The organism is Bacteroides sp. 1001302B_160321_D4, from assembly GCF_015667765.1.
GTDB lineage: Bacteria > Bacteroidota > Bacteroidia > Bacteroidales > Bacteroidaceae > Bacteroides > Bacteroides xylanisolvens.
On the sequence record NZ_JADPLO010000002.1, the window covers coordinates 173,015 to 230,685 of the forward strand.

Annotated in this window: 38 protein-coding genes and 1 pseudogene; 25 read left to right on the forward strand and 14 right to left on the reverse strand. The window is 41.3% G+C overall.

The window, feature by feature from the left end:
- Positions 1–6: 6 nt before the first annotated feature.
- Positions 7–591: an FKBP-type peptidyl-prolyl cis-trans isomerase gene (locus KFO40_RS01525; RefSeq protein WP_004296602.1), complete on the reverse strand. Its 585-nt coding sequence runs from the start codon at positions 589–591 to the stop codon at positions 7–9.
- Between the two features lie 473 nt (positions 592–1,064).
- On the opposite strand from KFO40_RS01525, the gene KFO40_RS01530 reads away from it, so the two are divergent.
- Positions 1,065–1,763, forward strand: a complete 699-nt coding sequence (locus KFO40_RS01530; protein ID WP_049702219.1) for an SIR2 family NAD-dependent protein deacylase — start codon at positions 1,065–1,067, stop codon at positions 1,761–1,763.
- A gap of 18 nt (positions 1,764–1,781) precedes the next feature.
- Here KFO40_RS01530 and KFO40_RS01535 read toward each other — a convergent pair whose 3' ends face one another.
- From KFO40_RS01535 to KFO40_RS01545, 3 genes are all read right to left on the reverse strand, one after another.
- Positions 1,782–2,006 (reverse strand): hypothetical protein, encoded by a 225-nt coding sequence (locus KFO40_RS01535; RefSeq protein ID WP_049701377.1) that lies wholly within the window; start codon positions 2,004–2,006, stop codon positions 1,782–1,784.
- 13 nt (positions 2,007–2,019) lie between these two features.
- The gene (locus KFO40_RS01540) at positions 2,020–2,370 is read right to left on the reverse strand and encodes a helix-turn-helix domain-containing protein (protein ID WP_004296599.1); all 351 of its coding nucleotides are present in this window, start codon (positions 2,368–2,370) and stop codon (positions 2,020–2,022) included.
- A gap of 74 nt (positions 2,371–2,444) precedes the next feature.
- Complete coding sequence (locus tag KFO40_RS01545) at positions 2,445–3,218, reverse strand: class I SAM-dependent methyltransferase (protein WP_004296598.1); 774 nt, start codon at positions 3,216–3,218, stop codon at positions 2,445–2,447.
- Positions 3,219–3,660: 442 nt separating this feature from the next.
- Here KFO40_RS01545 and KFO40_RS01550 point away from each other — a divergent pair, with 442 nt between their 5' ends.
- Positions 3,661–4,518: an SGNH/GDSL hydrolase family protein gene (locus KFO40_RS01550; RefSeq protein ID WP_049701375.1), complete on the forward strand. Its 858-nt coding sequence runs from the start codon at positions 3,661–3,663 to the stop codon at positions 4,516–4,518.
- Positions 4,519–4,530: 12 nt separating this feature from the next.
- Here the strand turns inward: KFO40_RS01550 and KFO40_RS01555 are convergent, their stop codons facing one another.
- The 10 genes from KFO40_RS01555 to KFO40_RS01600 all read right to left on the reverse strand — a co-directional run bounded on the left by KFO40_RS01555 (position 4,531) and on the right by KFO40_RS01600 (position 15,177).
- A complete protein-coding gene (locus tag KFO40_RS01555) occupies positions 4,531–5,280 on the reverse strand; it encodes a glycosyltransferase family 2 protein (RefSeq protein WP_211146004.1) in 750 nt (249 codons plus the stop codon).
- Positions 5,273–6,538 (reverse strand): glycosyltransferase family 4 protein, encoded by a 1,266-nt coding sequence (locus KFO40_RS01560; RefSeq protein WP_032811925.1) that lies wholly within the window; start codon positions 6,536–6,538, stop codon positions 5,273–5,275. The genes KFO40_RS01555 and KFO40_RS01560 overlap by 8 nt, the downstream gene beginning before the upstream one ends.
- A gap of 10 nt (positions 6,539–6,548) precedes the next feature.
- Positions 6,549–7,667 carry a glycosyltransferase family 4 protein gene (locus tag KFO40_RS01565; protein WP_211146005.1) on the reverse strand — a complete coding sequence of 373 codons (1,119 nt, stop codon included), beginning with the start codon at positions 7,665–7,667 and terminating at the stop codon, positions 6,549–6,551.
- Positions 7,640–8,662 carry a hemolysin activation protein gene (locus tag KFO40_RS01570; protein WP_211146006.1) on the reverse strand — a complete coding sequence of 341 codons (1,023 nt, stop codon included), beginning with the start codon at positions 8,660–8,662 and terminating at the stop codon, positions 7,640–7,642. The genes KFO40_RS01565 and KFO40_RS01570 overlap by 28 nt, the downstream gene beginning before the upstream one ends.
- Positions 8,659–9,522, reverse strand: a complete 864-nt coding sequence (locus KFO40_RS01575; RefSeq protein ID WP_211146007.1) for a phosphorylcholine transferase LicD — start codon at positions 9,520–9,522, stop codon at positions 8,659–8,661. The genes KFO40_RS01570 and KFO40_RS01575 overlap by 4 nt, the downstream gene beginning before the upstream one ends.
- A 55-nt stretch (positions 9,523–9,577) precedes the next feature.
- On the reverse strand, positions 9,578–10,630 hold the full coding sequence (locus tag KFO40_RS01580) for a hypothetical protein (protein WP_211146008.1): 1,053 nt from the start codon (positions 10,628–10,630) through the stop codon (positions 9,578–9,580).
- A complete protein-coding gene (locus KFO40_RS01585; protein WP_211146009.1) occupies positions 10,617–12,074 on the reverse strand; it encodes a lipopolysaccharide biosynthesis protein in 1,458 nt (485 codons plus the stop codon). The genes KFO40_RS01580 and KFO40_RS01585 overlap by 14 nt, the downstream gene beginning before the upstream one ends.
- Before the next feature lie 72 nt (positions 12,075–12,146).
- Positions 12,147–14,186: a methionine--tRNA ligase gene (metG, locus tag KFO40_RS01590; protein WP_211146010.1), complete on the reverse strand. Its 2,040-nt coding sequence runs from the start codon at positions 14,184–14,186 to the stop codon at positions 12,147–12,149.
- A gap of 231 nt (positions 14,187–14,417) precedes the next feature.
- A complete protein-coding gene (locus tag KFO40_RS01595) occupies positions 14,418–14,975 on the reverse strand; it encodes a hypothetical protein (protein ID WP_148326790.1) in 558 nt (185 codons plus the stop codon).
- A gap of 34 nt (positions 14,976–15,009) precedes the next feature.
- On the reverse strand, positions 15,010–15,177 hold the full coding sequence (locus tag KFO40_RS01600; RefSeq protein WP_157442129.1) for a hypothetical protein: 168 nt from the start codon (positions 15,175–15,177) through the stop codon (positions 15,010–15,012).
- Positions 15,178–15,225: 48 nt separating this feature from the next.
- On the opposite strand from KFO40_RS01600, the gene KFO40_RS01605 reads away from it, so the two are divergent.
- The 23 genes and pseudogenes from KFO40_RS01605 to KFO40_RS01710 all read left to right on the forward strand — a co-directional run bounded on the left by KFO40_RS01605 (position 15,226) and on the right by KFO40_RS01710 (position 57,443).
- Positions 15,226–17,286 carry an acetate--CoA ligase family protein gene (locus KFO40_RS01605; RefSeq protein ID WP_211146011.1) on the forward strand — a complete coding sequence of 687 codons (2,061 nt, stop codon included), beginning with the start codon at positions 15,226–15,228 and terminating at the stop codon, positions 17,284–17,286.
- 95 nt (positions 17,287–17,381) lie between these two features.
- Positions 17,382–21,398 carry a two-component regulator propeller domain-containing protein gene (locus KFO40_RS01610; RefSeq protein ID WP_211146012.1) on the forward strand — a complete coding sequence of 1,339 codons (4,017 nt, stop codon included), beginning with the start codon at positions 17,382–17,384 and terminating at the stop codon, positions 21,396–21,398.
- Between the two features lie 56 nt (positions 21,399–21,454).
- Positions 21,455–22,462 carry a family 43 glycosylhydrolase gene (locus KFO40_RS01615; protein WP_074635477.1) on the forward strand — a complete coding sequence of 336 codons (1,008 nt, stop codon included), beginning with the start codon at positions 21,455–21,457 and terminating at the stop codon, positions 22,460–22,462.
- Positions 22,463–22,501: 39 nt separating this feature from the next.
- Positions 22,502–23,797 carry a Gfo/Idh/MocA family oxidoreductase gene (locus KFO40_RS01620; RefSeq protein ID WP_117512183.1) on the forward strand — a complete coding sequence of 432 codons (1,296 nt, stop codon included), beginning with the start codon at positions 22,502–22,504 and terminating at the stop codon, positions 23,795–23,797.
- Positions 23,794–24,039, forward strand: a complete 246-nt coding sequence (locus tag KFO40_RS25595) for a hypothetical protein (RefSeq protein WP_008016134.1) — start codon at positions 23,794–23,796, stop codon at positions 24,037–24,039. The genes KFO40_RS01620 and KFO40_RS25595 overlap by 4 nt, the downstream gene beginning before the upstream one ends.
- A 60-nt stretch (positions 24,040–24,099) precedes the next feature.
- Positions 24,100–25,518, forward strand: coding sequence for a Gfo/Idh/MocA family oxidoreductase (locus tag KFO40_RS01625; protein WP_074556527.1), 1,419 nt, complete (start codon positions 24,100–24,102; stop codon positions 25,516–25,518).
- Between the two features lie 65 nt (positions 25,519–25,583).
- Positions 25,584–26,933: a DUF1080 domain-containing protein gene (locus KFO40_RS01630; protein ID WP_195470757.1), complete on the forward strand. Its 1,350-nt coding sequence runs from the start codon at positions 25,584–25,586 to the stop codon at positions 26,931–26,933.
- Between the two features lie 233 nt (positions 26,934–27,166).
- A complete protein-coding gene (locus KFO40_RS01635; RefSeq protein ID WP_049701367.1) occupies positions 27,167–27,982 on the forward strand; it encodes an FAD:protein FMN transferase in 816 nt (271 codons plus the stop codon).
- Between the two features lie 77 nt (positions 27,983–28,059).
- Positions 28,060–28,299 (forward strand): annotated as a pseudogene (locus KFO40_RS01640) (acetate--CoA ligase family protein); the annotation flags it as partial.
- Between the two features lie 99 nt (positions 28,300–28,398).
- The gene (locus KFO40_RS01645; RefSeq protein ID WP_049701365.1) at positions 28,399–32,415 is read left to right on the forward strand and encodes a hybrid sensor histidine kinase/response regulator transcription factor; all 4,017 of its coding nucleotides are present in this window, start codon (positions 28,399–28,401) and stop codon (positions 32,413–32,415) included.
- Positions 32,416–32,427: 12 nt separating this feature from the next.
- On the forward strand, positions 32,428–33,306 hold the full coding sequence (locus KFO40_RS01650) for an AraC family transcriptional regulator (RefSeq protein WP_049701364.1): 879 nt from the start codon (positions 32,428–32,430) through the stop codon (positions 33,304–33,306).
- Between the two features lie 82 nt (positions 33,307–33,388).
- Positions 33,389–34,810 carry an L-fucose/L-arabinose isomerase family protein gene (locus tag KFO40_RS01655; RefSeq protein WP_049701363.1) on the forward strand — a complete coding sequence of 474 codons (1,422 nt, stop codon included), beginning with the start codon at positions 33,389–33,391 and terminating at the stop codon, positions 34,808–34,810.
- 40 nt (positions 34,811–34,850) lie between these two features.
- Positions 34,851–36,203, forward strand: a complete 1,353-nt coding sequence (locus KFO40_RS01660; RefSeq protein ID WP_049701362.1) for a glycoside hydrolase family 99-like domain-containing protein — start codon at positions 34,851–34,853, stop codon at positions 36,201–36,203.
- 175 nt (positions 36,204–36,378) lie between these two features.
- Complete coding sequence (locus KFO40_RS01665; protein ID WP_074635471.1) at positions 36,379–39,291, forward strand: glycosyl hydrolase 115 family protein; 2,913 nt, start codon at positions 36,379–36,381, stop codon at positions 39,289–39,291.
- A gap of 7 nt (positions 39,292–39,298) precedes the next feature.
- A complete protein-coding gene (locus tag KFO40_RS01670) occupies positions 39,299–42,253 on the forward strand; it encodes a glycosyl hydrolase 115 family protein (RefSeq protein WP_049701360.1) in 2,955 nt (984 codons plus the stop codon).
- Positions 42,254–42,459: 206 nt separating this feature from the next.
- Positions 42,460–42,960, forward strand: coding sequence for a DUF1735 domain-containing protein (locus tag KFO40_RS01675; protein ID WP_087322257.1), 501 nt, complete (start codon positions 42,460–42,462; stop codon positions 42,958–42,960).
- A gap of 13 nt (positions 42,961–42,973) precedes the next feature.
- Entirely contained in the window at positions 42,974–46,102 is a 3,129-nt protein-coding gene (locus tag KFO40_RS01680; RefSeq protein ID WP_049701358.1) for a SusC/RagA family TonB-linked outer membrane protein, read from the forward strand.
- Between the two features lie 11 nt (positions 46,103–46,113).
- Positions 46,114–47,829 carry a RagB/SusD family nutrient uptake outer membrane protein gene (locus tag KFO40_RS01685; RefSeq protein WP_049702215.1) on the forward strand — a complete coding sequence of 572 codons (1,716 nt, stop codon included), beginning with the start codon at positions 46,114–46,116 and terminating at the stop codon, positions 47,827–47,829.
- A 34-nt stretch (positions 47,830–47,863) separates the two neighbouring features.
- Positions 47,864–50,875 carry a SusC/RagA family TonB-linked outer membrane protein gene (locus KFO40_RS01690; protein WP_049702214.1) on the forward strand — a complete coding sequence of 1,004 codons (3,012 nt, stop codon included), beginning with the start codon at positions 47,864–47,866 and terminating at the stop codon, positions 50,873–50,875.
- A gap of 12 nt (positions 50,876–50,887) precedes the next feature.
- Positions 50,888–52,705, forward strand: coding sequence for a RagB/SusD family nutrient uptake outer membrane protein (locus tag KFO40_RS01695; RefSeq protein ID WP_074635468.1), 1,818 nt, complete (start codon positions 50,888–50,890; stop codon positions 52,703–52,705).
- Positions 52,706–52,727: 22 nt separating this feature from the next.
- Entirely contained in the window at positions 52,728–54,566 is a 1,839-nt protein-coding gene (locus KFO40_RS01700; protein WP_083444137.1) for a formylglycine-generating enzyme family protein, read from the forward strand.
- A gap of 81 nt (positions 54,567–54,647) precedes the next feature.
- Positions 54,648–56,033, forward strand: a complete 1,386-nt coding sequence (locus tag KFO40_RS01705) for a family 43 glycosylhydrolase (protein WP_049701355.1) — start codon at positions 54,648–54,650, stop codon at positions 56,031–56,033.
- 12 nt (positions 56,034–56,045) lie between these two features.
- Entirely contained in the window at positions 56,046–57,443 is a 1,398-nt protein-coding gene (locus tag KFO40_RS01710; protein WP_049701354.1) for a sulfatase, read from the forward strand.
- Positions 57,444–57,671 lie beyond the last annotated feature (228 nt).

A 57,671-nucleotide genomic window follows, 5' to 3' on the forward strand; every position in this document is an offset into this window, starting at 1 on the left:
TTTTATTTATAATACTTCGAGTAATTCTACTTCAAAAATGAGTGTGCTGTGAGGAGGAATCATTTCTCCGGCACCTCTTGCGCCATAAGCGAGTTCTGACGGAATATACAGTTTCCATTTGGAACCTTCCGGCATCAGCTGCAAAGCTTCCACCCATCCCGGGATTACTTGGTTGACGCCGAATACAGCCGGTTCTCCGCGTTGGATAGAGCTGTCGAACAGTGTACCGTCGATCAATGTACCTTCATAGTGGCATCTTACCTGATCGGTAGCTTTCGGCTTTTTACCTGTACCTTCTTTGATGATTTCATATTGTAGTCCGCTGGGAAGGACAACTACGCCCGGTCCTTTTTTGTTTTCTTCGAGGAATGCCTGTCCCTGCTCAATAGCAACGGCACCCATCTTAGATTCCAATTCTTCGAAATATTTGTTCACTATTTCGCGGGCTTCATTGTGGCTGATAGCCGTCTGATTACCTTCTAATACATCTTTGATTGCTTGTGCGAAATCATCTACCGCAAGGTTTCCGATTCCCATGCTTGATAAGTTTTGACCAATTCCGAGGCCAATAGAGTAACTGAATTTATCCATATAATGTTTTTTGTTGGCGATTGAAATGTATCACCTTCATGGTTTTAGCTTTCAATCAATTGCAAATTTATGAAACGCAAAAGTACGTGTTTTATTTGAATGATTTAGCATTTGCTATTTAAAAATTCTTATATCTGTGAAAGTTAATCGCTTTTCTTTAAAGAATTAGTTCTTTTGTTGGCGGGATTTAATCTGCTTATTCTTATTGTGTAAGTTAGTTTATGCAGATAATTAATCGTCTAACTATAGTTTTCTTTTCGTCTGACTATAGTCAGATGAAAGAATAACTATAGTCAGATGAAAGTTTAACTATAGTCAGACGAATAAATATTAGTATGTTTGATGTTAACTACCTATATCTTTCATCTTAAAGTTCTGCATAAATCGGATTAGATTAAGCGTAAGAAAGTCTTCTTTTATTCGATGATTCTGATTACATTTGTGTGGCTATTAAAAAAGAAGGAGGAATAGTAATGAAAAATCTGGTAGTTTTGACGGGTGCCGGTATGAGTGCCGAGAGTGGGATCAGTACATTTCGGGATGCGGGCGGTTTGTGGGATAAATATCCTGTGGAGCAGGTGGCTACTCCTGAAGGTTATCAGCGGGACCCGGCTCTGGTGATTAATTTCTATAATGAACGCCGGAAACAGTTGTTGGAGGTGAAACCGAACCGTGGGCATGAATTGTTGGCGGAACTGGAGAAAAGTTTCCATGTAACGGTGGTGACGCAGAATGTAGATAATCTGCATGAACGCGCCGGAAGCAGCCACATTATTCATCTGCATGGCGAACTGACAAAAGTATGTTCTAGTAGAGATCCATATAATCCTCAATTTATAAAAGAGCTGAAACCGGAAGAATATGAAGTGAAGATGGGAGACAAGGCCGGTGATGGCACTCAATTACGACCTTTCATTGTATGGTTTGGAGAAGCTGTGCCGGAAATTGAAACAGCTATCCGCTATGTGGAGAAAGCGGATATTTTCGTCATTATCGGTACATCGCTTAATGTATATCCTGCGGCGGGGCTGCTTCATTATGTACCGAGAGGAGCAGAGGTGTATCTGATTGATCCGAAACCGGTAGATACGCATACTTCCCGTTCGATACATGTAATTCAGAAGGGGGCTTCTGAAGGAATGGGTGAATTGAAACAATTGTTGGGAATTTGAGACTTCTTTCCCTCCGTTTTATTCCAGTTCGCTGACAAAAATATGATTATTCCGGAGTACTTCCGATATTTCGAGTGCAGTGATACCACTGCACTCGATTCTTAATATTTTCTCCCAGTCCTCAAAGTCCACATTCCATTTGTCTATTTGAGGGAACTCTGCCAAAAGTTTTCCTATGCGTTTGATGTCACATCTTTTGGTGATAGAAGTTCGAAAAATCAGAATCTTATTTTCTTTTTCCATATTCTTTAGCGTTTTATTTTAGTGAGCGGAACTCCCGGATCGTCATACTGAAATGCAGCCTGAAATTGCGACTTAACAGCGAAAGGCTGCTAAAGCCGCAAAGGGCGGCAATTTCGGTGGCGGAAAGTTCCTTGTTTTGTTTTAATAATAGGGCTGCTTTTTCAATCCGGGTGCGTTTGATATAATCCGTAGGCGTTTCGCCGGTCAGGATTGTAAATACGCGGTGGAAGTGGAAAGGAGAAAAGCATGCGATACCCGCCATTTTCTGTAATGATAACGGCTGGTCAATGTTTTGATGGATATAGTCGGTCACTTTGTTGATCCGTAACTGATATTCTTCCTTATTTATATCTTTCGTTTCCATATCTTCTGCAAAATAAAGGATAATAAATGCCGGAGAGTTATCCTATCTTGCTAACTTCTCCGGCAGATAGTCAATTATCTTTTTTTTCCTATATAGAATACATAGCCGTAGTATTCTTTATACTTATTATATAGGTTCTCTTCGTGTCGTTGACCGGCGATGAGGTCTGCGGCAGCTTCATTTCCTGCATATTCCTTCAGAAAGGCTTCCTGAACCGGGAATTGGGGAGCATAGAAATGCTCGGTCCAGCAATTTTCCGGTAAGATGAAATGGGCTGTCGGGATATATCCGGCTTTCTCCATTTGTGCTATTTTTCTCGGAATCGTATCGATTTCCGGGTAATTAGCCATCCAGAAGTCGTCTATTTCGGAGGGGCGTTCCGGGGTGAACCAGGATGCTTCCGTTACAGCGATGAATCCGTTCTTTTTCAGAAACTTATTCCATTCATTCATGCCGCGTTCGAATCCTATATTATAGATAGCTCCTTCGGACCAGATCAGATCGAGTTCTTCCTCTTGAAACGGCAAAGCGTCCATAGAACCGACAATGCCTTTTACTCTGTCTTCGCAATGGGCTTCTATTGCATTTCTGTTGAATATTTCGATGAAGTCGGGGAAAAGATCGATGCCTGTAATTTGCCCTTTCGTATAGTTGGCTAATGCCATTGTCTGCCCGCCTGTGCCACAGCCAATATCGGCTATTCTGGCATTGTCAGACAGTTCGTTGGTGAAACTTAAGGCTTTTTGTGTGACTTCAGGGCTTCCCGGACCTTGACGTTTTAGTCCTTTGAAGTAATTACATATCAGTGTAAAATCGAATTCGTGGATTGTTTTTAATTCGTTACTCATTGTTTTTTAATGTTTTAGCAGTACGGTAAATGAAGGCATGTGACGATGCTTGTGACCATTTGACCATACAAATAGTTTAAAATTTAGATATAGAAAATAACTCTGACAAGAATATGTCAGAAAACATAAGGGATAATCTGTAATGAGAGGAAGGCTTACAGATTATTTACAGAACGGAATCCTTATGGAATGAAAATGAGTTAAACATCCAATTTTTCTTTTAGTTTGTGACAAAGATAGGATTTTAGGTGTAAAACTCAATGATAACTTTGATGAAAAAATACTGTAAACCTGCATTTTAGCAAGAATAGTCAAATAGGGACCCGTTTGTCTGTCCGGTTGTATGGATGAGATTGACTGCCCAAATTGATTGAAACTACCTATTTTTGAATTACATTTGCAGGATATTAGATACAAATCTCTCATTTAATGTATAATACCGATGAAAAGCAAATTATTACTCGCATGTACCATTCTGTTTTTCTGTTCCTCTTTTCTGTGCGGACAGAATCAAACATCTAAAGTTGCAAACTCTGCTGAAACGAATAATGGAGCTGTCCGGCATCCATGGCAAGGAAAAAGAGTGGGGTATTTGGGAGACTCTATTACAGATCCCAACTGCTATGGTGACAAAATAAAGAAATACTGGGATTTCCTGCAGGAATGGCTGGGGATTACTCCTTATGTATATGGTATCAGCGGCAGACAATGGAATGATGTGCCCCGTCAGGCCGAGAAACTAAAGCAGGAACACGGTGGAGAAGTGGATGCTATCTTGATTCTGATGGGTACGAATGATTTTAATGACGGTGTGCCTATCGGAGAGTGGTTTACGGAAACAGAAGAACAGGTGATGGCAGCCCGCGGACAGACCAAAAAGCTGGAAACCCGCAAGAAACGTACGCCTATGATGGATGGAAACACGTATAAAGGACGTATCAACATCGGAATCAACAGGCTGAAACAACTGTTTCCGGATAAGCAGATTGTACTATTAACCCCGTTGCACCGCTCACTGGCGGATTTTGGAGAGAAGAACGTGCAACCGGATGAAAACTATCAGAATAGTTGTGGTGAATATGTGGATGCCTACGTACAGGCTGTCAAAGAAGCCGGCAATGTATGGGGAGTGCCCGTAATTGATTTTAATGCGGTAACCGGACTGAACCCGATGGTGGAAGAACAACTGATTTACTTCTACGATGCAGGATATGACCGTTTACATCCTAGTACAAAGGGGCAGATACGTATGGCACGTACGCTGATGTACCAGTTGCTTGCGCTGCCTGCAACATTTTAAAGAGAACCAGCTTTACCGGTGAATCACCGCACGGATCACAAACCATATATGATGTGCTACGGTGCCAATCAACCCGTAGTGCTTTGCCATGATGCGAAATCTCTCTTTCAGGGAGGCTTTCTGATTGCGGGTAGTCATTCCTTCATCCAGATAATCGATAATCGTCAGATGGGTATTGTGTAAGGTGCGCGCTTTCTTCATAAGACGGATGCACCAGTCGAAATCAGCTGAAAAACGATATTTCAGGTTGTAGGGCTTTACCAGCGTATGACGGGGAAAGAATGCCTGATGGCAGACTAACATACCCTGTTTGAAACTTTTCCAGGTAAGCGTTTCGGGAGCGGACAATCTGCGCATCCGCAGGAAATGCCTGTCCTGGTCTACGATAGCGGTTTCTCCGTAAAGCACATCGGGCAGTTCGCTGCCGTTGATGGTATGCACCATTTGTTGTAGTGTGTCGTCCTCGTGAAAACAGTCGCCCGCGTTCAGGAAACAGAGATAATCGCCGCTGGCAAGGGCGATGCCTTTATTCATGGCGTCATACAGCCCTTTGTCCGGTTCGCTGACAACGGTGTGTATGTGCGGGCGGTAGCGGTTGATAATAGAAATGGTTCCATCCTTGGAAGCTCCATCTACGATGATGTATTCTATATGATGATAGGTTTGTGAAATGACACTCTGAATCGTGTCTTCCAATACCTTTTCAGCATTGTACGTCACCGTAATGATAGAGAACTTGGGAGTAGGATGGACACTATGCATATTTCCCCGTTATTTTATTGTAGACATCTGTATATTTCTTTGCGATGATGCTCTCCGAATAATTACCCAAGACCTTGCGGCAGGCTTGTGCGGAGAGTTCATCGTATTCCGGTTCCGTCAATATCCAATGTATGCCGTTGGCAAAATCTTCCGAAGATTTGTATTGTGCCACGTAACCGTTGTGCAGATGGTCGATCATTTCGGGGATACCTCCTACGTTAAAGCCGACACAGGGTACTCCGCAGGCCATTGCTTCCATAATCATGTTGGGAAGATTCTCTTCCAGAGACGGGATGGCGAAGAGGTCTACGGCATTGTAGATATTTACTATCTCATGCTCATTCTTGATGTAAGGGAGCGGGTAGACATGGAAAGGAAGCTGCTCCTGCAATTGCTGTGATTGGTTACCGAATACGACTACCCCCAGTGACTCTTTCCATTCCGGATGCTTTTCTGCCAGCAGTTTGCAGGCTTCAATGAGATAGTCGACTCCTTTTCGTTTGTCGGTGATCTTTAACGAGCCGAACAGAACCAGTTTCTTACCTTCCGGCAACATGAACTTGGCACGTGCTTCTTTTTTGTTCATGGGTTTGAACAGGTTGGTATTAATAGCGTTCGGAATATTGGTGACGCTTTTCCCTTCAAACAATGCGCTGGTCTGTGCTTGTTCCTTCAGCCAGTGACTGCACGTGACGAAATGGATGGGAGCGTAGCTGTATAACTTTTGTTTTTTGCGGAAAGTGCGGTAAGATAAATCTTTCCGGCCACCGCCTTTGTAGATGTAAGGGCAGTCGTGACACTCTTGCTGATAGTTTTTACATTCCCGTGCGTAGTGGCAGATACCGGTACATGGCCACATATCGTGCATGGTCCATACCACAGGTTTGCCGGAAGTGAGTATTTTCCGTATATCTTTCAGCGAGAGCATTCCTTGGTTGACCCAATGCAGATGGATCACGTCGGCTTGGCGAAATTCCGGGAGTGAGGTGATGTCTGTACCTGTGTTGGCAATGTCAACGTCGAACAGATGGTATCGGCGGAAACGATTGGCACTCCAGATAACGATCCGTTCCCACATGAACTTCCACACTTGCAACCAGTTACTTTTTAAGCGGACCACACTGATTTGGTCGGTCTGCTTGTCACGCACCAGCATTTTGGCTTTGATACCGTTGTTTTTCAGTGACTCCATCAACCGGCTTGCTGCAATGGCCGCTCCTCCTATTCGTTCAGATGTATTTATTATCAGGACTCTCATGGGCAAAAGTTTATGCAAATGTACGGTTTTTAGAGGAAATGTTTGATATTTCCAACAAGCTTTCTGCTATTTCGCGCGAAAAGATTTCGAGGTTGAAGCGTTCTTCTGCCAGTTTGCGTGCATTTTCTCCCATGCGTCGTGCCTCTTCGGGATGGTCGGCGATGTAGCGGATAGCGTCTATCCAGCCTTGTACATCGTTATATTCTACGGTAATGCCGATTTCTTCCTTGTCGATGTCGATTTCGAAGTTGGGGTTGCGCGAGCAGATGACGGGGATGCCGAGGGCAAATGCTTCTACGAGAGTGGTCAGTCCTACGGTGTAGGGGAAGTCCAGACAGCAGATGACGATGCAGCTTTTGCGGGCTACCAGTTTTCCCAGTTCATAGGGAATCACTCCGTCGGTATAGTGAATATGGATGGAGTCGGGCACTGAATAGCGGTCGAGTATCTTTTTATAGTTGATGTTGCCGCATGAAACGGCAATGTACAGATCCAATTCCTCATTGGTTGCGGAGAAAGACTGGAGCAGGGTGTCCACGTCCCGGTTCTCTTTGCCGGTGGAGATAAATCCTTCGGGCTTCCGGTCGGGCATTTCTGCCAACAGATGGTCGTAGAAAGGAAGGTCCGGGCCCCAATGTATCAGTTTCAGTTTGTGGGACGGAGCTTTCCGGGTTTTCTGCGAGTCCTGAATCAGCTTCCGGCTGAACAGGAACATTTGGTCGATGCCTTTGTAGAAAAGGCGGGAGATTTGTTCGCGCCACGGTTTGGGGTTGGTGACGACGGCCGTGTGATGCCAGATGACGATGGGCTTGCGGTACAGTCCCAGTGCACGGAGGAAGATGACGGGTTCTATCCCCCGGAAAGAGGTGGCATAGAGCACGTCGTATTTTTCCTTGCAGAAGAGAATCTCTTTGGTGGCGTAAAGCATGAGTTTCAGGCGGCCGGAGAAGTATTTGCATTTGTGCATTACGGAATGTATTCCGTAATTTTCCAGCAGAGGAAGTCCGTATAAAATGTGTCCGGGGAATTTATATTCTTTCCATTCCTCGTAACTTTCCCGTGTGAGACGGGTATGGTAAAAATAAATAGTAAGCAACGTATTTAGTGGTGCTTGTTTCTTTTCAGCCATTTGTTTATTCGGTTTTTGAGAGCTTTCGTAATGATGGAGAAATTACCGTATTTCAGGTTGAGGAACAGTTCTTCGAACGAACGCCCTATCTTGATCCATGGATGATCCCAGCCCATGATGCGGTAAACCCTCTCTTTGTAGGCTACGTTTTCAATGACGTAGCGGGGATGCCGCAGCGGAAAGTCCACCTCGTAACGCTTCATGGTGAAGATGCGGCGATAGCCCTTGGGCAGGGTGTGGACCGAGCCGGCAAAATGGGTGGAATCTGCCGTTGCTCCGAGGTTGTTTATCATGTTGCGGGTAGGCACGATGCTTACTCCGGAGTTGAACAGGATAGAGGCGTGGAAGATAGTTTCATAAAAGGCTTTCTGCTGTTCCCGGTGACGCTGGCACATATAGATAAAGTCGCTCCGGAATTTGCGTTCCTTGATGAGTTGCTCCAGTTGTTGCATATTGAAGGAGTCGTCCAGGAAACTGTAAAACTCGTCCCATTGGTCGACTACCCGTTTCCAGCTCGCCCATCCCCAAATGGAAAAGGTGGTGGTGAAGAAGTAGTCGGATGGCATATCTTTGGTGATTTCTTCGGGGTTGAATCCGGCAATCATGCTGATGCGGGTGTCATGTTCGTATGTATCCAGCATCTCCTTGCAGAATTGGAAAAAGGTGACGGAGGGCACATCGTCGTCTTCCAGTACGATGCACTTGTCGACTTTGGAGAAGGCCCATTTCTGCGAAAGATATTCTGAAGGGTCACAGCCGAAATTCTTTTCCTGATAAAGGCGTTCTACTTCACATTCCCAGTCTATCTGTGATACGATTTCACGGCAGGCTTCTATTCCGGGCAAATCGCGCTCGTTTCGTGCTCCGTCCTGATAGAGGAAGAGCCGGGACGGACGTGCTTTCTTCACTTGCTCGAACACTTGCGACAACTGTTGCGGGCGGTTGAAGAACAGGATAAGTACCGGGACGTCTACTAAAGCGGATTTCATATTCATAGTTCTTGTTTTGGGGTTGTACTGAATGACAGGGCGGCAGGATAGTGGTTGTTCACTTTCTCCTGTTCTTCCTTGGTAAATCGATGCAAGGTCGGGTAGTTGTATCGCAGAAACCCTTCCAGATCATCGGGAGCGGTCACGGTGAGGGGACCGAACTTTACCGGTTGCAGGTGGCGGAGGCTTTCTACGGTCACGTGGTCGGCGGTTGCCATGACGTTGTTGTAGTAGCGGGTGTTTCGTGAGTTGAAACAGCTTTGCACGGATACCAGCATCCGGTAAATTGCTTTTTTAGAGAAAAGAGAGTCGACTATTCTGTTCAGGAGACAGGAGAAGGCTCCCCGGTTTGTAGGGTTCTCTATTTCGCATTTGCCGAAGTGTTTCCACATCCATATCTCTTTTCCCATCAGGCAGCATTTGAGGAAGCCGAGTATGCCGGATTGCATTTGCCGCAACAGTTTGTTGTCGGGAATTCTGTCGAACGGGAAGATATCTACAAAGATGCCCGGATGCATCGGGATGTTCTTGAACATTTCTTCTACGAAAAGGGTGTTGTTTTTCTTAACCTTCGCGTAGTAATAGGGGGTGTGAGGGTCTGTCTCTATCCATGAAAGAAAGTAGGAAGGGCCCAGTTCTCCGGGTGCTACTTTTAAGAATTTGTTGTAATTCTCCCGCGTCATGCCGATGTCTATATCATCATCCCAGGGGAGAATGCCCTGATCGTAGAGTGCGCCGATGGCTGTGCCGCCTATCACAAAATAGGGAATGTGGTGCTTCTGACATACCCGGATGGTTTCTCCCAATATGTCGTAAAGTTCGGCATGTAATAAATCAAGCTCTTCGGCTGTATATTTCTTGTTCATCGGAAATGGTTAATGCACGTTGTATTGCAAATGTAGTAATTATATTGCTAAGTTACTATAACTTTAAGTTTCCTTGCATAAATTCGGTGGCCACTCGCCCGCGTCCCGGAATGGGGAGAACGGATGCCTGTGGGAAATCCTTGAGCAGACAGTCTGCCGGATTGATCTCCGGATAGAACTTCTTCAACAGGAACAGGCTGGGGCCGGTGGTGATACTTCCTATAAAGACGGAAGCATCCATCAATAGCTGTATCGAGCAGAGGAAACGTGCCATTTGTTTCTGTTTCAGCTCTTTGGTGGTCTGTGTGAAGGCGCTGTTGACGTATCCTTGTTCGTTGGGGCTGCAAAGGGTGTACCAGTGTATGTCCGGGGCAAGGGTTTGCACTTGCTCGAAGAGGCGGTAGTCGTCGGTCAATACAAAGACGTCGCGGATGGCTGTCTTTTCTTTGATGAGGCGTATGTAGTGTTCCGGTGGCAGCAGGTTGGTTTCGGTTATCTTGTCCCCTCCTCGTATCTGGCATCCGGCGTATTGAGGCGGAAGTTGCAGGGTGGTGGCAAATTGGCGACATTCCTGTGCGGTGGTGTCGTTGAGTTTCCAGGTGATTTCCGTCAGCTTTTGGAAGGTGTGGAGGTAGTCACCGTCTATTCCCAGTTCGGGGATATGGAAGTGCCGGTTGGGGTTGAACGTCACTTGGAAGTTGAGCAACACCGGTTTACCATACGTGAAGAAAGCAAGGGCTTTTCCGATGATGTTCTTGCAGGTTACTTTCAGTTTCCATTTCAGTAACTTCGCTTTAGATAGTTTTTTGTCTTTCATCAATGCTTGCCATGAAGGCAGGCGATGAGTGTTGTAGGTGTGGTGAAACGGTTCGTGCACTTGCTCGCAGAAAGGTGCGAAACAGTCTTCCCAGCCCTTTTCCCATCCGAAGTTGGCGTCGTCGGAGTAAAGCTTGAACTGTATTTTGTGTTGCAGGCAATAGAGCATTGCATGGAGCATATAGGTGTATTCGGTAAAGAATCCGGCGTCTATACCTATGTGATAAATCATCGTCTTTTTGAAAGAACGATTCAGAAGGCGGTATTTGGTGGCAAGATCATTGGGGTTCATGTGTCTTCTTTTTGATGAAATACTGGATGCTTTCTTTAAAGGTGACCGAACGGCTGCCCCACATGGCGGCTACGTAGAGTGCTGCTGCGAGCACTATCTTGCTTGCCAGGCGGAGATAAATATTCTCGATGGAACGGGTGGAATAATAGGTGATTACCATTACCGTAGCTGCAATGACAGCGTATGGAAGTATGTCTATCAGTGCATGGCGCAGCTTTAGTCCGATTTCTTGCCATACGAAATAGTGCCACGTCAGTAGCCACAGTATATTGGTGGATACATAGACGGCGAGCATGGCATAGATCCCGTGTGAGTGGACTAACAGAACGCCTGACAATAGAATTATGCCGAGCGCTATGGTGTTCCACATATAGATGCGGGATTTCCCTTTGCTGATGATGAGTTGCTGATAGAGGTATGCGATGGGAGTGAAGGCTCCGCTGATACACAGAATCTGCATGATGGATATACTGGAGTACCACTTGTCGGTGATAGTGATGATAATCAGCTCTTCTGATACGATTCCCAGTCCGAGCATGGCGGGAAACGAGACAAAGGCGGTGAAACGCAGCATTTTGCGGAATACCCGTTTTTGTCGTTCAAGGTCGTCCGACACTTTGGTGAGTACCGGTTGCGCCACTCCGTTTATCATGCCGGATATAAAGAGCTGTCCCATGCCGCACCATTTGTTGGCCTGATTGTAATATCCTACTTCCTTTTCGGTGTAGAACTTACCCAGTATCACAGAGAAGAGGTTGTTGTTGATGTGATTGAATACATTGGTTACCAGTAGCTTCCCGCTGAATCCGAACATTTCCTTAATCGGGGTGAAATTGAACTGCAAGCTCGGTCGCCAACGGGTGAAATGCCAGTAACAGGCTGTGTTGACGGCTACATAAACGATGCTTTGCGTGGCAATACCCCAATAAGAGAAACCGAAGTAGGCAAGAATGACTCCGGTGATTCCGGATACGGTAAGTCCGATAACGGAGGACAGGGCCCGCTGTTTCACCATCAAGTTTCGCAGAAGATAGGCGCTGTGGGATATTCCCAGGCTGGCTATGAAGAATCCGATGAAGGAATAACGTGCCAGCGGTGTCAGTTCGGGAGTATGGTAAAAATCGGCAATGAGCGGTGCGCACAGGAATAACAGCAGATACAAGGACAGGCTGATAGCCGCATTGAACCAGAAGACAGCATTGTAATCGTTATGTGTCACTTCCTTCTTGTTGACAAGGGCGGCTGTGAAACCGCTCTCCTGTATCGAACTGGCAATGAGGGAGAAGATAGCCAACATTCCCACCATTCCGTAGTCTGCCGGAGTGAGCAACCGTGCGAGGAATATTCCGAAAAGCAGGTTTAACAACTGCTGTATGCCGTTGCTGAATCCTCCCCAAAATAGTCCTTTGGCTGTTTTTTCTTTTAGTGACTGATTCTCGCTCATGTTATTTGCAAAGAATACATGAAAAGGCTATGCGCAATGATAGCTTTTCATGTATTCCCTATTTAAGTTTTATTATTTTACTTCGCTACCCGGCTTCACCTCACGTCCCGGCATGATAACTGCCAGACTGCCGTCGTTGTTTTCGGCACTTAGAATCATGCCTTCGCTGATGATGCCTTTCAGTTTGCGCGGAGCAAGGTTGGCGATGAAGCAAACCTGTTTGCCTACCAGTTCTTCCGGTTGATAATGCTTGGCAATGCCCGATACGATGGTACGTGTTTCCAGTCCGTCGTCGATTTTGAATTGCAGCAATTTATCCGCTTTCGGCACTTTCTGACATTCAAGAATGGTACCTACACGGATATCCAGTTTCGTGAAGTCGTCGAATTCGATGTTCGGACGGATTGGATTAGCCTTGTAATTGGCTTCTTCGTTTGCTTTCTTTGTATCGAGCAATTTTTGTACTTGTGCTTCGATAGTAGCGTCTTCAATCTTTTCGAACAATAATTCCGGTTTGTTCAACTGGTGACCTACAGGGAGAAGGTTGTCACGTCCCAATTCAGACCATTCGAAAGTATCCATGTTCAGCATTTTGCGGAGTTTTTCCGAGCTGAACGGCAGGAACGGGTCGAAAGCGATGGCAAGGTTGGCAACCAGTTGCAGGGAGATGTTGAGGATGGTACCTACACGCTCCATATCTGTTTTTGCCAGTTTCCACGGTTCGGTGTCGGCCAGGTATTTGTTGCCGATACGTGCCAGATTCATGGCTTCTTTCTGTGCGTCGCGGAATTTGAATACGTCGAGCAGTTTTTCCACTTCTGCTTTTACGTCTGCAAATTCTTTCAGCGTTTCTTTGTCGTAGTCGGTCAATTCGCCTTGTGCAGGTACGCGCCCGTCGAAGTATTTTTGAGTCAATACCATTGCACGGTTCACGAAGTTACCGTATACGGCTACCAGTTCGTTGTTATTCCGTGCCTGGAAGTCTTTCCAGGTGAAGTCGTTGTCTTTTGTTTCCGGTGCGTTGGCGGTCAGTACGTAGCGGAGTACGTCCTGTTTGCCGGGGAAGTCCGCCAGGTATTCGTGCAACCATACAGCCCAGTTGCGGGAAGTGGAGATTTTGTCTCCTTCGAGGTTGAGGAATTCGTTGCTCGGTACGTTGTCCGGTAGGATATAGCTGCCTTCTGCTTTCAGCATGGCGGGGAATACGATGCAGTGGAACACGATGTTGTCTTTTCCAATGAAATGGAGCAGACGGGTTTCGGGATCCTTCCACCATGTTTCCCAGCTGTCGGGGAGCAGTTCTTTGGTGTTGGAGATGTATCCGATAGGAGCATCAAACCATACGTAGAGCACTTTGCCTTCTGCTCCTTCTACGGGAACAGGGATACCCCAGTCGAGGTCACGGCTCACGGCACGTGGTTGCAGGCCCATGTCGAGCCAGCTTTTGCACTGGCCGTATACGTTGGGACGCCATTCTTTATGATCTTCCAGAATCCATTTGCGCAGCCATCCTTCGTGCTTGTCGAGAGGAAGATACCAGTGTTTGGTTTCTTTCATCACCGGTTTGCTGCCGCTGATGGCGCTTTTCGGGTTGATAAGATCCGTAGGAGAAAGTGAGGTTCCGCACTTTTCGCATTGGTCGCCGTAAGCGCCTTCCGAATGACAGTGGGGACATTCTCCGGTGATATAGCGGTCGGCAAGGAATGTTTTTGCTTCCTCGTCGTAGTATTGTTCAGACGTTTTTTCGATGAATTCGCCTTTATCGTACAATGTTTTGAAGAAATCCGAAGCCAATTGGTGATGCGTCGGCGAAGTGGTGCGGCTATACACGTCGAATGAGATACCGAATTCTTCGAATGATTTTTTTATCAGCGAATGATAACGGTCTACTACATCCTGCGGAGTAATTCCTTCTTTCTTGGCACGAATCGTGATAGGTACCCCGTGTTCGTCCGAACCTCCAATGAATAATACATCTTCTTTTTTCAGACGCAGATAACGCACATAAATATCTGCCGGTACGTATACACCAGCCAAGTGACCGATATGGACAGGACCGTTCGCATACGGCAGTGCCGATGTGACGGTGGTTCTTTTGAATTTCTTTTCCATTGTATAGTGTGATTTTTGTTGTTTTCAACTTTGCAATGTGCAAAGATAGTGACTTTTCACCACAGATTACACGGATTAACACAGATTATTTCATTGAAAAGTGGTCACAGAATGAAACAGGAACGTTTCGTAATAAAAAAACAGGTAAAAAGAAAGTGATGTGGTTCAATGGATTTTTGTGGTGAAAGTTTACATTCTCGTGGCTTTTATTCAAGACATGGAATACCTTTTTTAATCAGCACAATACTGTTCCACCACCTTCACATCCTTTCCTTGACGAATCATTTCGACATAAGTAGCGCCTCCTCCATAAAACAGTTCGATTTTCAGATGATTCTTGGTTTTGTATGTATAAGTCACTTCTAACGTCCCGACACTGTCAGTTTCAATTTTATAATGTGAGTTGTTTTCGGGCAGTTTTTCCCGTAGAAGTTTCTCAATGTTGCGCACTTTCTGGTTATAGACTTGCTGCATGTTCACATTAGGACATGTATATTCGAAGATATTTGTATAACCTTCGTCTTCTGTATAGTGACTAATGACGATCCCGTCTTCTGAAGTTGTTTTATCAATGAATGTACGTTCGGCAGGGTGTGTAGTTCTTGCGTCTTCATCAATGTTGTCGTTTTCTTTGATTTGGGTCTGCGTTGTATCCGCCTTATTCTTTTCGATGCTAGCTTGTACTACCGGACTCTGTTGTTTGGATGTACCGATACACTGAGTAAAGAAAGATATAAAACAACTTCCCGATAATATAATTGCAATGATAAGTCGTAAGTTTTTCTTCATATATGTTAGTTTGTAAGTGTGCAAATATACTACATTATTGTCTTTCTTCATTGTACATCGGGCAGAATATAATTGAGGTACATGATGAGATAATTACTTCATTTCTCAAAAAGTAAGTATAATCCATCTGATCTTCTGCTCTTTTCTCTTTGATAGTCTGTTTCCGCATACAATTCTCCCCTTTTTCTTTCTTTTTTCTCATAAGAAAGAATATATTTGTACCTAAGTTAAACGAAAACCAAAGCATGATATGATAACAACCCAGTTGCTTCGTCCTGAAAGCATTGTCGTAGTAGGGGCATCGAATAATGTGCATAAGCCGGGTGGCGCAATATTAAAGAATTTGATAAATGGAGGTTATCGGGGAGAACTTCGGGCGGTGAATCCGAAGGAAAAGGAAGTGCAGGGAGTTCCCGCCTTTGCGGATGTGAATGATCTGCCGGACACAGATCTGGCGGTGTTGGCTGTGCCTGCCTTGATGTGTCCTGATATGGTGGAAACATTGGCTAGCAAGAAACAAACCAGGGCATTTATCATACTCTCGGCTGGTTTTGGTGAAGAAACCCACGAAGGGGCGCTGTTGGAAGAACGTATTTTGGAAACAGTTAATAAATACGGCGCTTCACTGATTGGTCCTAATTGCATTGGATTGATGAATACATGGCATCATAGTGTATTCAGCCAGCCGATTCCTAACTTAAACCCCAAAGGGGTGGACTTGATTTCCAGCTCCGGTGCTACGGCGGTATTTATTCTCGAAAGTGCCGTAACAAAAGGTTTGCAGTTCAATTCAGTCTGGTCGGTGGGAAACGCCAAGCAGATCGGTGTAGAAGATGTATTGCAATTTATGGATGAGAACTTCGATCCCGAAAAAGATTCTCATCTGAAACTACTCTATATTGAAAGTATTCAGAATCCGGACAGGTTGTTATTCCATGCTTCGTCTTTGATTAGAAAAGGGTGCAAGATTGCGGCAATCAAAGCCGGAAGTTCGGAGAGCGGAAGCCGGGCGGCATCTTCCCATACAGGAGCAATCGCCAGTTCCGATTCGGCAGTAGAGGCTTTGTTCCGTAAAGCAGGCATTGTGCGTTGCTTCTCTCGTGAAGAATTGACTACTGTGGGTTGCGTGTTTACTTTACCCGAATTGAAAGGAAAGAATTTTGCCATTATCACTCATGCCGGAGGGCCGGGAGTGATGCTGACAGATGCGTTGAGTAAAGGCGGACTGAATGTGCCTAAGCTGGAGGGAGAAGTAGCCGAGGAACTAAAAGCCCAACTATTCCCCGGTGCTGCCGTCGGAAATCCTATTGATATTCTGGCTACCGGAACACCGGAACATCTGCGCCTTTGCATTGACTACTGCGAGGAAAAGCTTGACAATATAGACGCCATGATGGCCATCTTCGGAACTCCGGGATTGGTTACTATGTTTGAAATGTATGATGTGCTTCACGAAAAGATGCAGACTTGCAAGAAACCGATTTTTCCCATTCTTCCTTCCATTAATACAGCCGGAGCAGAGGTTTCCGCCTTCCTGGCAAAAGGGCATGTGAATTTTGCAGACGAAGTGACCTTGGGTACTGCCCTTTCACGTATCGTCAATGCTCCTAAACCGGCAGTTCCTGAAATAGAACTGTTCGGAGTGGACGTTCCGAGGATTCGTCGTATTATTGATTCTATTCCGGAGGATGGTTATATCGCTCCCAATTATGTACAGGCATTGTTGCACGCTGCCGGTATTCCGTTGGTAGATGAATTTGTTTCCGACAATAAAGAGGAGATAGTAGCTTTTGCCCGTCGGTGCGGATTTCCGGTAGTTGCCAAGGTTGTTGGTCCTGTGCACAAATCAGATGTCGGTGGTGTCGTTTTGAACATTAAAAGTGAGCAACATCTGGCACTGGAATTCGATCGTATGATGCAGATACTTGATGCAAGAGCAATTATGGTACAGCCGATGCTGAAAGGTACGGAACTGTTTGTTGGCGCAAAATATGAAGAGAAGTTCGGTCACGTGGTACTTTGTGGTTTGGGAGGTATTTTTGTGGAGGTGCTGAAAGATGTATCTTCCGGTTTGGCTCCGCTTTCTTACGAAGAAGCTTATTCAATGATTCATTCTTTGCGTGCTTATAAAATCATTCAGGGAACACGTGGGCAAAAGGGAGTCAACGAAGATAAATTTGCTGAAATTATTGTCCGTTTGTCCACTTTGCTACGTTTCGCTACAGAGATCAAAGAAATGGATATAAATCCGCTCTTAGCAACAGAAAAGGCCGTTGTAGCAGTTGACGCGCGTATCAGAATAGAAAAATAGGACTATTCTTTCATTGAGACATATTTACTATCTTTCCGCTGTGATTTTGCCTACATTTGGTAACTCAAACGGAAGGATAGAAAATACGTATATTTATGAAGAAAGTTCTCATATTTTTAATCTGTTTAATCGGCTATCAGATCGGCTGCCATGCGCAAATGGCGGACGAGCATTATTATTTCAAAAATCTTAGTGTACAGAACGGGTTATCTCAAAATACGGTCAATGCGATTTTGCAGGATAAGCAGGGCTTTATGTGGTTCGGCACAAAAGATGGTTTGAATAGATATGACGGTTTGTCATTCCGCAAATTCAAACATGATGACCGCACACGGCGGAGCATTGGTAATAATTTTATCACAGCTCTTTATGAGGACTCAAAAGGAGATATCTGGGTAGGTACGGATGTAGGACTTTATATCTATAATCCGGAAAAAGATTCTTTCCGTCATTTTGCTGAATTGAGCGCAGAAAACACGAAAATAGAGCATACCGTAACTGCAATCTCCGGAGACAACAAAGGATGTGTCTGGGTAGCGGTAGAGTCGCAGGGACTATTTTGTTATGATCTGGAGGAAGGAACACTCCAGAACCACACATTGAAGAACTTTTCTTTTATCTCCACCAATGTCCAGTCTTTTGTTTTCGATAATAGCGGAACCCTTTGGATTGGTTGCTATGGTGATGGACTTTTCTATTCGAAAGACCGTTTGCAAACCCTTCATCCTTATGTATCACCTGTAGACGATCAAAAAACTTATGAGAATGATGTCGTGATAGGTCTGGTGAAAGGAGCATATAATTGTCTATATATAGGCTCTTTAAAAGGAGGAGTGAAAGAACTGAACCTGACCTCTAACAAACTGCATGATTTACTCTCTAAAGATGAAAGTGGAGAGGCTGTTTTTTGTCGTGAACTGCTGGTAGCTTCTGACAACGAATTGTGGATTGGCGCAGAATCGGGACTTTATATTTATAATCTCCGAATGGGTAAGTATGTTCATTTGCGCAGTTCGATCAACGACCCTTATTCTTTATCCGACAATGCTATTTATTCATTGTGTAAGGATCGCGAGGGTGGTATCTGGATTGGCTCTTATTTTGGCGGTGTGAATTACTATCCTCGTTTTTATACGTATTTCGAGAAATATTATCCCAAAGGGACTGATAATGGTTTGCGTGGGAAACGAGTACGTGAGTTCTGTCAGGATAATCAAGGTATTCTGTGGATTGGTACGGAGGACGGTGGTCTGAATCGTTTCAACCCCAAGACCAAAACATTCTCCTTCTTTACACCCAGTAGTGCTTTTACCAATGTGCATGGTTTATGTTTAATTGGAGATCATCTTTGGGTAGGAACCTTTTCAAAAGGAGTGAAAGTAGTAGATACGCGTACGGGAGCTATCGTGAAAACCTATCAGAAAACGGATTCTCCCCGTTCATTGATAGATAATAGTGTTTTCTCTATTTGCTGCACAACGACCGGTGATATTTACCTGGGAACTTTGTTCGGCTTGCTCCGATATAATAAACAGTCTGATGATTTCGACCGGATACCGGAACTGAACGGTCGGTTTGTGTATGACATAAAGGAGGACTCCGGAGGAAATCTATGGTTGGCAACTTATGCTAATGGAGCCTATTGCTACAATGTGAGTGAAAAGAAATGGAAGAATTATTTGCACGATGAAAATAACCCGAAGAGTCTCCCGTATGATAAGGTATTAAGTATCTTTGAAGACTCTCACCGACAAATCTGGTTGACTACTCAAGGAGGAGGTTTTTGTCGTTTTCAGCCGGATACGGAGACATTTGCCAATTATAATTTGTCGGCCGGACTGCCGAACGATGTTGTATACCAGATTGTGGAGGACAAAGAAGGATTTTTGTGGTTGACAACTAATAACGGTTTGGTCTGCTTTCAACCTACTACCGGAATGATGAAGGTATATACCACCTCCAATGGCTTGTTGGGCGACCAGTTTAATTATCGTTCAAGTTTTGAAACTGAGGATGGTACGATTTATTTGGGTAGCATCGATGGTTTTATAGCCTTTAATCCCAAGAATTTCTCCGAGAACAAGTTTCTCCCCTCTATTGTAATTACTGATTTCTTTCTGTTTGGAAAGGAAGTATATGCTGGTGAACCGGGCTCTCCGTTGGAAAAGAGTATCACTTTCTCTGACCAGCTTGTTCTCCAGTCTAATCAGAATTCTTTCTCTTTCCGTGTAGCCGCGCTGGATTTTCAGGCTCCTAAGACAAGTCGGATTATGTATAAGTTGGAAGGCTTTGATACAGACTGGTTGACTGTGAGTGAAAGCCCTATTGTTACCTACTCCAATCTTCGATATGGTGATTATACCTTCCGGGTGAAAGTTGCCAATAGTGATGGAGTATGGAGTGACGATGAAGTGGTATTGGAAGTACATATTCTTCCTCCTTTCTATCTTTCTATATGGGCGTATTGTGCGTATGCTTTGCTGATTATCGGTTGTTCTTTACAAATTGTTGTGTATTTCAAGAGACGCAGTAATAGCAAACATCGACGACAGATGGAGAAATTCGAGCAGGAGAAGGAACGTGAAGTTTACCATGCAAAGATTGATTTCTTTACGAATGTGGCCCATGAGATACGTACACCGCTAACATTGATTAAAGGTCCGTTGGAAAACATTATATTGAAGAAACAGGTCGATGCGGAAACGCGGGAAGACCTGAATGTAATGAAGCAGAATACGGAACGATTGTTGAATCTGACTAACCAGTTACTTGACTTCCGTAAAACGGAAAGTCAGGGATTCCGCTTGAATTTTGCGAAATGCAATGTAACGGAGGTACTGAAAGAGACTCATGTGCGTTTCACTTCCCTTGCCAAACAGAAAGGTTTGGAATTCACCTTGCAAGTGCCTGAAAAGGATTTTTATGCACATGTGAACCGGGAGGCGTTTACGAAGATTATCAGTAATCTGTTGAACAATGGGGTGAAGTATGCTGAAAGCTACGTACATATATTTTTGGAGGTGTCGGAAGCGGATGATAATAATTCATTCCGTATTCGTACAGAGAATGATGGAGTAATTATTCCTAATGAGATGAAAGAGGAAATTTTCAAACCTTTCGTTCGTTTTAATGAAAAAGAAGACGGAAAAGTGACTACTGGAACAGGAATCGGCTTAGCTCTTTCCCGTTCATTGGCAGAACTGCATCAAGGAACCCTGGCTATGGGAGAAGGGGAAGAAAATAATACCTTCTGTCTGACTTTGCCGATAGTTCAGGATATGACAATCACTTTAACACCGGAACCGGAAGCAGGAATGGACAAGATGAGTGAAATTTCTGCTGGAGAGGTGGAAAAGAAAGATAACCGTCCTACAGTGCTGGTTGTGGAAGATAATCCGGATATGCTTGCCTTTGTAGTGCGTCAGCTATCGAAAGAATATGCTGTATTGACTGCTACTAACGGGGAGGAAGCGTTACAAGTGTTGGATGGTAATTATGTGAATCTAGTGGTTAGTGACGTTGTGATGCCTGTGATGGATGGTTTTGAACTATGTAAGAGAATAAAGTCAGATTTGAATTATAGTCATATTCCCGTTATACTGTTGACTGCGAAGACGAATATCCAGTCTAAGATAGAGGGAATGGAATTGGGAGCAGACGCATATCTGGAGAAACCTTTCTCTGTGGAATATTTGCAGGCTTGTGCTTCCAGCCTTATTCAGAATAGAGAGAAACTACGTAAGGCTTTTGCACAGTCTCCTTTTGTGGCTGCCAATACGATGGCGTTGACAAAAGCTGACGAAGATTTTATAAAGAAGTTGAATGAGGTTATCCAAGTGAATTATAGTAATCCGGAATTTAGCATGGATGATATGGCGGATAGCCTGAATATGAGCCGTTCCAATTTCTATCGGAAGATAAAGGGCGTCTTGGATTTGAGTCCGAATGAATATCTTCGTCTGGAGCGTTTAAAGAGAGCTGCTCAATTATTGAAAGAGGGAGAAAACCGGGTAAATGAGATTTGCTATATGGTAGGGTTTAATTCTCCGTCTTATTTTGCCAAGTGTTTCCAGAAGCAATTTGGAGTGTTACCCAAAGATTTTGTAAGTTAATATTAATTTATAGCTATAAAGATAAGGTAAAAAGGAGCTTTTAAAGGAATGATTTGATGAAAAAGTATGTAAATTTGTTCGTTTTCGTATTCATGATAGGTGCTTGTCTTTCGCAGGGGAGAGCACAGACAAAGTCTGCGGTGAGTTATAAGAATCCGGTTGTAGATATTGCCATGCCCGACCCTACGGTGATTAAAGCTGCAGATGGTTATTTTTATGTGTATGCTACCGAATCTACCAGAAACGTTCCGATCATGAAGTCGAAAGATTTGGTGGAATGGACGTATTGCAACACTGCATTTACGAATAAAACTCGTCCCAGGTTTGAACCTAAAGCTGGAATCTGGGCACCTGACATTAATTATATTAACGGTAAATATGTGCTTTATTATGCAATGTCGGTGTGGGGAGGAGAACAAACGTGCGGCATTGGGGTGGCTACGGCCGACTCTCCGCAGGGACCTTTTACGGATCATGGTAAGATGTTCCGCAGTAATGAGATCGGTGTGCAGAACTCGATCGATCCCAGTCTCCTGCAGTATGAGGGGAGAAACTATTTGGTATGGGGCAGCTTCCGGGGAATATATGTTATTGAACTGACTGCGGATGGGCTGTCGATCATGCCGGGAGCGAAAAAAAAGAGAATAGCGGGAACTGCTTTTGAAGCTGTTTATATCCATAAGCACGGCGATTATTATTATATGTTTGCCTCCATAGGAAGTTGTTGTCAAGGAGTGAAAAGTACATATAAAGTCGTAGTGGGACGTTCCAAGAAAGTATGGGGCCCGTACAAAGACAAGACTGGTAAACCGATGTTGAAAAATGGTTATTCTTTGGTGATAGGTGCGAATGATCATTTTGTAGGCAATGGGCACGGTTCGCAGATTATCCGGGATGATGCCGGACAAGACTGGCTTCTGTATCATGGTTTTTCAAGATCAACTCCGGAGAACGGACGTATTCTGTTGTTGGACCAGATCAAGTGGGACCAAGAAGGTTGGCCTTACGTAGAGGGAGGATCTCCTTCTTACGAAACACAAAAAGCACCTGTATTTAATAACTGATTTTCAAATAAACCAATTATAATCTTAAATACCACAAGCATGAAACATACCCCTATTAGCAGGCGGGATTTTCTAAAGAATTTAGGCATAGCCGGGGCTGGCACTCTTCTTGCAGCAAGCCCTTGGCTTTCTGCTTTTTCGGAGGTGATGAACACCTCAAACGAGAAGTGTCGTCTGGCAATTATCGGGCCTGGTTCCCGGGGACGGTTTTTAATGGGATTTTTAGCTAAGAACCCCAAAGTCGAGATCGTAGCATTGTGCGACATTTATAAACCGTCTATCGAGAGCGCATTGGAACTTGTGCCTAATGCCAAAGTGTATGGTGACTACCGAGAAGTGCTGGAAGATAAGTCGATAGATGCCATACTCGTAGCTACCCCTCTTAGTTCGCATTGTAAAATCGTCTTGGATGCTTTCGACGCAGGAAAGCATGTATTTTGTGAGAAGTCAATAGGTTTCACGATGGAAGAGTGTTACCGTATGTATCAGAAGCATCGTAGCACGGGAAAGATTTTCTTCACAGGACAACAGCGTCTGTTCGATCCTCGTTACATCAAAGCAATGGAGATGATTCATGCAGGTACCTTTGGTGAAATAAATGCCATCCGTACTTTCTGGAATCGGAATGGGGATTGGAGACGTTCGGTACCTTCACCCAATTTGGAACGCCTGATAAATTGGCGTCTTTACAAAGAGTTCTCAAAAGGACTGATGACGGAACTCGCTTGCCATCAACTTCAGATCGGAAGCTGGGCTTTGCGTAAGATACCCGAAAAGGTGATGGGACACGGTGCCATCACTTATTGGAAAGACGGCAGAGATGTGTATGACAATGTGAGCTGTGTATATGTGTTTGATGATGGGGTAAAGATGACATTTGACTCTGTCATTTCCAATAAATTCTATGGACTGGAAGAACAGATCATGGGTAATCTTGGAACGGTAGAACCGGAAAAGGGAAAATATTACTTTGAAAGTGTAGCTCCTGCACCGGCCTTCCTGCAAATGGTGAATGACTGGGAAAACAAAGTGTTTGACTCTCTGCCTTTTGCCGGAACAAGCTGGGCGCCGGAAACAGCAAACGAAAACAAAGGAGAATTTATTATCGGAGAACGTCCCAAGAGCGACGGTACGTCATTGTTGTTGGAAGCTTTTGTTGAAGCCGTCATAACACAAAAACAACCTAAAAATATCGCGGAAGAAGGATATTATGCAAGTATGCTCTGTTTGTTGGGTCATCAGGCATTGGAAGAAGAACGGACGCTTTATTTCCCTGATGAGTATAAAATAGACTATCTGAATCATCAATCTGTAAAAACATCCGAAGCAATATGAAAGACACGATTGTAACCGCACGACGTAAGAAAATAGAGTTAATTACTTTACTCGTTTGTTTTGTAGTATCTAATTTGCTACATCTTTATGCAATTATTGCTTATCATGCACCATTTACGGAGATGATAACGTCTATTTTTTATATAATTATATTTACTTTTGTGCTTTATGCTTTCTGGGGGATTTTGCGTCTCTTGTTTTATGGAATGCAAGCACTGTTTAAAAAGAAAAGCAGGAGTTGATAGTTTTCTTGCATAATTTTAAAGAAGAACTTAATCAATATCAATGAAAATAAATAATTTATGGTAACACGAAGGGATTTTTTGAAAACGATGTCGATGGCTTCAGCCGGATTGGCATTGGGAACCGGTGATTTATTACATGCGCAAGCCGCTTCACCTAAAAAAAGAAGAGGTGACAAAGTGAAGATTGCTTATATCGGCATTGGTAACCGCGGAGAGCAGATTATTGAAGACTTTGCACGGACTGGTATGGTGGAAGTGGTGGCTTTATGTGATGTAGATATGGGTGCCAAACATACACAAAAGATAATGGCTAAATATCCGAAAGCAAAGCAGTTTAGGGATTTTCGCCAAATGTTTGATAAGGCCGGTAACGAATTTGATGCTGTAGCAATTGCTACTCCCGACCATTCGCATTTCCCGATCAGTATGCTGGCTTTGGCTTCCGGAAAGCATGTATATGTAGAGAAACCGTTGGCACGTACTTTCTATGAAGCGGAACTGTTGATGCAAGCTGCGCTTAAACGTCCGAACCTGGTTACTCAAGTAGGAAATCAGGGACATTCTGAAGCAAACTATTTCCAGTTTAAAGCCTGGATGGATGCGGGAATTATCAAAGACGTTACTGCTATCACTGCCCACATGAATAACCCACGTCGTTGGCATAAATGGGACACTAATATTTATAAACTTCCTTCCGGGCAGCAACTGCCGAAAGATCTGGACTGGGACACTTGGCTCGGAGTTACTCCTTATCACGAGTATAATAAAGATTATCATTTGGGACAATGGCGTTGTTGGTATGATTTTGGTATGGGAGCATTGGGCGACTGGGGAGCACATATCCTCGACACGGCTCACGAATTCCTGGAACTGGGATTGCCATACGAAGTCACTATGCAATACGCAAATGGACATAATGATTATTTCTTCCCATATTCTTCCACGATTCTCTTCCGTTTCCCGCAACGTAAAGGAATGCCACCGGTAGATATTACCTGGTATGATGGTTTGGATAATCTTCCTCCTATTCCTGCTGGTTATGGAGTTTCGGGATTAGATCCGAACATCCCGGTAACTAATCAGGGAGATACTCCGAAATCTAAGTTGAATCCTGGAAAAATCATTTATACTAAGGATTTGATCTTCAAGGGTGGTAGTCATGGAAGCACTTTGTCTATTATTCCGGAAGAGAAAGCCAAAGAGATGGCAGACAAGTTGCCGGAGGTTCCTAAAAGTCCTTCCAATCACTTCGAGAATTTCTTGCTGGCATGTCAAGGTATTGAAAAGACACGCTCGCCGTTCGAAATCAATGGTGTGTTGAGCCAGGTATTCTCACTGGGTGTGATGGCTCAACGACTTAATACACAGTTGTTCTTTGACCCTCGTACGAAGCAGATTACAAATAATGAATTTGCTAATGCAATGCTGGCGGGACTTCCACCGCGTAAAGGTTGGGATGAATTTTATAAATTATAAATAGAAAATAGCCTTTTCCATTCCTTCTTCGAATATAAGGGAGTGGGAAAGACTAATCAATGATTATGAAGAAGAATATCGTATTAACTTTACTTTTATTCTGTGCCGCTTCTTTAGGTGCACAGAATTGGGAACCTCTTTTCAATGGAAAGAACCTGAAAGGATGGAAGAAATTGAATGGCAAAGCCGAGTATAAAATTGTAGATGGTGCCATTGTCGGTGTATCTAAAATGGGAACACCCAATACTTTTTTGGCAACGACAAAGAATTATGGTGACTTTATCCTTGAGTTTGACTTCAAGGTCGATGACGGTTTAAATTCCGGAGTACAGCTTCGTAGTGAAAGCAAGAAAGATTATAAGAAGGGTCGTGTACACGGTTATCAGTTTGAGATCGATCCTTCCAAACGCGCTTGGTCAGGTGGTATCTATGATGAGGCACGTAGAAACTGGCTTTATCCTTTGACGCTGAATCCATCGGCAAAAAACGCTTTTAAGAATAATGCATGGAATAAAGCTCGTATTGAGGCTGTAGGTAACTCAATCCGTACCTGGATAAACGGAGTGCCTTGTGCTAATATCTGGGATGATATGACTCCTGTGGGCTTCATTGCTCTGCAAGTGCATGCCATTGGAAATGCGGCAGATGAAGGTAAAACAGTTAGTTGGAAAGATATCCGCATTTGTACGACGGACGTAGAACGCTATCAGACACCGGAAGCGCAAGCTGCACCGGAAGTGAATCTGATTGCCAACACGATTTCTCCGAATGAAGCAAAAGAAGGATGGACTCTATTATGGGATGGTAAGACTACTGATGGATGGAGAGGAGCTAAGCTTTCTACTTTCCCTGCAAAAGGCTGGAAGATAGAAGATGGAATTCTGAAAGTAATGAAGAGTGGTGGCGCTGAATCTGCTAATGGCGGTGATATTGTGACTACCCGTAAATACAAGAACTTTATTCTGAAAGTAGATTTTAAGATTACCGAAGGTGCCAATAGCGGAATTAAATATTTCGTAAACCCGGATATGAATAAAGGTGCAGGCTCTGCTATCGGTTGTGAATTCCAGATTCTTGATGATGACAAACATCCTGATGCAAAACTGGGTGTGAAAGGTAACAGAAAGCTAGGTTCGTTGTATGATTTGATTCCGGCTCCTAAGAATAAACCTTTCAACAAGAAAGAGTTTAATACTGCTACCATTATCGTAAAAGGTAACCATGTAGAACATTGGTTGAACGGAGTTAAATTGATTGAATATGATCGTAACAATGATATGTGGAATGCATTGGTAGCATACAGTAAATATAAAAACTGGCCTAATTTCGGAAATCCGGAGGAAGGTAATATACTCCTTCAGGATCACGGAGATGAAGTGTGGTTCAAGAACGTGAAGATTAAAGAACTGAAATAAGGTGTATTCTAGTTATTACGTGGGGTGTGTCAAAACTCCTTTATGATTTTTATTCAGGCACGGATTACACGGAATTACACGGATTACGTTGTTACTTTATGCAACGATATTTCTAAAAACCGTGAAATCCGTGTAGTCCGTGCTTGAATTGTATGATTGTGAATGTTTCGTTTTATTTTTGACACATTTTTCCTGTTTATTTATTCCTTGATTAATATTTGTCCTACTATACAATGCAGACCGCTATTCAACATTTGTATAAACCACCTCATGAAGGTAATGGACTGCTTTATGCCTGGTTTCTTTCCATGCATACACGGGTGGATATTATACTGTATAGCCAGAAACCGGAAAGAGAATTACTACTTGTGGTTAATCGTATTTATGATGCATTGTATCGGCTGGAAAAGATAGCGAACTTTTATGATCCGGACAGCGAATTGTCTTTTGTCAACCGGACGGCCTCTATTTCTCCGATCGTTCTTAGCGAAGAACTTTATTCAATGATTGATTTATGTCTGGAATATAACAGCAAGACCTTAGGATATTTTGACATTACAGTCCATTCAGAAAATTATACTCAGACAACTATACATTCAGTCCATTTGTCAGCGGAAGAGCATAGCATCCATTTCTCGCAACCGGGAGTTTCTATCAACTTATCCGGTTTTCTCAAAGGATATGCCTTAGAAACAATCAAAGGCATATTAAATGAATCCATGATAGAAAATGCATTGATAAACATGGGAAACAGTTCTATCCTTGCTTTGGGTAATCATCCGGTAGGATCGGGATGGAAAATTAATAATATACTTCTTCATAATGAATGTCTTACAACTTCCGGTAATGATTCTCCCGAACGACGGCATATTGTTTCTCCTCGAAATGGGAAATTGGTGGAAGGCGTTCAACAGATAGCTGTAGTTACAACCAATGGGTCAATAGGAGAAATATTGTCTACCGCTTTGTTTGCTGCTGACGGCGAACAGCGTAAGGCTTTGATGGGTATATATGCACAATGTCGTGTATATATATATCCACTGTACTGAATATATATATATACATCGTGTTGGTTATATATATCCACCATACTGTTCGTATATATCCAATGATACTTATCTAACCTGGTTTGGCTCCGCTTTCTTACGAAGAAGCTTATTCAATGCTTCATTCTCTGCGTGCATATAAAATCATTCAGGGAACACGTGGGCAAAAGGGAGTCAACGAAAACAAATTTGCTGAATTTATCCGTTTGTCCATTTTGCTACGCTTCGCTACAGAGATCAAGGAAATGGATATAAATCCGCTTTTAGCAACACAAAAGGCCGTTATAGCAGTTGACGCGCGTATCAGAATAGAAAAATAGGACTATTCTTTCATTCATTGAGACATATTTACTATCTTTCCGCTGTGATTTTGCCTACATTTGGTAACTCAAACGGAAAGATAGAAAACACGTATGTTTATGAAGAAAGTTCTAATACTTTTAATCTGTTTAATTGGCTATCAGATCGGCTGCCATGCACAAATGGCGGACGAACATTACTATTTCAAAAATCTTAGTGTACAGAACGGATTATCTCAAAACACGGTCAATGCGATTTTGCAGGATAAGCAGGGCTTTATGTGGTTCGGCACGAAAGATGGTTTGAATAGATATGACGGTTTGTCATTTCGCAAATTCAAACACGATGACCGTACACGGCGGAGCATTGGCAATAACTTTATCACAGCGCTTTATGAGGATGCGAAAGGAAATATCTGGGTAGGTACGGACGTAGGACTTTATATCTATAATCCGGAAAAAGATTCTTTCCGGCATTTTGCTGAATTGAGTGCGGAAAACACGAAAATAGAACATACCGTAACTGCAATCTCCGGAGACAACAAAGGATGTGTCTGGGTAGCGGTAGAGTCACAGGGACTATTTTGTTATGACTTGGAGGAAGGAAAGCTCCGAAACCATACATTGGAGAACTTTTCTTTTATCTCCACCAATGTCCAGTCTTTTGTTTTCGATAATAGCGGAACCCTCTGGATTGGCTGCTATGGCGATGGACTTTTCTATTCGAAAGACCGTCTGCAAACCCTTCATCCTTATGTTTCGCCTGTAGACAACCGGGAGACTTATGCGAATAATGTAGTAATATGCCTTGCGAAAGGAGCCTATAATTGTCTATATGTAGGCTCTTTAAAGGGAGGAGTGAAAGAACTGAACCTGACCTCTAACAAACTGCATGACTTACTTTCTGAAGATGAAAATGGAGAGTCTGTTTTTTGTCGTGAACTGCTGGTCGCTTCTGACAATGAATTATGGATTGGCGCAGAATCGGGACTCTATATTTATAATCTTCGAATGGGCAAATACGTTCATTTGCGCAGTTCGATCAACGACCCTTATTCTTTGTCCGACAATGCTATTTATTCATTGTGTAAGGATCGCGAGGGTGGCATCTGGATTGGTTCTTATTTTGGCGGTGTGAATTATTATCCTCGTTTTTATACGTATTTCGAGAAATATTACCCCAAAGGAACCGATAATGGTTTGCATGGGAAGCGAGTACGTGAGTTTTGCCAGGATAGTCAGGGTATTCTGTGGATTGGTACGGAAGACGGTGGTTTGAACCGCTTCAACCCCAAGACCAAAACTTTCTCCTTTTTTACACCCAGCAGTGCTTTTACAAATGTGCATGGCCTGTGTTTAATGGACGATCATCTTTGGGTAGGAACCTTCTCAAAAGGCGTGAAAGTAGTAGATACGCGTACGGGAGCTATCGTGAAAACCTATCAGAAAACAGATTCTCCCCGTTCATTGATAGATAATAGCGTTTTCTCTATTTGTCGGACAACGACAGGTGATATTTATCTGGGAACTTTATTTGGCTTGCTGCGATATAACAGGCAGTCTGATGATTTCGACCGGATACCGGAACTGAATGGCCGGTTTGTATATGACATAAAAGAGGATTCCGGAGGTAATCTGTGGCTGGCTACTTATGCCAATGGAGCTTATTGCTATAATGTGAGCGAACAGAAATGGAAGAACTATTTGCACGATGAAAATGATCCGAAAAGTCTCCCATACGATAAGGTATTAAGTATCTTTGAAGACTCTCACCGGCAAATCTGGCTGACGACTCAAGGGGGAGGCTTCTGCCGGTTCCATCCGGACACGGAAACATTTAGCAATTACAATCTGTCTGCCGGATTGCCGAACGATGTCGTTTATCAGATTGTGGAAGATAAAAATGGCTTTTTGTGGCTGACAACCAATAATGGTCTCGTTTGCTTTCAACCTGCAACCGGAGTCATGAAAGTATATACCACCTCCAATGGTTTGTTGGGTGACCAGTTTAATTATCGTTCGAGTTTTGAGGCCGAGGATGGTACGATTTATTTGGGTAGTATCGATGGCTTTATAGCTTTTAATCCCAAGAACTTCTCGGAGAACAAGTTTCTCCCCTCTATTGTAATTACTGATTTCTTTCTGTTTGGAAAGGAAGTATATGTGGGTGAACCGGGCTCCCCGCTGGAAAAGAGTATAACTTTCTCTGACCAGCTTGTTCTACAGTCCAATCAGAATTCTTTCTCTTTCCGTGTGGCAGCGCTGGATTTTCAGGCTCCTAAGACAAGTCGGATTATGTATAAGTTGGAAGGTTTTGATACAGACTGGTTGACTGTGAGTGAAAGCCCTGTTGTTACTTATTCCAATCTTCGATATGGTGATTATACCTTTCAAGTGAAGGTTTCCAATAGTGATGGCGTATGGAGTGATGATGAACTGTCATTGGAAGTGCATATTCTCCCTCCTTTCTATCTGTCTATATGGGCGTATGTTGTGTATGCATTGTTGATTGTTGGTTGCTCTGTCTATACATTCCTTTATTTTAAACGGCGGAGTAATAGAAAGCATCGTCGGCAAATGGAGAAATTTGAACAGGAGAAAGAAAGGGAAGTATACCATGCAAAAATTGACTTTTTTACGAATGTAGCTCATGAAATACGCACTCCTTTGACTTTGATAAAAGGACCATTGGAAAATATTATTTTAAAGAAAGAAGTTGATCAGGAGACACGTGAAGATTTGGATATTATGAAACAGAATACGGAACGTTTGTTAAACCTGACGAATCAGCTATTGGATTTCCGGAAGACAGAAAGTCAGGAGTTTCGATTGAATTTTGTTGAATGCAATATCACAGAGGTACTAAAGGAAACCCACAGGCGTTTTACTTTCTTGGCTAAGCAGAAAGGTTTGAAATTCCTACTGAATGTGCCTGCACAGGATTTTTATGCACATATTAATAGAGAAGCGTTTACTAAGATTGTAAGTAATCTGCTTAATAATGCAGTAAAGTATGCGGAAACTTACGTGCATATCTTTTTGGAGATCGATGATAGTGAAGAGAAGAAGGAATTCCATCTTCGTACAATAAACGATGGGGTGATTATTCCAGATGAAATGAAGGAAGAGATATTTAAGCCATTTGTGCGCTTTAATGAAAAAGATGACGGCAGAGTTACTACTGGCACTGGTATTGGATTAGCTTTATCTCGCTCATTGGCAGAGTTGCACCAGGGAAGCTTGACCATGTTGGAAGGGGAAGAGGTGAATTGTTTTTATCTGACACTTCCGGTAGCCCAAAACACGACGATTAAATTAGCTTCTGAAGTAACTACCGGAATCGAATCTGGAATAGAGGTACATACAGAACAAGCTGAAGATAGGGAAGATAGGTCGACAGTGTTGATTGTAGAAGATAATCCTGATATGCTTGCTTTTGTGGCTCGGCAATTGGCGGATAGCTATGCTGTCTTGACTGCTACTAATGGTTCTGAGGCATTAGAGATATTAGATGGGCATTATGTAAGTCTGGTGATTAGTGATGTTGTTATGCCAGTTATGGATGGTTTTGAACTGTGTAAGAAGATAAAATCTGATTTGACTTATAGTCATATTCCAGTGATTTTATTGACAGCCAAAACGAATATTCAGTCAAAAATCGAAGGTATGGAGTTAGGTGCGGATGCCTATATTGAAAAACCTTTTTCTGTAGAATATTTACACGCTTGTGCTTCTAATTTAATTCAGAACCGGGAAAAACTGCGGCAGGCATTTACGCAATCTCCTTTTGTGGCAGCTGATACAATGGCATTAACTAAGGCTGATGAGGAGTTTATACAAAGATTGAATGAAGTGATTCAGATGAATCTCAGTAATCCGGATTTCTGTATGGAAAATATGGCGGATGGTATGAATATGAGCCGTTCTAACTTCTATCGTAAGATAAAAGGTGTTTTGGACTTAAGCCCGAATGAGTATCTTCGTTTGGAACGCTTGAAAAAAGCTGCCCAATTGCTAAAAGAAGGAGAAAATCGGATTAATGAAATTTGCTATACGGTAGGATTTAATTCTCCGTCCTATTTTTCTAAGTGCTTTCAAAAGCAGTTTGGAGTATCACCAAAAGATTTCGTTGGATAAATATCGGATATTATGGAACGAACTTCTATTAAATATTTTGTGAATAATAGTTTGGGATTAGATAGGAATATTTCCTCTGTGGGGTTTGAAGAGATTCCACCTAATACTTCTTATCCTACATATAATCATTCTGCCGGCTATTATTTTAATCCTGATAAAGGGCGTGTTTTGAAAGAATATCAGTTAATATATGTCACAGACGGGGAAGGAGTACTGGAAACGGGGAGTGGGGGGATATTTACGATTAAACGGGGGATGATATTTGTGCTGTTTCCAGGAGAATGGCACACGTATTATCCAAATTATCAAACGGGTTGGAGCCATTACTGGATTGGGTTTTGCGGTTCCGAAGTTGATAATTGGATGAGGAATGAGTACTGTTCGCGAAAAAGTCCTGTTTTTAGAGTAGGCATCAATGACGAGATTGTTTTTTTGTTTAGAAAAGCTATTAATATAGCCAATGAGGAGCTGAGTTTATATCAACAGGTGCTTGGTGGACTGGTAACTTATTTGGTAGCATTGATGTGTAGCATTGATAAGAATCGTCGGGTAGAAACCGATGATTTTTCTTCTAAAATAGATTATGCTTGTGTACTTATGCGGGAATTAATAGACCAATCTATTTCTATGCAAGAGATAGCAGAAAAAGCGGGAATGGGATATTCTCTTTTCCGTAAATTGTTTAAAGAGCGAATGCATTGTGCTCCGGTGCAGTATCTCCAGAATCTTAGAATACAAAAAGCTATTGAATTATTAACCACTACAACTATTCCTATAAAGGAAATAGCTTATCTGCTGAACTTTGAATCGCCTGCTTATTTCTCTGCCCGCTTTAGAAAACAGACGGGGAGATCTCCTGTTGAATATCGGGACGAATTTTGTAGCAAATAGTTATATTGTTCTGGCAATAATTGAAAGTTCTTTTGTAGAATAGTTCCTAAATTTGTATCATAACTAAAAAACAGAATTTACGATGCAGAATAAAGTGAGAATAGGGCTTTTGGGAGTTGGGTTGGATACATATTGGGGACAGTTTGAGGGACTTCTTCCCCGCTTATTGGCTTATCAGGAGGAAATATGTGCGGGTATTGAGCAGATGGATGTAGAAGTCGTTAACGTAGGAATGGTGGACTCCCCACAAAAAGCAGGGGAAAGTGCATTATTGCTCAAACAGGCAGATGTCGAATTTGTATTCTTGTTTATTTCTACTTATGCTCTTTCGTCTACAGTTTTGCCTGTTGCACAGCAAGTTGGGAAGCCTGTAATCATGTTGAATATGCAGCCTGTTCCTGCTATTGATTATCAGAAAGTCAATTCAATGGGCGATCGGGGAAAGATGACCGGAGAATGGTTAGCTCATTGCCAGGCTTGTTCTGTTCCGGAGTTTGCAAGTGTATTTAACCGATCAGGCATTAGATATGATATCATAACAGGGTATTTGTCTGATCAATTGGCATGGAAAGAGATTGCTTCCTGGGTAGATGCTGCACGTGCGGTAGATGGAATACGTAAGAATCGCCTGGGGATTTTAGGACATTATTATTGTGGAATGCTGGACGTTTATACCGATGTAATGCAACAAAGCGCAATATTCGGAACGCATGTGGAATTGTTGGAAATGTGCGAATTAAAAGCTTATAGGGATGAAGTGACGGATGTTGATTTGAAACGTAAGTTGAATGAGTTTTATGATAAATTTGATGTAGAAACGTCGTGTGAGTCGGACGAACTAGTAAGGGCGGCACGTACTTCTGTAGCTTTGGATAAGCTGGTGGAAGCTCATCGATTGGGAGCGATGGCTTATTATTATGAGGGTTTCAATGGAAATGATTATGAGAATATTGTCACTTCGGTTATTGCGGGTAATACTCTACTGACAGGGTATGGAATACCTGTTGCAGGAGAATGTGAAGTAAAGAACGCACAAGCGATGAAAATAATGTCATTATTGAAAGCAGGAGGCTCTTTCTCCGAATTTTATGCAATGGATTTTAATGATGATGTAGTAATGCTGGGACATGACGGACCGGCACACTTTGCCATTGCCGAAGAAAAAGTAAAACTAGTGCCACTTCCGTTGTATCATGGTAAGCCGGGAAAAGGATTGTCTATTCAGATGACTGTAAAGCCGGGAAATGTTACGTTGTTGTCCGTTTGTGAAGGAAAAGACGGAGTTTTCTTATTGGCGGCAGAAGGAGAAGCTGTACAAGGAGAAACATTACATATCGGTAATACTAACAGCCGTTATCGTTTTCCATGCGGAGCTCGTCGTTTTATGGATATGTGGAGCAAGGCGGGACCATCACATCATTGTGCGATTGGGGTAGGACATAAAGTCTCAGAACTAAAAAAACTTGCGTTTCTCCTGAATATTCCTATTGTTATAATTGAGTAAAATAATTCCCTTTTAATAACTGTAAAATCATCTTATAATTATGGATAGAAGGACGTTTTTAAAATCTGCAGGAGCTAAGGGGGCGGCTGTAATGGCTACTTCTGTTGTGGGTACGGAAATGTTGCATGCAACAGAAGTCTTAGAGGAAAGAACTATTTCAACACCTAAACAAAAAACGACAGTGACTCGGCTGCCAGAAGACCTGAGTACGTTGGTAGGCGATGTGACTTTATTGGATAAACCTCAAAATCTGACAGTAGCTTGCTATACATTCCCTAATTATCATGCTTCTGCCATACATGATAAAATTTATGGACCGGGATGGACAGAATATAATCTTGTAAGGAGTGCTCGCCCATGGTATCCAGGGCATGCTCAGCCTAGGGGACCATTGTTGGGTGAACTCGATGAAAGTAAACCGGGGACATGGGAAAAATATAATGATTTATGTAAGCAGAGTGGGATTGATGTTCTTATCTGGGACTGGTATTGGTACGATAATGAACCTTGTCTGCATGAAGCATTAGAGAATGGATTTTTACGTGCTTCTAACAGGAATGACGTGAAATTTGCATGTATGTGGACCAATCATCCTTGGTATGTGCTATACCCTACCTCAATGACGAATGGGCATAATGCTTATCCTCCCAGTTTTGCACCTGCGGATAGTTCTCTGAAAGAGTGTTGGCAGAGCTTATCATATATTATATCCAGGTATTGTCATTTGGAAAATTATTGGAGAATAGATGGAAAACCCGTGATTTGTATTTGGGATCCTAATCGTTTGGAAAAGAATATAGGAGTGTCTCAGACTAAACAATTATTTGCGGAATTAACAGAGTTTGCCAGGAAACTGGGACATAAAGGCTTGCATTTTCATTCTTCAGGATTTTATTCTCCTAATTCTAAAGACGTGGGTTATAGTACGGCAGGCTCTTATAATCCTTTTACATGGGTTGCTGATAATTATCAGCCTAAAGACGTAGAATTGCCGGACTATGGAATAGCGGCTGCGGATGTAGCTTTTAAGTTGTGGCCGAAACATCATCATGATTTTGAGATTCCTTACTTGCCTTCTCTTTCTCCGGGGTGGGATTCCACTCCTCGATATATCCCGCCATTAGCACGGCCTGATAAACCTAATCGGGATAAATGGCCTGCTTGTGTAATTCTGGAAGGTGAGAATCCGGCATCTTTTAAAGCATTGGTACAATCGGCCTTTGCCTATTTAAACAAACATAAAGATGTACCACCAATTTTGACTATTGCCTGTTTTAACGAATGGACTGAAGGACATTACTTGTTACCGGACAATCGTTTCGGATACGGAATGCTTGATGCTCTGGCAGAAGCTTTGGGTAAGAAGAATAGTCACTCAACACATGGTATATGACCTATGTGAATAGCTATATATATTCTAGAGGAATGTGTATGGGACGTTTGTTTTATTAATTGGGATATTTATTTTATCTTGGAATGCTCGAATTCCCTACATTTGTAACATGGAACAAACTCCCAATAATACTAATAACATGAAAACATTTATAAACTCAGATAGATTTGAAAAAATGAAGAAAGCAACCTTATTTTTATCGTTGTTCTGTTTTGTAACTACTGGTTATTCACAGGTAACTCTGTCAGATAAACAGCAGGACAAAAAAAGTTTTCCAATCGTTACTTCTGCTGCTAAAGCAGTGGTTTGTTATGATAAAGCAGATGCGGAAGTGGTCAGAAGAACGGCAGGGCTGTTGGTGGAAGATGTAAATCGAGTCACTAATAAAAAATTGAAATTGGTATCTGATTTGCCGTCTAAACAAGAGTATATTATTCTGGCCGGAACTTTGGGAAAGAATAAAGCAATAGATAGGTTAGTGGCGAATAAGAAGATTGACGTTAGTAGAATTCGTGATGGCTGGGAACAATATGCGATTGATTTAATTGATAATCCTTTCCCGGGAATAAAAAAAGCATTGGTAGTAGCCGGTTCCGACCGCCGTGGAACAGCTTATGGATTGTTCTCTATCTCTGAAACCATAGGGGTATCTCCCTGGTATTGGTGGGCGGATGCTCCGGTAGTCAAAAAGAAATCTTTATGCTTGAATGTAAATACCTTCTCGTCTAAGGCTCCTTCTGTCAGATATAGGGGAATTTTTATTAATGATGAGGATTGGGGCTTAAAACCATGGGCTTCTAAAAATTTTGAACCGGAGGTCGGAGATATAGGACCAAAAACCTATGCGAAGATTTGTGAGTTGTTGCTTCGCTTGAAAGCTAATTATTTGTGTCCGGCCATGCATTCTTGCACGAAGGCATTCAATCATTATCCGGATAATAAATTAGTGGCGGATAGTTTTGCGATTGTCATGGGGTCAGTACATTGTGAACCATTATTGTTTAATAATGCTTCGGAATGGGATCGGAAAGCAATGGGAGAATGGAACTATGTGACTAACCGGGACGGTATTAATAAGGTTTTGCGTAAGCGGGTGAATGAGAATGGTAAATTTGAGAATGTGTACACACTAGCTATGCGTGGAATTCACGATGCTGTGATGGCTGGTAATTTGACATTGGAAGAACAGGCACGTGTACTGGAAAAAGCTTTTGATGATCAACGCGAGATTTTGTCTAGCGAAATGAATAAACCGGCTGACCAAATTCCGCAGGCATTTACTCCCTATAAAGAAGTATTGGAAACGTATGATCATGGAATGAATGTGCCTGATGATGTTACTCTGGTATGGTCAGAAGATGACTTTGGATATATGAAGCGTCTTAGTAATTCAAAAGAACGGAAACGCTCAGGGCGTTCGGGGGTTTATTATCACGTTTCTTATTGGGGGCCTCCAAAACATTATCTTTGGATAGCTTCTACGCCTCCCACACTGATGTATGAGGAGTTGGAAAAGGCTTATCGTTCTACTGCCGACAGACTTTGGGTTGTGAACGTGGGCGATATTAAGCCGGCAGAATATCATATAAATTTGTTCATGGATATGGCTTATGATATTGAAAGCTTTAATTATGATAATATTAATGCACATAGTGTCGATTTTCTTTGCCGTATATTCGGTGAAAAATATAGGGAAGATCTGACTGATATCCAGCAAACTTATTTTCAATTGGCTTTTGCTCGGAAACCTGAATATATGGAGCGGAGTACGGATACGGAGTTCTCTATTCAGAATTACAAGGAGGTTGACAGAAGATTAGCCGCTTATGAACGTATTGCTGCAAAAGCGGAGAGAATATTAAAAGAACTGGATAAAGAGGCAGTACCGGCATTTTTTCAATTGGTATATTATAATGTTAAAGGAGCGGCCTTAGTGAATCAGATGACATTAGGCGGGCAGAAGAATCGTCTCTATGCTGCTCAACAAAGAGCGACTGCTAATTTGATGAGAGATAAAGTTAAAGTGTATGGGGATAGCTTGGTTTTAGTAACAGAACAATACAATTCATTATTAAATGGTAAATGGAAAGGTATGATGTCTTTGATTCACGGTGGAGCTCGTTCTTTCGGGCGTGCAAAAGTTGATTCAGTGACATTAGAGTCTGTCCCTACATTAGGCGTATCTTGTGAGGGGGAGGATAATAAGAAAGGTGTAATGAGCTTTCATACAATACCCTGTTTCAATAAATACCTTCCGGATACTCATTATATTGATGTCTTTAATAAAGGGGTGGGAAGTTTGAAATGGAAAGCGACTCCTTCTGAGCCTTGGATTCTGATTGATAAAAAAGCCGGGAAAACACTTTATGAGGATCGAATTACGGTTTCTGTAGACTGGAGTAAAGCTCCTATTGGTGGAGACGGTTCCGGGTTTATAGATATTTATACAGATAATAATGAAAAGAAAACTGTATATGTGTCTGTGTTCAATCCTGCTGGCCCTTCAGTTGAAGAATTGAAAGGATTATATGTCGAGAGTAACGGTTATGTATCCATTGATGCTGCAAAATTTCATAGAAAGCAGGAAATTGGTGAGATTAAGTTCGATATAGTAGATGGGCTTGGATTTGACAATAAGGTTGTTCGTTTAGGAGACCCTTTTGCGAAAACACCTTATTATGACGGGCTACTGCTCACGTCCAATTATGTTGCTCCAGTGCGTGGCAACAAGTTTCCGGTACTGGAATATGACTTCTATTCTTTCCAGACTGGTCCTGTAGATGTATATACTTATATGTTACCCATTTTCCCATTGGATAATGAACATGGTTCACGTTATGGTGTAATGGTGGATAATAGTCCTGTATACTTGCCGGAGGCAGGTGCACCTTATTATAGTACTCTATGGATTCAAAGTGTGCTGAGAAACTGTAGAATCAATAAGACTACTCATTTTATTGATAAACCGGGTAAACATACGGTGAAGATTTATTGTGGCCATCCCGGAATGATGTTACAAAAAATTGTAGTTGATTTCGGAGGGCTGAAGAAATCGTATATGGGACCTGAATCGACCAGAATAAACTAAAAGAAATATGACAAAATTAAGATTGATATTATGGGGGTTGGCTGTAATAGTTTGTATGCCTGTTACCTTTGGTCAAGTAGTCTTGACTAAAGGTAACAGCAAAGCCAACGAATTTGGTATGATAAATCGGAAGAGTAATGCTCATCTTTATTTTGATGAACAAGACTTTGAAGTGGTAAAAAAGGCAGCTAATTTGTTTTCAGATGATGTGCAATTAGTGACTGGGAAGAAAATGCAAGTAGAAGCTACAAAAAATAAGTTAGCTTCGAATAGCATAATTGTGGGAACACTTGGACATAATAAGCTAATAGACAAATTAGTTGCTAAAAATAAATTAGACGTCAGGGCATTGGAAAATCGATGGGAGAGTTATTTGATAGAAGTCGTTCGTAATCCTTTCCCTGGAGTTAATAAGGCTTTAGTTATTGTTGGTAGTGATCGTCGAGGTACTGCTTATGGATTGTTTTCTATATCTGAGACAATAGGTGTTTCTCCTTGGTATTGGTGGGCGGACGCTCCTGTAGCCAAACATACTGAACTAAATCTTAAAGTAGATAAAATAATCTCTAAAGAACCTACAGTGAAATATCGTGGTATTTTTATTAATGATGAAGACTGGGGATTACTGCGTTGGGCAAAGAATACATTTGAAAAAGAACGTGGAAATATTGGTCCTAAAACGTATGCCAAGGTTTGTGAACTTCTTTTGCGTTTGAAGGCGAATTATTTGTGCCCGGCAATGCACGAGGCTTCTACTGCATTTAATAAAATACCAGAAAATAAATTGGTTGCCGACAGTTTTGCTATTGTTATGGGGTCTGTACACTGTGAACCATTATTGTTTAATAATGCTAGTGAATGGGATAAGAAAACAATGGGAGAGTGGGATTATGTTAATAACAAAGGAACACTTAACAGGGTGTTAAAACAGCGTGTCACAGAAAACTCTCCTTATGAGAATGTCTATACCCTTGCTTTACGTGGACTTCATGACAAAGCGATGGGGGGAAGTAATGATATGAAGGAGCGTGTGAAGATGTTGGGTGAGGCTTTAAAAGATCAGCGTCAGCTTTTGGCAGATGTTATTAAAAAGCCTGCTAATGAAATTCCGCAAGCTTTCACTCCTTACAAAGAGGTGTTGGATGTATATAGTGCCGGTTTGGATTTGCCGGAGGATGTAACTATCATCTGGCCGGATGATAATTATGGATATATGAAGCGTTTAAGTTGTCCTCGCGAGCAAAAGCGTTCAGGGCGTGCAGGAGTTTATTATCACGTTTCTTATTTGGGTAAGCCTCACGATTATCTATGGATGAGTACTACTCCGCCTGCATTGATGTATGAAGAACTTCGCAAGGCTTATGATGCAACAGCCGACCGAATCTGGCTGTTGAATGTCGGGGATATAAAATCATGCGAATTTTCTATGAATCTGTTTTTGGCAATGGCCTATGATATTGATTCATTTAATTATGATAATATTTCTCTTTATCAGGCTCGCTGGTTATCCAATATGTTTGGTAATAAATATTATGATGATTTTGTAGATATAACAAATACGTTTTATCACCAAGCATTTTCTCGTAAGCCCGAGTTTATGGGATGGGGATATCAATGGTCAACTAATAGGCATGGAAAAGAACGTAATACTGATACGGATTTCTCATTTGCCAATTATCAGGAAGCAGATTCACGATTAGCTGCTTATGACCGTATTGGGGCAAAGGTTGAGCGTATTTTGAGTGAATTGCCGGAAGAACAGAAAGCTGGTTTTTATCAATTACTTTATTATCCGGTGAAAGGTTGTGAACTGATGAATAAAATGGTCTTGAATGGGCAGAAGAATAGATGGTATGCTTTACAACAAAGAGCAGCGGCAAATGAATTAAAAAATCAGGTAAAGGTTTATTATGATAGTCTACAAACGATTACTCAAGGGTATAATTCTTTGTTGAATGGAAAATGGAATCATATAATGACAACACGTCAAGGATTTGCTGCTTCCTATTTTGAATTGCCTAAGTTGGAGACGGTAACATTATCCGATACCCCTTCTTTAGGAGTGTGGATAGAAGGGGAAGATGTGTTGAAAGGACAAAGTAGTTTTCATATGCTGCCTGCGTTTAATACCTATTTACGTCAATCGTATTTCTTTGACGTCTTTAACAAAGGTAAGGGCTCATTAAACTGGAATATTAAAACTTCAGAAAATTGGATACAGGTAAATAAAGAAAAAGGAAGCACAGCTTCTGAAGACCGGATATGGGTCTCTGTAGATTGGGCAAAGGTGCCGTCAGGAGAACGTATCTCGGGTATGATTGAGGTCACTGCTGATGGTGTGGGAAAAGAAAATATATACGTTTCTGTTTTTAATCCTGCTTCTCCTTCATTGACAGAAATGGATACTTTGTTTGTCGAACATAATGGATATGTTTCAATAAATGCGGCAGATTATCATAGAAAGGTTGAGAATGACGCTATTAAGATTATGACAATTCCTAATCTAGGCTTTGAAAATGCTTCTGTTCAATTAGGTAATCCTATTGCGCCTATGCAAAGAACAGGAAGTAGTATTGTACCGAGAGTTGAATATGATTTCTATACTTTCGGGCAAGGATCAGTGGATGTCTATACTTATGTGTTGCCAACCTTTACATTGAGTGCTGATAAGGATTATGCAGGTCATGAAGCTACTAATATTGAAACACGATATGGCGTATGTATTGATGACGGTCCGGTAATGAACCCCTCGACTTCTTCTTTCGAGTATGCGCAAATTTGGTATGAGAGTGCCTTGAAAAATTGTCGTATTAATAAAACAACATTGCATATCAATAAACCGGGAAAACATACAGTAAAAGTTTTGTGTGGTGACGCCGGTACTGTGTTGCAGAAAGTTGTATTGGATTTTGGAGGAATGAAACGTTCATATTTAGGGCCAAAGCCGACAAAAGCGAAATAAGAGGCTCAGATTATATAAAATTAATAATGACTTACAAGAAAGCTACGTATAGTAGTTGTACGTAGCTTTCTTTATATCTTATAGATGCTTTTTGAGACGCATTTTCTATTTATTGGGATGTTTATTCCATTCTCCAATAATCAAATAGCGTACTTTTGTATCAGTGAAATAACCCGATTATTAATTATAAATAGTTAACTTGTATTATGAAGATCAACACAGTCTTGTTCGTACTATGTGCACTACTGTTCATAAGTTGTAATGATGATGAGCAGATGCAGTATGCAAAGATCTATTTTCCACTAGCCGCGTGGACAGAAAAAAACGATTTTTTTGTTGCTGATTTTAATTATGAGAAAGATACGACCTTCATTGTTGGCGCGTATTGTGGAGGGAGTATCCCTGTTCCCCAAGAAGTGAAAGTCTCTATTGGCTTGGCAACTGATTCATTAAGGAGACTCCAAGCAAAAGACCCTTCTTATGCTGATTATGAAGCACTTCCAGAAGGTAGTTATGAAATTACTCCGGCAGATATGGTTGCGGTGATTAAAAAGAATACAAGCAGGGGTGATTTGCAAGTTGTTTTTCATACTACTAATTTGGATCCGGCAAAGCAATATGTACTGCCTTTATGTCTGAAATCGACCTCTCATTATGAGTTGGCTCCACAGCATAGCTATCTTTTTTTTGGAATCAAGAAACAATAATTTAGCCTTATAGATGATGAAAAACTGTATTAAGTTTCACTTATTATCAAAACAAACTGTTTTTTTTAAATTACTTTGTTTTGTTGTTTTTTGTAATTGTAGCTTTTATGCCTCAGATGTGTTTGCACAGAAAAAGAAGCAGATAGTAGTAAGAGGTAAAGTCGTTGATCCTAAGGGAGAAGCGTTACAAGATGTGCTAGTAGATGTGAAAGAAACCTTAGGGTTTGTTCTCACAGATAAAGAAGGACGATTTACGATTGCCGTACCTGATGAAGAATCAAGCCTCATATTTACATTAGATGAGTATGAAAAGGCTACTGTTCAAGTCGGAAAAAAAAGAGACTTGAGTTTGACACTTTTTAAAGCGGTAGAAAAGTATGAAGATAGGACCATAAACTTAATGTATGGTACACAGAAAGAGTCTCGATTAGTAACGGCTGTAGAAACGGTGCGTGGGGAACAAATAGAAAATGTTCCGGTTATGTTTCAAAATGCAGCTATCGCTGGTTTAATGATGGGTGTTCAAAGTATTCAGACTACAGGTTTGCCGGGAGCGGATAATGCTAGTTTGTATGTGCGTGGACAACGTTCTTGGCGTAGTAGTTCTCCAGTTGCATATGTAGACGGACATTTGCGCTCTTTCTCTCTGCTCGATCCGCATGAGATAGAATCCATTTCGGTATATAAGGATGCAGGTTCTCTTTCTATTTTGGGACTTAGAGGAGCCAACGGAGCATTTATGGCAACCACTCGCCGAGGTAAAGAAGGAAAGCCTGTGATACGCTTTAATGCTCAATTAAGTCTCTCTAAGCCAACACAAAGACCAGAGTATTTGGATGCGTATCATTATGCAAAGTTGTATAATGAGGCTTTCTTGAATGATAATCCCGGAGAAGAACCTGTATATAAACAGGGAGATCTTGATTTATATTTAAGTGGTGAATCTCCTTATACGCATCCAAATGTAAACTGGATAGATGAAATATTAAAAAAGCAGACAATTGCGCAACGATATAACTTAAGTATTCAGGGCGGAAGTTCTAAAGCAAAATATTTTGTTAATTTCTCTTATCAGAATAATGATGGATTATATAAAACAGCCGGATTGAATTCCTATAACACAAATGCTAACTTTCAAATGTATTCCATTCGTTCTAATGTTGACGTATCGTTAACTAAGGATTTATTATTGTCTGTAGATTTATTTGGGCGACAACAACTGAGAAATAATCCGGGGAGTTCCATGAGTGCGGAAGGATTATTCAAAACGTTATATTCGCTTCCTGCCAATATTTTTCCATTAAATTATGGACCGGATAAGGTTGCGGGGACAAATGCATATCGTAAGAACCCTTATGGTATTCTGAATCATAGTGGATATTCTAAGTACATACATAGTACGATGGAAGCTTCGATGAAAGCAAACCAAAAACTGGATTTTATCACAAAAGGGTTGAGTATATATGCCTCATTAGCGTTTGATGCCCGTTTTGATAATACAATTGACCGTAGTAAATCTTATATGGTATATGAATACACTGGTAAAAATACTACAACTGGAGAAGATCTGTTCACAACATGGGGTGAACCAGGAAAACAGGTGAATAAAAATTCTTTTGGTGATAGTAAGGTTCGTATTTTCGATGTGGAAGCAGGGGTAGATTATACTCGTGTATTTGGAGAGAAACATGACGTTGCAGCTGTGTTAACCTTTAATCGTAATCAGCAGACTACGGATACGCAGCAGATGGCTAATTATCACCAAGGTCTTTTTGGGCGTGCTTCGTATGCTTTTGATTCTCGCTATTTGGCTGAGTTCTCTTTCGGATATCAGGGAACGGAACAGCTGCCACCAGAAAAACGTTATGGATTTTTTCCGGCTGTATCACTGGGGTGGGTTCTATCAAATGAGCCTTTTATAAAGAACACTATTGGGAATAGTTTGTTGAGCTTCGTGAAATTTTATGGTTCCTATGGGCTAACTGGAACGGATGATGGTCTTCCTTATTTCTATTATTTGCCAACATTGAAAAAAACGGGTTCAGATCGTTATCATTTTGGAATGAGTGGATCGAATGTTGGTGGCTGGGGAGAAGGCAGTGTCTTTAATCCTAACGTAACTTGGGAAGAATCGTTAAAATTGAATCTAGGGACTGATATTCGTTTATGGAAGGAACGTATTAGCTTAGGATTTAATTACTTTAAAGAGAAAACTTCACAGATATTAACGACACGATATACGGTGTCTACTCTTTCCGGGTATGGTTTTGGAGGACCGCTTGAAAATATTGGAAAGTCTGAAAATAAAGGTTACGAGGCACGTATCGCTTTTGCTGATAAACAGGGGGATTTTTATTGGACAATAGGTGGTAATGTTAGTTTTATAGATAATACTATTATATTTAACGATGAACAGCCGTACCCGTATGACTATCAAAAAAGAGTAGGGAACTCGATTAATGATTTATATGGATATGTATCTGACGGACTCTATATTGATGAACAAGATCGATTGAATAGCCCGAAAACAGACTCTGGAGCTGCTTATGCTGGTGATATTAAATACCGTGATTTGAATGGAGATGGTGTTATTACTGAACAAGATCAACGTAAAATAGGTGACTCAAACTTGGCAGAATGGAGTTATGGTTTCTTTGTCGGGGCTGCTTATAAGGGTTTAGATGTGAAAGCTCTTTTTACAGGAGTTGCAGATAGGGATTATACATATGCTGATCTTAATATTATGGCCTTTAAAAATGAAGCGGGCAATGGAAATGAATGGGGTGGAGGTAGTGTGCAAAAATATCATTGGGACAATCGTTATAATCCGCAAGATCCTTCCACTTGGCATACAGCTAGATATCCTCGTCTATCGTTGTTAGGTGGTACGCACAATCGTTTGGATTCGGATTTTTGGCAAGATAATGGAGATTTCTTGCGTTTAAAAACCTTGGAGATAGGTTATACGCTTCCTCAACGCTGGACTCGGAAAATTAAAATATCAAAAGCCCGTGTTTTTTATACCGGATATAATCTTTTTACTTGGCATAATATGCGTATCGTTGATCCTGAGAGTCAACCTGGAGTATGTAACTATCCAGTGCAAAAAGTATCAAGCTTTGGTTTAAGTCTTCAATTTTAATGGATATGGATATGAAAAGACAGATAATGGTATTATTTATGGGGTTGGCATTATTTTCTTCTTGTTATGATGCAATGAATGAAGTTCCTTTGGAAAGAATGCCGCCTGAGATAGCCTTTAAAGATAGTTTGAAGGTCGAGATGTTTGTGAATGAGTTATATGTTGGCTTGAATACGGGAATAGGAGGATATAATAGTTTTGGTGGTGGCTCTGCTAATCAAAACAGTTTCTTTGATTGTGTGACGGATTTGGGGGTACTTTCGCCAAGGGGAACGAATACTGCTGTTAATTCGTTTACACGTGCTACATTCCATTCAGGGTCAGGAGGAAATACAGATAGTCGCTGGGCGCAGGTTTATCAGTATATACGTAAAACAAATCTTGTATTGGAATATATTCATTATTGTGATAATCTGTCTGAATCTAAAATGGCGCAATATATTGGTGAGGCGAAGTTACATAAAGCATTGTTGCATTATGAGATGTTGAAGCGATATGGAGGCATTACTATTATGGATGATCTTTTTGAAGGAGGAAATATAGAGTTGCCTCGTAATACATTCGAGGAATGTGTAGAGTATATTGTTCATTTGTGTGAAGAAGCAGCGGGTGGACTTCCTTTACGTTACCCAGATAATGATTATGGACGTTTGACAAAAGGAGCGGCTTTAGGTTTAAAAGCGAAGGTTTTACTTTATGCGGCTAGTCCCTTGTTTAACGAAAATCCGATAGCAGGAACGAATGAGATACAACGCTATGCATCGGCTGATAATACTCGTTGGGATCGTGCAGCAAAGGCAGCACTTGATGTAATAAATCTGAAGATGCCGGACGGTAGTCCGGTTTACGAACTTTTTCCTTCTTATGAACGTCTTTTCTTTACTCGTGAGGAGAACCGTGAATTTATGATTATGAGAATGCAAGGAATGACAAATAATGTTGAAGTACGTAATGGACCGGCTGGCTATCCTGGAGCGACTGGAAATACAAGTCTGACGCAAGAGTTTATTGATATGTTTGAATTGACGAGTGGTAAACTTCCTAAAGATGATACAAATTACGATCCGCAAAAACCATGGGAAAATCGATGTAAACGATTCTATGCTTCTGTTCTTTATAATGGAGCTTTTTGGTGGGATAGAGAAGTTGAAACTTTTGTAGGCGGAAAAGATTATACAGCGTTAAGCTCTACAGCGAAAGGCTGTGTAACTGGTTATACGTTACGTAAGCACTTAGACCCGGAAGTTCGCATCTCTGGTGTGCAGAAGAAGACGTATCATGATTTTCCTTTATTGCGTTTTGCGGAGATATTATTGACTTATGCGGAGGCGGCGAATGAATATAATGGAATGTCTGATGATGATTTAGTCGATGATGATATGGTTTATTCTTGTGTCAATAGACTACGTGAACGGGCTGGCTTACCTATGATAGAAGATAAAACTAAAGGAGAGATGCGTGAAATCATTCATCGGGAACGTACTGTTGAACTTGCTTTTGAATGTGTGCGTTATTTTGATTTGCGGCGATGGAGAGAAGCAGAAAGAGTTTTGAATCGTCCTGTGCATGGTGTACAAATTACTAAGGATGTGGAAACTGGAGACTTTGTTTATAGTGATCCGATAGAAGTTGAGGAACGTATATTCCCTGAAAGGTGTTATTATTATCCGATACCTCAAAGTGAATTAAATAAGAATGCGGCTTTAACTAAGAATCCCGGTTGGTAACTCAGTGTTGTAAGATCAAATGAAAAATGAATTTATGAAGAAAATTTTATTAACCTTAATAGTCGTAATAGCGGGAGGTATATTCAATTCGCTATGTGCTCAATCATTTACAGTTACCGGTACAGTTGTTGATATGAATGATGAAACAATGCCGGGGGTAAATATTGTAGAGCAAGGGGTGCCTACTAATGGTGCTATTAGTGATGTAAATGGTAATTTTAAAATTACTGTTGCAAGTGCTAAAAGTATTCTGGTATTTTCTTTCATTGGCTATGAGAATCAGGAATTAGTAGTTGGTAAACAACGCAAACTTGATGTGAAAATGCTAGAATCTGGTGTAAGCCTGGAAGAAGTGGTAGTAGTAGGTTATGGCTCACAAAAAAAGGCTTCTGTTGTTGGAGCTATTTCTACAGCTGATGCCAAAGAATTACAAAGTACGGGTACCACAAACTTGACACAAGCTATCGGTGGAAGAATTGCTGGAGTTATCTCACGTTCGCCGGGAGGACGTCCGGGTGACGATGATGCGTCAGTGTATATTCGTGGAATTGCCAGTTATAATTCGGGCACGTCCTCACCATTAGTATTAGTAGATGGAGTTGAACGTGATTATTCACAAATCGATCCTGAAGATATTGAGAGTTTTTCCGTATTGAAAGATGCTTCTGCTACGGCTGTCTTTGGAGTGCGTGGAGCAAATGGCGTGATTCTGATTACGACTAAACGTGGTGAGACAAGTAAGCCGGTAGTTGATTTGAGAGCATCATTCACAATGAATACTCCTATTAATTTGCCAGAAAAATTAGGGGCTTACGATTTTGCCCGTTTGAAAAATGAAGCATTGATGAATGTCGGTGAAGTGCCAGAGTACAGCCCCTATGATCTTGAAATGTATCGTACGGGTGAAAGTCCTTATACCCATCCGGATAATGATTATATCGGTGATTTATTAAAAGATGTCACAACAAAACAACAGTATAATTTGACAGTACGTGGCGGTACACCTTTTGTCCGATATTATGTGTCAGCCAATTATGTACATGAAAAGGGAATTTATGAGACATTTAATAATGATGATTATGATTCTAATGTGTACTTTAAACGCTATGGTATGCGTACAAATTTGGATTTTAACGTAACGAAAACAACGGTATTTGGCGTCGATCTGTCAGGGAGGTTGGAAGAAAGGCATGATAATGACGCAGAAAAAGGCTTATATGAGAGTATGGTGCGCCTACCGCCCAATTTTTTGAATTATGTGAATCCGAATGGAACTTATGGTGGTAAACTTAATGCAGTTAATCCTTATGCTGCTTTGTCAAAATATGGATATAATCATTCAAAACGTAATGTATTTGAAGCTGTTGTTAAGTTAAATCAGAAATTAGATTTTATAACGAAAGGGCTTTCTGCGAGAGCAATGTTTGGTTTTGTATCCAATATGGCATCACGAAGGGATGTAACAGAACGTCCTGAGTTATGGGAATATACAAAAGATGGACAATATGCAATTGTAAATGAGGAGACACCGCTTAGAATTGATACGTCAGCAGGACCTCATAGAAGGAATATAACAACAGAATTTGCAATTAATTATGACCGAAAATTTGGTTCGCACGCTGTGACCGGGTTATTGGCGTTCAATCAGTTGGCTCAATATAGGGATGAACAGCTTCCTACAGGATACATCAACTATGTGGGACGTATTACTTATGGATATAAAAGCCGGTATTTGGCTGAATTTAACGCTGGTTATAATGGTTCTGTACAGTTTGCAGAAGGTAAACGTTATGGGTTCTTTCCTGCTTTTTCTTTAGGTTGGGTCGTTTCAGAAGAAGGGTTTTGGAATAAAGGAAATAAGATCTTTAATTATATGAAAATACGTGGTGCTTATGGCGAAGTCGGTAATGATAAAATAGGTTCTGATAAGTATTATTATTTACAAACATACCCGTTGTTGACTTCGAATCGCCCTTCATTTGGTTTAACTAATAATCCTGAAAATCGGATTTATGAAGGTAAAGAAGGGAACACAGATGTGACATGGGAACGTGCTCGTAAATTGAATGTTGGTATTGATATGCGTCTTTTTGATAGTAAATTGGCGTTAACTGTAGATGCTTTTACCGAGACTCGAGTAAATATTTTAGATTATGACCGATCGATTTCTACAATTTACGGGATGTTGGGTGCAACTGATTCAAATAAAGGATTTCCACCACAAAATTTAGGAGAGGTACGTAATTCAGGTTTTGAACTAGATGCGTCATTTAATGATAGAGTAGGGAAGTTATCCTATTACGTAAAGGGTAATGTTTCGTTTGCACGAAATAAAATACTAAAAAAAGGAGAAGAGCCACAAACTTATTCTTGGACGTCGGCTATTGGACGTAAAGTGAATCAACGTTTTGGAATGGTTGCAGATGGTTTTTATAATACGCAGGAGGAGATAGATGCTTTGCCTTCTCGGTTTTCCAGTAATTTGAAGTTAGGAGATTTGAAATATCGAGATGTAAATGAAGATGGAGTGATTGATAGCTATGATGTAACTGCTATTGGTAAGACTCGTTTGCCTGAGATTATGTATGGTTTAACGGTGGGGGGTGAATGGAAAGGGATTGATTGGCAAATATTTTTTCAGGGGGCAGCTATCACAGATATGTATGTGAATGGATACGGTTATTGGGAATTTACCAATACGGGGAGTGTCATGAAACATCATCTTGGGAGATGGACTCCAGAGAATAAAGAAAACGCTACTTATCCAAGTTTATCTCCGGCCACTTCAAAACAAAATCATCGATTATCTACGTTTTGGTTAAAGAATGGGAACTATCTACGTCTGAAGAACATGCAGATTGGCTATACATTGCCTTCTGGCTGGACAAAAAAGGCTAAAATAACTTCGGCTCGTATATATGTGAGTGGAACGAATTTGTTGACATTTGCTGGATTTAAAGAATATGATCCGGAATCCAATGATGGAGGAAATACTTCTTATCCTCAGATGAGAAATTATAGTGTGGGATTAAATCTTAAATTTTAAAACCTGTCAGATATGAAATTGAAAATTTATACAATATTAAGCTTAGTTCTTGTCATGATGGCTTTTAGTTCATGCTTGGATGCTTCTTCTTTAATGGACAAGGAAGATGTGGGAGATTTATATGAAAAAGATGTGTTTAAAGATCCTACATATGCTCGTTATTTTGTGAATGATATTTATTATTCGCTTCCAAAGGGGGCTGAGGTTCCTGGTTCATGGAACGGTGCCTATCTTGATTGTGCTACAGACAATGGAGAAGCTCGTAATTTGGAATCGGATGCCCAAAGATTTAATGATGGCAATTGGAATGCTGAAAGTGTGCCGTTAGGAAGCATTTGGTCAAAATATTATGCATCCATTCGTGCTTGTAATAAATTTATAGAGAATTATGATTATATAGAAGAGAGGGATGGTGTAGCAACTCGTATTGATTTGGAGTATTTGCGTGCGCAAGTGATCTTTTTACGTGCATTTTTTTATGCAGAATTACTGAAGCATTTTGGTGGTGTACCTCTTTTGGATAAAACGTTGCATTTTGGGTCGCCAGAGTTGAAAGAAGCTAAGCGTGCAACTTTTGACGATTGTGTGAAATATATATTGAAAGAATGTGATGATGCCATTGCTGTTTTTCGCAGTGTGAATCAGGATTGGGCTAGTAATAATTTTGGGCGCGCGAATGATGGTGTGGCATTAGCTTTGAAAGCTAAGGTATTATCCTTGGCTGCCAGCCCTTTGTTTAATCGCCCCAATGATTATCCGCAATATGATTCTCAAGATCCTAATAAAGATTTGTGGCGTTATTCTGATTATGATAAAGAACGTTGGAAGGACGCAGCCAAAGCGTTAAAAGCTGTGATTGATTTAGGACGCTATGATTTATATAAAAAAACAAATGGAACAAAATCTGCTTATGAAACTTATTTTGTGACACGTAACACTGTTGAAGAATCTATTTTCCCTTTCTTGAAAGGTCCTACAATAGATATATATTATCAGAATTTGCCATTTAATTTTTTGCTTGTACGTGGAAAAGGAGGGCCTGTATGTTATAATTTGCCTACGCAAGATTTGGTAGCAGCTTATGAGATGAAAAATGGCATGTTACCGGAGCAAGAAGGTTCAGGATTTCGTCCGTTACATCCTTTCTCTGGGCGTGATCCTCGCTTAGAGGCTACAATATGGTATGATGAGGCAACTTTTTGCGGCATAGAATTTCAAACCTGGAGACGTGATATTGACTCTGAGAAACCTTGGGGAAAAGATTATATACGCGGATATTCACGCACGGGCTTTTTCTTGAAAAAATTCATGGATAAGGATTTGAATCCTACTGAGAATGTGACGGTACCTAATACTTATCCGATTATTCGTTATGCTGATATTCTATTGCTATATGCTGAAGCTTTGAATGAATATTATGACGATCCTTCTTCAGTACCTGACGATGCTGTTTGTTGGGCCATATCAGAGGTACGTGCTCGTGCCGGAATGCCTGATGTACGTACTACTTTTGCCAATCGTGGCTGGGCTTTAACTCAGGAAAATGTTAGAAATTTGATCCAAAATGAGCGTCGGGTTGAATTTGCTTTTGAGGAATATCGTTTTTGGGATGTGCGGCGTTGGATGATTGGTGGAAACACACAAAAAGTAGTACACGAACAAGATATTATATTGAAAGAGGATGATAAGACGAAAGAATATGGTGTGAAGGAGATAGAAAAGCGTAGTTATGAAGATCGGATGAATTTAATGCCTATTCCGCAGTCTGAGATAAATAAGAATAAAAATCTCATTCAGAATTGGGGTTGGTCACCACGTGTAATAGATTAATTAATTTAAAGAACGAAAGAGTATGAAAAATAAAGTTTTCTTATTTCTGATGTTAACAATAGTGTCTTTGTTGATTAGTGCATGTAAGGAGGAGGAAATAGTAGAGGCTTCTGTACAGGTAACTACACAGGGATTTGCTCGAGTGGGACAAAGTACTGCTTTTGTTAGTGCATATATAACGAAGGGAATTATTCCTGAAAATGCGATGACAGGCTTTTGTTGGAGTGAAACTCCTTCTCCTACAGTAAAGGATAGTAAGGTTGAAGTATCAAGTGATTTAACAGGTAATAGCTATATGTTGCAGATGACAAGACTATCCCCCTCCACAGAATATTATGTGAGAGCATATATTCATGATGGAGGTTATGTTTATTATGGCAATGAACTGAAATTTACGACAAAAGAAATTCCGGGTGACGGTTGGTGTGTAATTGATGATGTAACCGATATAACTCCTACTACTGCAACAGCATTAATGCAAATAGCAGACAACGGTGGCATGGAAATAGTAGAGTATGGCGTGTGTTATAAAGAGACGGATACTGAGTTTGCTCCTCCTGCCATTGATGAGCCCACCATTGATGGGAAGAAAATTGTTGCAGATGCTGGTGGTGCTGCTTTTGATGCGTTTATAGAAAATTTGAGCCAAAATACGAATTATTTGGTTCGTCCTTATTTTAAGACAGAGACAGGTGTGGTATATGGTGAAACAATTTGGTTTAAAACGATGAACTTTATTAAAACCGGAGATGTTTTTCCCGGTTATCAGAGTGCTTATTTATATGGTGAAGTTTTAATGGATGCAGGTTCGCCTACAGTAGAGCGGGGAGTTTGTTGGGGAACAACCCAGAATCCGACCCTTGAAGAAGATGCTTACCAAAAAGTAGAAAAAGGTATCGGGAGCTATTATTCTATTGTCGGTGGCTTGAAAAAGGGAACGACTTATTATGTTCGTGCTTATGCTAAAAATGCAGATGGAGTATTCTATGGTTTACCTGTTGAGTTTACGACTAGGACTGGAAATATACTACCTGGATTAACTATGGATCAAATGGTATTGGTAGAGGCAGGTACATTTATGATGGGGGAACCTAAGACAAATGAGATACCTTCAGCGATAGACGGTACAACATATGGAAAAGAGCCTGTCCATGAAGTTAGTATTACTAAAGATTTTTATATAGGTAAGTATGAGATTACTAATGAACAGTTATGTGTCTTTATGAATGTTTACCAAAGCGCAAGAACGCGCTCAGCAGTAGCGAAGGCTTTATTTAATAGTAAGCGGGCTGCATGGGCTTTTGATGTTTCCGGAACATTGCCAAATCAGGTTCATACGCCTAAAAGTGGAAAAGGGAGAAATCCAGTAGTTAATATTACTTGGGCATGTGCTGAACAATATTGTGAATGGCTTTCTGCCGAATTAGGAGTAAAAGTGCGTCTTCCAAGTGAAGCAGAATGGGAATATGCGGCTCGGGGTGGAAATAAGAGTAATGGATATATTTATAGTGGGAGCAATGTGCAATCTGAAGTTGCAGTATTTACTTCCTCAAAGATAGGTACGAAGCCTGTAGGAAGTTTGGCTCCTAACGAATTGGGTATTTATGATATGACAGGAAATGCGTTTGAATATTGTCGTGATGCTTATGATGCAAATTTTTATATGGATCAAGTAGGAAAAATCACCGAAAACCCTTATAAAACGAATTCGGGAGACCCTGCTATTGTAATTCGTGGGGGAAGTTTTAGGCATGACAAATATTTTAGGGTCTCAGCGCGTGGCAGTGCAAAACATAAAGGAGACTGCGGTGACTATAGTGGTTTTCGTATTGTGATGGAGAAGCTTCCGGATAATATATAAATGGGGGAAGAAGGTACATCACAATCTTCAAATAGATTTTGATAATAGTTTCTTATTGCTTTCCTTTTAGTAATTAAAATTATGAATAGATTATTGTATATAATATTGTTGCCTTTTCTTTTATTGGCAGTAGCTTGCGATGGAGCTGATGATTCACCAAGTAGGGAAGGAAGCTTTCAGACATTAGTTGGTAAAAATTATTTATCAGTGTTACCGGGCACAATTCAGGTTGGAAACTTTGCTGGTACATTTAAACTGAGTATTGCAACAAACTTAGTATGGAGTGCTGTAACTGAAGATGAATGGATTCAATTGCCGGCTCGGTCGGGAGGAAAGGAAGTTTTAACTGTTAATTATGCGGCAAATGATGATGTGACTACTTCCCGTAAAGCTAAAATAACATTTTCAGCCGAAGGTGTGAATGATGTGATAATAGAAATAGTACAAAGTGATAAGACATTTATAAATCCTATAGCTGGCATACCGGATCCATGGATTATACAGCATCAAGGGGCTTATTATGTTTGCAAGGCTCACTATAATGGTATTAATGTCTCAAAATCTGATAAACTAACAAAGATAAATCCAACTAAGGCTATTTGGACTGCACCGAAAGACAATGGGACGATTAAACCATGGAATACTTCACATATATGGGCACCGGAATTGCATTTTATAGATGGAAGTTGGTATGTATATTATGCGGCAGGACGCCCCATAGAAGAGAGTGGAGGGAGTTATAAAATGCAACGTACCGGTGTACTTCGTTCTAAAACAGCTGATCCGTTGGGAGAATATGAAGATATGGGTATGCTTTATACAGGGGATAACTATGTAGCGGGCATAGTGCCTACAGTCGACAATACATGTTATGCGATTGATATGGGTGTTTTAAAGATTGAAAACAAATTATATGCGGTTTGGTCTGGTACTATAAGTAAAGAGACAGGAGGAGACCAACGTATATATATTGCAGAAATGAGTAATCCATGGACAATTTGTTCCAATCGGGTGCAAATATCCCAACCTGATCAGTCGTGGGAACTTGTTTCCGGTAAGGTAAATGAAGGACCGGCATTTTTGCAGCATGATGGTAAAGTTTTTGTCGTGTATTCCTGTAATGGTTCTTGGACGAAAGATTATCGTTTAGCATATCTTATGTTGAACATTGGTGATGATCCGCTGAATCCGTCTAATTGGAAAAAATCTCCGAACGCAGTTTTTTATCGTTGTGATGATACCGTGAACGAGGATGGAGTAAATGGAGTTGGACATTGTAGTTTTACGAAATCCCCAGATGGTACGGAAGATTGGATTGTTTACCATGTAAAGAATCGTAATCATGGAAGCTATGGGACTGGACGTTCTACATTTATGCAGAGATTTACTTGGAATGCGGATGGAACTCCCAATTTTGGTACGCCGGTAGGATGGGGAGAGCCAATAGTCGTTCCTTCTGGAGAATAAAAATAAAAGGATATGAAAGGAAAAATATATTCAACGGTTTTGCTGTTAGGTATTGTGCTGCCGGATATTGTTCAAGCAGATACACTTTCTACTACAAACAAGCCTAACATCTTGATATTTATTGCAGATGATTTAGGATGGGAGGAGGTTGGGGCTTATGGGCATCAGGTGGTGAAGACACCTAATATCGATTGGCTTGCTCAAAACGGTCTCCGTTTTGATAATTTCTTTTTGACTGCAAGCTCTAGTAGTCCCAGTCGCTCTTCGATATTCACGGGAATGTATCCGAGCAGTACGAGAGCGCAGAACCTGCACGATAAATTGCCACCGCAAGCCACTCTTTTTCCTGATTGTCTTCAGGAGAATGGATATTATACAATGCTGGTCGGTAAGAACCATGGTACAAATACTCCAGAGATAGAAAAGCGGTTTGATTATCTAAAGTCAACCGGCAAACCCTGGAAAATGGGGAAATTATGGGTCGACGCCTTGCGCCAACGACCTGCGGCTAAACCATTTTTTATGTTTGCAGCTTCTTTGGATCCCCACCGCCCCTATAAGCAAGGAGAGTATATCGACCCTTATCAACCTTCGGAGGTCGTTGTGCCGCCTTATTTTCCAGACTCTCCGGAAATGCGGGAGGATATAGCTGATTATTATAATGAAGTGTCACGTTTTGACAAGCATATTGGTGAGGTACTTGATTTATTGCGAGAGGAGAAGGAACTGGAAAATACGATAATTATTGTGATGACAGACAACGGAAGACCTTTCCCGCAATGTAAGACACGGGTAAATGTGCAAGGTGTGAAGTCTCCTTTTATAGTCTATTATCCGGCCATTGTAGAAAAAGGAAGTGTGACGGAGAGTTTGGCAAGTGCAGTCGATATCGCCCCTACTCTTCTGGAAATAGGTGGAGCGAAACGTTCGCCGGGCTTGCAGGGAATAAGTTTGCTTCCTATATTGAGGAACCCAGAAACCGAAGTCCGGGAATATGCTTTTGCGGAACACAACTGGCACACCTTCAGGGCTTATGAACGCGCGGTTATGACAAAGGACTTTGTTTATATAAGAAATTGGCTGCCTCACCTGTCCAACCCCTCTGTCGGAGATGCGATGCGTACACCTGCTTATGTTCAGATGCTTGATGATTTTAAAAATGGGAGATTGGCGGAAATATATCAGGACTGCTTCATCGCTCCTCGTTCCGAAGAAGAGCTATATGCGATTAAGAAAGATATCCATTGTTTAAATAACATAGCAGGGAAACGCGCTATGAAAAAAGAACTGAATCGTTTTCGGCTGGTTTTAAAGGTCTGGCAGGAATCGGTAGGGGATATATTTCCCGGTGAACAGCATTTGAAACCGGATGCTGACGACGGACGCTTCTTTCGCCCTCTTGACCGGTAATTTGTATTTATCTTTTCAGTCCAACGATGTGTTGTTTTTAAGATTACGTTGAGAATGAGTGGCGCTGAAAAGAATGAACTAGAGAATAATTTGCATAAATTAGTGCAATAATATGCGGAAATGCAGGCTGGTGTTGTATAAAACTACGTCGGGTATGCGTTTTTTTTATAGCCGGAGCATGCGTTGGTTTAAAACCAATAGGATGTTCCTCGGTGAGGAACGTTTCCT

Coding starts and splice junctions, on each gene's coding strand:
- KFO40_RS01575 (WP_211146007.1), bottom strand. CDS start 9,522: ATGAACAAGAAATATACAGCCGAAGAGCTTGATTTATTACATGCCGAA.
- KFO40_RS01695 (WP_074635468.1), top strand. CDS start 50,888: ATGAAATTGAAAATTTATACAATATTAAGCTTAGTTCTTGTCATGATG.
- KFO40_RS01580 (WP_211146008.1), bottom strand. CDS start 10,630: ATGAACCCCAATGATCTTGCCACCAAATACCGCCTTCTGAATCGTTCT.
- KFO40_RS01620 (WP_117512183.1), top strand. CDS start 22,502: ATGAAACATACCCCTATTAGCAGGCGGGATTTTCTAAAGAATTTAGGC.
- KFO40_RS01615 (WP_074635477.1), top strand. CDS start 21,455: ATGAAAAAGTATGTAAATTTGTTCGTTTTCGTATTCATGATAGGTGCT.
- KFO40_RS25595 (WP_008016134.1), top strand. CDS start 23,794: ATGAAAGACACGATTGTAACCGCACGACGTAAGAAAATAGAGTTAATT.
- KFO40_RS01550 (WP_049701375.1), top strand. CDS start 3,661: ATGAAAAGCAAATTATTACTCGCATGTACCATTCTGTTTTTCTGTTCC.
- KFO40_RS01650 (WP_049701364.1), top strand. CDS start 32,428: ATGGAACGAACTTCTATTAAATATTTTGTGAATAATAGTTTGGGATTA.
- KFO40_RS01665 (WP_074635471.1), top strand. CDS start 36,379: ATGAAGAAAGCAACCTTATTTTTATCGTTGTTCTGTTTTGTAACTACT.
- KFO40_RS01635 (WP_049701367.1), top strand. CDS start 27,167: ATGCAGACCGCTATTCAACATTTGTATAAACCACCTCATGAAGGTAAT.
- KFO40_RS01645 (WP_049701365.1), top strand. CDS start 28,399: ATGAAGAAAGTTCTAATACTTTTAATCTGTTTAATTGGCTATCAGATC.
- KFO40_RS01595 (WP_148326790.1), bottom strand. CDS start 14,975: ATGAAGAAAAACTTACGACTTATCATTGCAATTATATTATCGGGAAGT.
- KFO40_RS01525 (WP_004296602.1), bottom strand. CDS start 591: ATGGATAAATTCAGTTACTCTATTGGCCTCGGAATTGGTCAAAACTTA.
- KFO40_RS01685 (WP_049702215.1), top strand. CDS start 46,114: ATGAAAAGACAGATAATGGTATTATTTATGGGGTTGGCATTATTTTCT.
- KFO40_RS01625 (WP_074556527.1), top strand. CDS start 24,100: ATGGTAACACGAAGGGATTTTTTGAAAACGATGTCGATGGCTTCAGCC.
- KFO40_RS01710 (WP_049701354.1), top strand. CDS start 56,046: ATGAAAGGAAAAATATATTCAACGGTTTTGCTGTTAGGTATTGTGCTG.
- metG (WP_211146010.1), bottom strand. CDS start 14,186: ATGGAAAAGAAATTCAAAAGAACCACCGTCACATCGGCACTGCCGTAT.
- KFO40_RS01555 (WP_211146004.1), bottom strand. CDS start 5,280: ATGCATAGTGTCCATCCTACTCCCAAGTTCTCTATCATTACGGTGACG.
- KFO40_RS01605 (WP_211146011.1), top strand. CDS start 15,226: ATGATAACAACCCAGTTGCTTCGTCCTGAAAGCATTGTCGTAGTAGGG.
- KFO40_RS01570 (WP_211146006.1), bottom strand. CDS start 8,662: ATGAATATGAAATCCGCTTTAGTAGACGTCCCGGTACTTATCCTGTTC.
- KFO40_RS01630 (WP_195470757.1), top strand. CDS start 25,584: ATGAAGAAGAATATCGTATTAACTTTACTTTTATTCTGTGCCGCTTCT.
- KFO40_RS01700 (WP_083444137.1), top strand. CDS start 52,728: ATGAAAAATAAAGTTTTCTTATTTCTGATGTTAACAATAGTGTCTTTG.
- KFO40_RS01545 (WP_004296598.1), bottom strand. CDS start 3,218: ATGAGTAACGAATTAAAAACAATCCACGAATTCGATTTTACACTGATA.
- KFO40_RS01540 (WP_004296599.1), bottom strand. CDS start 2,370: ATGGAAACGAAAGATATAAATAAGGAAGAATATCAGTTACGGATCAAC.
- KFO40_RS01560 (WP_032811925.1), bottom strand. CDS start 6,538: ATGAGAGTCCTGATAATAAATACATCTGAACGAATAGGAGGAGCGGCC.
- KFO40_RS01565 (WP_211146005.1), bottom strand. CDS start 7,667: ATGGCTGAAAAGAAACAAGCACCACTAAATACGTTGCTTACTATTTAT.
- KFO40_RS01660 (WP_049701362.1), top strand. CDS start 34,851: ATGGATAGAAGGACGTTTTTAAAATCTGCAGGAGCTAAGGGGGCGGCT.
- KFO40_RS01530 (WP_049702219.1), top strand. CDS start 1,065: ATGAAAAATCTGGTAGTTTTGACGGGTGCCGGTATGAGTGCCGAGAGT.
- KFO40_RS01680 (WP_049701358.1), top strand. CDS start 42,974: ATGATGAAAAACTGTATTAAGTTTCACTTATTATCAAAACAAACTGTT.
- KFO40_RS01585 (WP_211146009.1), bottom strand. CDS start 12,074: ATGAGCGAGAATCAGTCACTAAAAGAAAAAACAGCCAAAGGACTATTT.
- KFO40_RS01690 (WP_049702214.1), top strand. CDS start 47,864: ATGAAGAAAATTTTATTAACCTTAATAGTCGTAATAGCGGGAGGTATA.
- KFO40_RS01535 (WP_049701377.1), bottom strand. CDS start 2,006: ATGGAAAAAGAAAATAAGATTCTGATTTTTCGAACTTCTATCACCAAA.
- KFO40_RS01670 (WP_049701360.1), top strand. CDS start 39,299: ATGACAAAATTAAGATTGATATTATGGGGGTTGGCTGTAATAGTTTGT.
- KFO40_RS01600 (WP_157442129.1), bottom strand. CDS start 15,177: ATGAGAAAAAAGAAAGAAAAAGGGGAGAATTGTATGCGGAAACAGACT.
- KFO40_RS01675 (WP_087322257.1), top strand. CDS start 42,460: ATGAAGATCAACACAGTCTTGTTCGTACTATGTGCACTACTGTTCATA.
- KFO40_RS01610 (WP_211146012.1), top strand. CDS start 17,382: ATGAAGAAAGTTCTCATATTTTTAATCTGTTTAATCGGCTATCAGATC.
- KFO40_RS01655 (WP_049701363.1), top strand. CDS start 33,389: ATGCAGAATAAAGTGAGAATAGGGCTTTTGGGAGTTGGGTTGGATACA.
- KFO40_RS01705 (WP_049701355.1), top strand. CDS start 54,648: ATGAATAGATTATTGTATATAATATTGTTGCCTTTTCTTTTATTGGCA.